Origin of the sequence: Pseudarthrobacter polychromogenes, from assembly GCF_014644495.1 — a bacterium.
GTDB lineage: Bacteria > Actinomycetota > Actinomycetes > Actinomycetales > Micrococcaceae > Arthrobacter > Arthrobacter polychromogenes.
Window position 1 is genome coordinate 167,301 of sequence record NZ_BMKU01000001.1, and the last position, 56,922, is coordinate 224,222.

49 protein-coding genes, 4 tRNA genes, 2 pseudogenes and 1 riboswitch (2 of these 56 running past the window's edge) are annotated in these 56,922 nt (G+C 66.0%); of the genes and pseudogenes, 36 read left to right on the top strand and 19 right to left on the bottom strand.

What is annotated here, in order from left to right; all coding sequences use genetic code 11:
- The 8 genes from IEX43_RS00905 to IEX43_RS00940 all read left to right on the top strand — a co-directional run.
- Positions 1-25: the 3' portion of a hypothetical protein gene (locus IEX43_RS00905; RefSeq protein ID WP_188808675.1), read on the top strand. The gene continues 350 nt to the left of window position 1, outside the view; only the last 25 of its 375 coding nucleotides appear in the window; its start codon lies off the left edge, out of view; the stop codon is at positions 23-25.
- A gap of 71 nt (positions 26-96) precedes the next feature.
- The gene (locus IEX43_RS00910) at positions 97-465 is read left to right on the top strand and encodes an ImmA/IrrE family metallo-endopeptidase (RefSeq protein WP_188808676.1); all 369 of its coding nucleotides are present in this window, start codon (positions 97-99) and stop codon (positions 463-465) included.
- Positions 449-694 (top strand): DUF3263 domain-containing protein, encoded by a 246-nt coding sequence (locus IEX43_RS00915; RefSeq protein ID WP_188808677.1) that lies wholly within the window; start codon positions 449-451, stop codon positions 692-694. The genes IEX43_RS00910 and IEX43_RS00915 overlap by 17 nt, the downstream gene beginning before the upstream one ends.
- Positions 694-1,842, top strand: a complete 1,149-nt coding sequence (locus tag IEX43_RS00920) for a tyrosine-type recombinase/integrase (protein ID WP_188808678.1) — start codon at positions 694-696, stop codon at positions 1,840-1,842. Before IEX43_RS00915 ends, IEX43_RS00920 begins: the two co-directional genes overlap by 1 nt.
- A gap of 90 nt (positions 1,843-1,932) precedes the next feature.
- Positions 1,933-2,478: a TspO/MBR family protein gene (locus IEX43_RS00925; protein ID WP_188808679.1), complete on the top strand. Its 546-nt coding sequence runs from the start codon at positions 1,933-1,935 to the stop codon at positions 2,476-2,478.
- 255 nt (positions 2,479-2,733) lie between these two features.
- On the top strand, positions 2,734-4,212 hold the full coding sequence (locus IEX43_RS00930; protein ID WP_188729271.1) for a glyceraldehyde-3-phosphate dehydrogenase: 1,479 nt from the start codon (positions 2,734-2,736) through the stop codon (positions 4,210-4,212).
- Positions 4,213-4,287: 75 nt separating this feature from the next.
- A complete protein-coding gene (locus IEX43_RS00935; RefSeq protein WP_104186106.1) occupies positions 4,288-4,497 on the top strand; it encodes a hypothetical protein in 210 nt (69 codons plus the stop codon).
- A gap of 114 nt (positions 4,498-4,611) precedes the next feature.
- A complete protein-coding gene (locus tag IEX43_RS00940; protein WP_188808680.1) occupies positions 4,612-5,409 on the top strand; it encodes an HNH endonuclease family protein in 798 nt (265 codons plus the stop codon).
- Between the two features lie 112 nt (positions 5,410-5,521).
- On the opposite strand, the gene IEX43_RS00945 is transcribed toward IEX43_RS00940, so the two are convergent.
- Positions 5,522-6,220: a helix-turn-helix transcriptional regulator gene (locus tag IEX43_RS00945; RefSeq protein ID WP_188808681.1), complete on the bottom strand. Its 699-nt coding sequence runs from the start codon at positions 6,218-6,220 to the stop codon at positions 5,522-5,524.
- A gap of 73 nt (positions 6,221-6,293) precedes the next feature.
- Here IEX43_RS00945 and IEX43_RS00950 point away from each other — a divergent pair, with 73 nt between their 5' ends.
- Complete coding sequence (locus IEX43_RS00950; RefSeq protein WP_188808682.1) at positions 6,294-7,034, top strand: alpha/beta fold hydrolase; 741 nt, start codon at positions 6,294-6,296, stop codon at positions 7,032-7,034.
- Positions 7,035-7,139: 105 nt separating this feature from the next.
- Here IEX43_RS00950 and def read toward each other — a convergent pair whose 3' ends face one another.
- The 3 genes from def to orn all read right to left on the bottom strand — a co-directional run bounded on the left by def (position 7,140) and on the right by orn (position 8,669).
- Positions 7,140-7,712, bottom strand: a complete 573-nt coding sequence (gene def, locus IEX43_RS00955; protein ID WP_188729278.1) for a peptide deformylase — start codon at positions 7,710-7,712, stop codon at positions 7,140-7,142.
- Between the two features lie 129 nt (positions 7,713-7,841).
- Positions 7,842-7,914, bottom strand: a tRNA-His gene (locus tag IEX43_RS00960).
- Between the two features lie 128 nt (positions 7,915-8,042).
- The gene (gene orn / locus IEX43_RS00965) at positions 8,043-8,669 is read right to left on the bottom strand and encodes an oligoribonuclease (protein WP_188729280.1); all 627 of its coding nucleotides are present in this window, start codon (positions 8,667-8,669) and stop codon (positions 8,043-8,045) included.
- A 150-nt stretch (positions 8,670-8,819) separates the two neighbouring features.
- On the opposite strand from orn, the gene mptB reads away from it, so the two are divergent.
- Positions 8,820-10,376, top strand: a complete 1,557-nt coding sequence (gene mptB / locus IEX43_RS00970) for a polyprenol phosphomannose-dependent alpha 1,6 mannosyltransferase MptB (RefSeq protein WP_188808683.1) — start codon at positions 8,820-8,822, stop codon at positions 10,374-10,376.
- Here mptB and IEX43_RS00975 read toward each other — a convergent pair.
- Positions 10,369-11,073 (bottom strand): annotated as a pseudogene (locus IEX43_RS00975) (DNA alkylation repair protein). The gene mptB and the pseudogene IEX43_RS00975 overlap by 8 nt on opposite strands.
- A gap of 123 nt (positions 11,074-11,196) precedes the next feature.
- On the opposite strand from IEX43_RS00975, the gene IEX43_RS00980 reads away from it, so the two are divergent.
- Positions 11,197-12,099: an aldose 1-epimerase family protein gene (locus tag IEX43_RS00980; RefSeq protein WP_188808684.1), complete on the top strand. Its 903-nt coding sequence runs from the start codon at positions 11,197-11,199 to the stop codon at positions 12,097-12,099.
- Here IEX43_RS00980 and IEX43_RS00985 read toward each other — a convergent pair.
- Both IEX43_RS00985 and IEX43_RS00990 read right to left on the bottom strand, forming a co-directional pair.
- Positions 12,096-12,869, bottom strand: a complete 774-nt coding sequence (locus tag IEX43_RS00985) for an alpha/beta hydrolase (RefSeq protein ID WP_188808685.1) — start codon at positions 12,867-12,869, stop codon at positions 12,096-12,098. The two genes, IEX43_RS00980 and IEX43_RS00985, sit on opposite strands and share 4 nt — an antisense overlap.
- Before the next feature lie 2 nt (positions 12,870-12,871).
- Positions 12,872-13,960 (bottom strand): LacI family DNA-binding transcriptional regulator, encoded by a 1,089-nt coding sequence (locus IEX43_RS00990; protein WP_188808686.1) that lies wholly within the window; start codon positions 13,958-13,960, stop codon positions 12,872-12,874.
- Positions 13,961-14,129: 169 nt separating this feature from the next.
- On the opposite strand from IEX43_RS00990, the gene IEX43_RS00995 reads away from it, so the two are divergent.
- From IEX43_RS00995 to IEX43_RS01005, 3 genes are read left to right on the top strand one after another with little or no spacing between them, the layout of a single operon-like run.
- Positions 14,130-15,299 carry a Gfo/Idh/MocA family protein gene (locus IEX43_RS00995; protein WP_188808687.1) on the top strand — a complete coding sequence of 390 codons (1,170 nt, stop codon included), beginning with the start codon at positions 14,130-14,132 and terminating at the stop codon, positions 15,297-15,299.
- On the top strand, positions 15,299-16,513 hold the full coding sequence (locus IEX43_RS01000) for a dihydrodipicolinate synthase family protein (protein ID WP_188808688.1): 1,215 nt from the start codon (positions 15,299-15,301) through the stop codon (positions 16,511-16,513). Before IEX43_RS00995 ends, IEX43_RS01000 begins: the two co-directional genes overlap by 1 nt.
- Positions 16,510-17,358: a sugar phosphate isomerase/epimerase family protein gene (locus IEX43_RS01005; RefSeq protein ID WP_188808689.1), complete on the top strand. Its 849-nt coding sequence runs from the start codon at positions 16,510-16,512 to the stop codon at positions 17,356-17,358. The genes IEX43_RS01000 and IEX43_RS01005 overlap by 4 nt, the downstream gene beginning before the upstream one ends.
- A gap of 119 nt (positions 17,359-17,477) precedes the next feature.
- On the opposite strand, the gene xylB is transcribed toward IEX43_RS01005, so the two are convergent.
- Together xylB and xylA are read right to left on the bottom strand one after the other, a co-directional pair.
- On the bottom strand, positions 17,478-18,896 hold the full coding sequence (gene xylB, locus IEX43_RS01010) for a xylulokinase (protein WP_188808690.1): 1,419 nt from the start codon (positions 18,894-18,896) through the stop codon (positions 17,478-17,480).
- Between the two features lie 4 nt (positions 18,897-18,900).
- Positions 18,901-20,088, bottom strand: coding sequence for a xylose isomerase (xylA, locus tag IEX43_RS01015; RefSeq protein ID WP_188808691.1), 1,188 nt, complete (start codon positions 20,086-20,088; stop codon positions 18,901-18,903).
- 132 nt (positions 20,089-20,220) lie between these two features.
- Between xylA and IEX43_RS01020 the strand changes: the two genes are divergently transcribed.
- Positions 20,221-21,447 carry an ROK family protein gene (locus tag IEX43_RS01020; protein ID WP_188808692.1) on the top strand — a complete coding sequence of 409 codons (1,227 nt, stop codon included), beginning with the start codon at positions 20,221-20,223 and terminating at the stop codon, positions 21,445-21,447.
- A 122-nt stretch (positions 21,448-21,569) separates the two neighbouring features.
- On the opposite strand, the gene IEX43_RS01025 is transcribed toward IEX43_RS01020, so the two are convergent.
- A tRNA-Arg gene (locus IEX43_RS01025) sits at positions 21,570-21,645 on the bottom strand.
- A gap of 216 nt (positions 21,646-21,861) precedes the next feature.
- On the opposite strand from IEX43_RS01025, the gene IEX43_RS01030 reads away from it, so the two are divergent.
- From IEX43_RS01030 to ettA, 3 genes are all read left to right on the top strand, one after another.
- On the top strand, positions 21,862-22,425 hold the full coding sequence (locus IEX43_RS01030) for a single-stranded DNA-binding protein (RefSeq protein ID WP_188808693.1): 564 nt from the start codon (positions 21,862-21,864) through the stop codon (positions 22,423-22,425).
- Between the two features lie 132 nt (positions 22,426-22,557).
- Positions 22,558-23,214: a DUF6993 domain-containing protein gene (locus tag IEX43_RS01035; protein ID WP_229666248.1), complete on the top strand. Its 657-nt coding sequence runs from the start codon at positions 22,558-22,560 to the stop codon at positions 23,212-23,214.
- A gap of 52 nt (positions 23,215-23,266) precedes the next feature.
- Complete coding sequence (ettA, locus tag IEX43_RS01040) at positions 23,267-24,949, top strand: energy-dependent translational throttle protein EttA (RefSeq protein WP_188808694.1); 1,683 nt, start codon at positions 23,267-23,269, stop codon at positions 24,947-24,949.
- A 125-nt stretch (positions 24,950-25,074) separates the two neighbouring features.
- On the opposite strand, the gene IEX43_RS01045 is transcribed toward ettA, so the two are convergent.
- Positions 25,075-26,055, bottom strand: a complete 981-nt coding sequence (locus IEX43_RS01045) for an acyl-CoA thioesterase (protein WP_188808695.1) — start codon at positions 26,053-26,055, stop codon at positions 25,075-25,077.
- A 63-nt stretch (positions 26,056-26,118) separates the two neighbouring features.
- On the opposite strand from IEX43_RS01045, the gene IEX43_RS01050 reads away from it, so the two are divergent.
- On the top strand, positions 26,119-26,778 hold the full coding sequence (locus IEX43_RS01050; RefSeq protein WP_188808696.1) for a hypothetical protein: 660 nt from the start codon (positions 26,119-26,121) through the stop codon (positions 26,776-26,778).
- Between the two features lie 22 nt (positions 26,779-26,800).
- Here the strand turns inward: IEX43_RS01050 and IEX43_RS01055 are convergent, their stop codons facing one another.
- Together IEX43_RS01055 and IEX43_RS01060 are read right to left on the bottom strand one after the other, a co-directional pair.
- Complete coding sequence (locus IEX43_RS01055; protein ID WP_281359071.1) at positions 26,801-27,250, bottom strand: globin; 450 nt, start codon at positions 27,248-27,250, stop codon at positions 26,801-26,803.
- A 2-nt stretch (positions 27,251-27,252) separates the two neighbouring features.
- Positions 27,253-27,939 carry a mechanosensitive ion channel family protein gene (locus IEX43_RS01060; protein WP_188808697.1) on the bottom strand — a complete coding sequence of 229 codons (687 nt, stop codon included), beginning with the start codon at positions 27,937-27,939 and terminating at the stop codon, positions 27,253-27,255.
- A gap of 118 nt (positions 27,940-28,057) precedes the next feature.
- On the opposite strand from IEX43_RS01060, the pseudogene IEX43_RS01065 reads away from it, so the two are divergent.
- A pseudogene (locus tag IEX43_RS01065) lies at positions 28,058-28,298 on the top strand (epimerase); the annotation flags it as partial.
- 67 nt (positions 28,299-28,365) lie between these two features.
- Here the strand turns inward: IEX43_RS01065 and IEX43_RS01070 are convergent.
- The gene (locus IEX43_RS01070) at positions 28,366-28,839 is read right to left on the bottom strand and encodes an OsmC family protein (RefSeq protein ID WP_188808698.1); all 474 of its coding nucleotides are present in this window, start codon (positions 28,837-28,839) and stop codon (positions 28,366-28,368) included.
- Positions 28,840-28,848: 9 nt separating this feature from the next.
- Entirely contained in the window at positions 28,849-31,416 is a 2,568-nt protein-coding gene (pepN, locus tag IEX43_RS01075) for an aminopeptidase N (protein ID WP_188808699.1), read from the bottom strand.
- 167 nt (positions 31,417-31,583) lie between these two features.
- On the opposite strand from pepN, the gene IEX43_RS01080 reads away from it, so the two are divergent.
- The 3 genes from IEX43_RS01080 (at position 31,584) to IEX43_RS01090 (ending at position 34,113) form a co-directional block, all read left to right on the top strand.
- Positions 31,584-32,603, top strand: coding sequence for a hypothetical protein (locus IEX43_RS01080; protein WP_188808700.1), 1,020 nt, complete (start codon positions 31,584-31,586; stop codon positions 32,601-32,603).
- An 80-nt stretch (positions 32,604-32,683) separates the two neighbouring features.
- Complete coding sequence (locus IEX43_RS01085) at positions 32,684-33,178, top strand: ribose-5-phosphate isomerase (RefSeq protein WP_188808701.1); 495 nt, start codon at positions 32,684-32,686, stop codon at positions 33,176-33,178.
- Complete coding sequence (locus tag IEX43_RS01090; RefSeq protein WP_188808702.1) at positions 33,178-34,113, top strand: Fpg/Nei family DNA glycosylase; 936 nt, start codon at positions 33,178-33,180, stop codon at positions 34,111-34,113. The genes IEX43_RS01085 and IEX43_RS01090 overlap by 1 nt, the downstream gene beginning before the upstream one ends.
- Positions 34,114-34,284: 171 nt before the next feature.
- Here the strand turns inward: IEX43_RS01090 and IEX43_RS01095 are convergent.
- A tRNA-Gly gene (locus IEX43_RS01095) sits at positions 34,285-34,358 on the bottom strand.
- Between the two features lie 142 nt (positions 34,359-34,500).
- Between IEX43_RS01095 and IEX43_RS01100 the strand changes: the two genes are divergently transcribed.
- From IEX43_RS01100 to IEX43_RS01125, 6 genes are all read left to right on the top strand, one after another.
- Positions 34,501-34,575, top strand: a tRNA-Pro gene (locus tag IEX43_RS01100).
- A gap of 81 nt (positions 34,576-34,656) precedes the next feature.
- Positions 34,657-36,036, top strand: a complete 1,380-nt coding sequence (tig, locus tag IEX43_RS01105) for a trigger factor (RefSeq protein ID WP_188808703.1) — start codon at positions 34,657-34,659, stop codon at positions 36,034-36,036.
- Between the two features lie 234 nt (positions 36,037-36,270).
- A complete protein-coding gene (locus tag IEX43_RS01110; RefSeq protein WP_188730089.1) occupies positions 36,271-36,894 on the top strand; it encodes an ATP-dependent Clp protease proteolytic subunit in 624 nt (207 codons plus the stop codon).
- Between the two features lie 38 nt (positions 36,895-36,932).
- Complete coding sequence (locus tag IEX43_RS01115) at positions 36,933-37,592, top strand: ATP-dependent Clp protease proteolytic subunit (protein ID WP_188729318.1); 660 nt, start codon at positions 36,933-36,935, stop codon at positions 37,590-37,592.
- Positions 37,593-37,767: 175 nt separating this feature from the next.
- The gene (gene clpX, locus IEX43_RS01120) at positions 37,768-39,048 is read left to right on the top strand and encodes an ATP-dependent Clp protease ATP-binding subunit ClpX (RefSeq protein WP_188729320.1); all 1,281 of its coding nucleotides are present in this window, start codon (positions 37,768-37,770) and stop codon (positions 39,046-39,048) included.
- Between the two features lie 134 nt (positions 39,049-39,182).
- Entirely contained in the window at positions 39,183-39,797 is a 615-nt protein-coding gene (locus IEX43_RS01125) for a mycothiol-dependent nitroreductase Rv2466c family protein (RefSeq protein WP_188808704.1), read from the top strand.
- A gap of 364 nt (positions 39,798-40,161) precedes the next feature.
- On the opposite strand, the gene valS is transcribed toward IEX43_RS01125, so the two are convergent.
- A complete protein-coding gene (gene valS / locus IEX43_RS01130; RefSeq protein WP_188808705.1) occupies positions 40,162-42,783 on the bottom strand; it encodes a valine--tRNA ligase in 2,622 nt (873 codons plus the stop codon).
- A 115-nt stretch (positions 42,784-42,898) separates the two neighbouring features.
- Here valS and IEX43_RS01135 point away from each other — a divergent pair, with 115 nt between their 5' ends.
- On the top strand, positions 42,899-43,657 hold the full coding sequence (locus tag IEX43_RS01135) for an SDR family oxidoreductase (protein ID WP_188808706.1): 759 nt from the start codon (positions 42,899-42,901) through the stop codon (positions 43,655-43,657).
- A 3-nt stretch (positions 43,658-43,660) separates the two neighbouring features.
- Here IEX43_RS01135 and IEX43_RS01140 read toward each other — a convergent pair whose 3' ends face one another.
- Positions 43,661-44,740 (bottom strand): endonuclease/exonuclease/phosphatase family protein, encoded by a 1,080-nt coding sequence (locus IEX43_RS01140; RefSeq protein ID WP_188808707.1) that lies wholly within the window; start codon positions 44,738-44,740, stop codon positions 43,661-43,663.
- Positions 44,741-45,072: 332 nt separating this feature from the next.
- On the opposite strand from IEX43_RS01140, the gene ileS reads away from it, so the two are divergent.
- From ileS to ndk, 4 genes are read left to right on the top strand one after another with little or no spacing between them, the layout of a single operon-like run.
- Positions 45,073-48,402: an isoleucine--tRNA ligase gene (ileS, locus tag IEX43_RS01145; RefSeq protein ID WP_188808708.1), complete on the top strand. Its 3,330-nt coding sequence runs from the start codon at positions 45,073-45,075 to the stop codon at positions 48,400-48,402.
- Positions 48,403-48,405: 3 nt separating this feature from the next.
- Positions 48,406-49,764 (top strand): bifunctional folylpolyglutamate synthase/dihydrofolate synthase, encoded by a 1,359-nt coding sequence (locus IEX43_RS01150; protein ID WP_188808709.1) that lies wholly within the window; start codon positions 48,406-48,408, stop codon positions 49,762-49,764.
- Between the two features lie 4 nt (positions 49,765-49,768).
- A complete protein-coding gene (locus IEX43_RS01155) occupies positions 49,769-50,233 on the top strand; it encodes a DUF4233 domain-containing protein (RefSeq protein ID WP_188808710.1) in 465 nt (154 codons plus the stop codon).
- A 40-nt stretch (positions 50,234-50,273) separates the two neighbouring features.
- Positions 50,274-50,693 carry a nucleoside-diphosphate kinase gene (gene ndk / locus IEX43_RS01160; protein WP_188729332.1) on the top strand — a complete coding sequence of 140 codons (420 nt, stop codon included), beginning with the start codon at positions 50,274-50,276 and terminating at the stop codon, positions 50,691-50,693.
- A 63-nt stretch (positions 50,694-50,756) separates the two neighbouring features.
- On the opposite strand, the gene IEX43_RS01165 is transcribed toward ndk, so the two are convergent.
- The gene (locus tag IEX43_RS01165; protein WP_188808711.1) at positions 50,757-51,428 is read right to left on the bottom strand and encodes a vitamin K epoxide reductase family protein; all 672 of its coding nucleotides are present in this window, start codon (positions 51,426-51,428) and stop codon (positions 50,757-50,759) included.
- 439 nt (positions 51,429-51,867) lie between these two features.
- Here IEX43_RS01165 and IEX43_RS01170 point away from each other — a divergent pair, with 439 nt between their 5' ends.
- Together IEX43_RS01170 and thiD are read left to right on the top strand one after the other, a co-directional pair.
- Positions 51,868-55,356: a ribonuclease E/G gene (locus IEX43_RS01170; RefSeq protein WP_188808712.1), complete on the top strand. Its 3,489-nt coding sequence runs from the start codon at positions 51,868-51,870 to the stop codon at positions 55,354-55,356.
- Positions 55,357-55,575: 219 nt separating this feature from the next.
- Positions 55,576-55,673: riboswitch (TPP riboswitch) on the top strand.
- Positions 55,674-55,680: 7 nt separating this feature from the next.
- Positions 55,681-56,922 carry the 5' portion of a bifunctional hydroxymethylpyrimidine kinase/phosphomethylpyrimidine kinase gene (gene thiD / locus IEX43_RS01175; RefSeq protein WP_188809040.1) on the top strand. 318 nt of this gene lie beyond the right edge of the window, so 1,242 of the gene's 1,560 nt are visible here — the first part of the coding sequence; the start codon lies at positions 55,681-55,683; its stop codon lies off the right edge, out of view.

Below are 56,922 nucleotides of genomic sequence, written 5' to 3' on the forward strand. Positions count from 1 at the left end.
AAACGCCGCCGGGAAGTCCCACTAAAGACTCGTTGTCGGTGCCGGTCTGTAAGTTCTCGCCCTATGGGGTACGAGCAGAAGGCCGAAGAAATGGGTGTGAGGATTCTCTACAAGAACCCGCCCAACGGCTGGTGGGGTTGCTGGGACCCCGACAAGCGCCGCATCCTCATTCACCCCGCACTGGGCTATATCCAGCGCCGCTCGACCGCCTGGCATGAACTCGGCCACGCCCACTACGAGCACGTAGGGTGTAACCCGAAACAGGAACTGCAGGCCCGCGAGTGGGCTGCCCGTCACCTCATCAAACCGCAGGCGTTCATCGACGCTGCCCGGATCACTGACGACCTCCTCAGCATCGCCCACCGTCTCCACGTCATGCCCGACGACGTCAAAGCGTGGGAGAAATCCCTGACCCTGGAGGAGCTCATCCACATACGGAAGGAAATCAATGGGCACCCTGACTGACCGGGAGAAGGGCATCCTGCAACTTGCCGTCGCCCCGTACAAGTACCCGGCCGCCCGGGAACGCCAGGCAGCGGAGGAGTTCCAGCTGACGCCCGTGCGTTTCTGGCAGGAGGTCAACCGCCTCACCGACCACCCAGGCGCATACTCCTGGGACCCGCGCACCGTGAACCTGTTGTTCCGCCGGCGCATCCACCGCGACCGGCCGCGCCTCGCCTCGAGGATCCTCTGATGGCCAGGGTAGAAGACCTCTGGGTCCGCAAGGACAAGACCCGCACCCCCGTGTACGGGAAGGGCAAAAGGTACCGGGCCGAGTGGACCCCGCCCGGGCAGAACAAGCAGCGCAAAAGCTTCGCTACCAAGGCCGCGGCCATGGACTTCCTCGCCGAACAGGTCGACGGGATGAACAAGGGCACCTACGTGGCCCGGCGGAAGCGCGTCCTGCTGGCCGACTATGCCGAGATGTGGCAGAAGCACCAGCTGCACCAGCGCGCATCCTCGCGGGAGCAGATCTCGGCGAAGTTCAAGAACTACATCCTGCCGTCCTTCGCGAACCGGGCGCTGGACGCGGTGCAGCGCGCCGACGTGCAGGAAGCTGTGGGGGAGTGGTCCGAGACGCTGGCCCCGTCCACGGTGAAGGTGACCTACGGTTACCTTGCCTCCATGTACAAGGCCGCGGTGCTGGATGGGCTGATCGCCAAGACCCCCTGCGTCGGGGTGAAGCTCCCCACGGTGGAGGACGTGCCTGTCGTTCCGCTGCGCATGGAGAAGGTGCAGGACCTGGCCGACCGGATCTGGAAGCCGTACCAGCCCATGGTGGTGTTCTGCGCCGCGACCGGGCTGCGGTCCTCCGAGCTCCGCGGCCTGACCTGGGACCGGGTGGACTTCGACGCGGCCATGATCAGCATCGACCGGCAACTCATCGGCAGCAACTCCGCCGACCCCGTGTGGGGCCCGTTGAAGACCAAAGCCAGCCGGCGCCGGATCCACATCGGCAACCATTCCATGCAGCTGCTGAAGACCCTGCACGCCGGGCCGCAGGGTGTGGGCGGACTGGTCTTCCACTCGTCCGGCCGCGCCATCGTGAGGCACACAGCGAACGAGGCATGGCGGAACGTCCGAACCAAAGTGTCCGGGCTGGGGGATGGGTGGCATGAACTCAGGCACTACCACGCGAGTCAGCTCATTGCCGGGGGCATGTCCCCGGTGGCGGTTGCCCACCGCCTGGGGCACAAGGACGCAACCGAGACGCTCCGTACTTATGCCCATCTTTGGCCGGACGATGACACCAAGGCGGCGGCCATCACGGACGGTGGTGTTACGTTGGATGTCATGGCGTTTGCCCATGGATTGCCCATGGACGACGAGGATGGCCGCTGATGGCGGGGATTCAGTCAGAACCCGGCGTATCGGTCAACCCATCCATCCACACTGGTTTGACCTTGGACGATGTGTTGGGGATCCTGAACCGTGCCCGCAAATCATGACCCGCAAGTCAGCCCCGGCGCTGCTCGTCCGCAGCAAGTCCCCGGACGCAGCCAACAGGCTGTTGCCCTGGCCGGCTTCTTTTCGCTCTCCCTGGCCGCATGGGCCGCGGCGTCGGTCCCCATCATCCTGCATTCCAGCGGCTGGTTCGCGGGGTCGGTCAAAGCCCCCTGGATGCCGCCCGGCTGGATGTTCAGGAGCATGTGGATGCTGCTGTACGCCGCGGTTGCGGTGGCCGCCTGGCTGGTCTGGCGCAAGGGAGCCCTCACCGGAGGCACGCTGGCGGGCTACCTCACCCAGTTGGTGCTCAACGCCGCATGGCCGCTGGCCTTTTTCGGACTCTTTCCCGTGTTTGGCGGTGCGTCCCTCTGGGCGGCTTTCCTGGTGATCGCCGCCCTTGGCACCTCGGTTGCCTTCCTCATCCTGCGCTTCGGTCCGGTCAGCCCCGCAGCAGGCCTGTTGATGCTGCCCTACCTGTCCTGGGTGGTTTTCTCCTCCAGCCTCAATCTCTATTCGGCCCTCCACAACTGATGTCCTGGCGCAACGGCTTTACCTGTGAGTGATTTCACTCGATCAGGGCCGAATTACGGACGCCAGCCAATTTAGAATGGATGCGGACGCAGGAGTTCTCCCGCCGGAGTTGCGTTCGCAGCCGGCGGTTTTTCTTTGCGTGTGATCCAGGCGCCCGGGGGCCGACCCCCGCGGGCGCAGGCGCCCCTGCACGACATGTGGTGGCCGACAACCGTGTACGAGGACGTACACGGCTGAACCGAGGAAGGTATTTCTGTGAGCCAGACGTCAGATTCTTGTCTTGATACGTGGATGGGCCGCGAGGCCCTCGCCGAGGCCATGATCCCGGTGATCGGCCGGCTGTACCGCGAAAACAACGTGGTCACCAGCATCCACGGCCGGAGTTTGATCAACAAGTCCACCATGAACATCCTCAAGGCGCACCGCTTTGCGCGCCGCATGAGCAAGGACGAACTGCTGCTGGAGGAGACCGCTCCGCTCCTGAACACCCTGGCCAACCTGGAGCTCGGCGCGGCAGCGATCGACATTGCACGGCTGAACCAGAAGTTCAAGGAAGAGGGCAACGGCGCCACCCTTGAAGAATTCCTCCGCGCGGAACTGGCCGACGTCGTCGGCAAGCGCGGCGGCGATGACCGCACCAGCACCGATGTGGTGCTTTACGGCTTCGGCCGGATCGGCCGGCTCCTGGCCCGCCTCCTGATCGAAAAGGCCGGCGGCGGCCACGGCCTCCGGCTTCGCGCCATCGTTGTGCGCAAGGGCTCGGACAACGATCTCTCCAAGCGGGCCAGCCTGCTGCGCCGCGACTCCGTGCACGGTTCCTTTGAAGGCACCATCCGGATTGACGAGGAAGCCAACACCATCACGGCCAACGGTGTCCAGGTGCAGGTCATTTACTCGGACAACCCGGCCACCATCGACTACACCGCCTACGGCATCAGCAACGCCCTGGTGGTGGACAACACCGGACGCTGGCGTGACGCGGAAGGCCTCTCCCAGCACCTGCAGAGCAAGGGCGTTGCGCGGGTGCTCCTGACTGCCCCCGGCAAGGGCGACCTGAAGAACATCGTGCACGGCATCAACCAGGGCACCATCGAGGATACGGACAAGATTGTGTCCGCAGCGTCCTGCACCACCAACGCCATCACGCCGGTGCTCAAGGCCATCAACGACAAATTCGGCGTGGTCCACGGGCACGTGGAGACCGTCCACTCCTTCACCAATGACCAGAACCTGATCGACAACTTCCACAAGGGCGACCGCCGCGGCCGGTCGGCGGCACTGAACATGGTGATCACGGAGACCGGCGCCGCCAAGGCCGTGGCCAAGGCCCTCCCCGAACTGCTTGGCAAGCTGACCGGCAGCTCCATCCGCGTCCCCACCCCGGACGTGTCCCTGGCCATCCTGAACCTGAGCCTGGAGAACGGGACCACCAAGGACGAGGTCAACAACTACCTGCGGGAGATGTCCCTGCACTCGGACCTGCGCAAGCAGATCGACTACATCGACTCACCCGAAGTGGTGTCCACCGACTTCGTCGGTTCCCGCCGCGCGGGCATCGTTGACGGCCTGGCCACGATCTCCAACGAGAAGAACCTGGTGCTCTACGTCTGGTACGACAACGAGTTCGGTTACAGCTGCCAGGTGGTCCGCGTCATGGAGGAGATGGCTGGCGTGAACCCGCCGTCGTTCCCGGCCAAGGAAACTGCAGCCGCCCTCGCGGCCATCGCCGTTTAGGTTTCCGGCCAGGGTCTCCTGATTTCCCGGCTGATGATGCTGGAATCAGCCGGGAAACGGGACCACACTGGTGGAATGGAAAATGATTCGACGCTCCAGCACGAAACAACCCTTGAGCACGCCCTCGACATCGCCAAAGCCAACCACAAGGAGGCTGTCCGGCTGCTTGAGGGCGCCCGCGCCGCCCACAAAACGGGCGACGTCGGAGAGGACCGGGTGCGCCAGCTCGAAGGGCTGCTGGCTATCGCCGAGGAAGACCTCCGAAGAGTGATGCGGGAGCAGTAACCCCGCCGGTGTAACCTTCCACTCTCCCTCCACACTGTGGATATCAGCGGGGGTGCCGGACGGGGTGTCCTAGGCTCGTCTGGTGCATGAGAGTACGGCAAGGCCAGGAACCCCATGACCGTGAGCTGGTCCTCCTATCGGCGGGCGAGACGGCGTTCACGCCAGGCGTGGGGAATCCTGGCGGCAGCTGCAATAGCGGCCATGGTGGCCCTGTCCTGGTTCTTCACCGCCGGACAGTTTGCCGCAGCGGAGCCTGCGGTTTCCGGCCCCACTGAAGCTCCTGTCTTTGAGCCCGCGTGGATGAAACCTGTTAAGGCTGTGCACCCGGTGCCCGCAGGTTCTGCCCTTGCCGCACTGGACGGGCTGGCCGTCAAGGGACGCGCCGCCGCGTCGGACTACAGCCGGGATGCCTTTGGCCAGGCCTGGCAGGACGTGGACCGGAACGGCTGCGATACCCGCAATGACATCCTGCGCCGCGACCTCACCGACGTAGTGCTGACGGACGGCTCCGGATGCCGGGTGGCAGCCGGTACGTTCCATGAGCCCTACACCGGGCAGTTCGTGGACTTCCGCCGCGGCTCAGACAGCAGCCGGGCGGTCCAGATAGACCATGTGGTTGCCCTCGGTGACGCCTGGCAGAAAGGCGCACAGTCGCTGACGGCGGGGGAGCGCCAGAACCTCGCCAACGATCCACTGAACCTCATTGCCGCAGATGGTCCTGCCAACCAGAAGAAGGGCGCCGGTGACGCCGCCACCTGGCTTCCCAAAAACACGTCGATCCGCTGCCACTATGTGGCCCGCCAGGTTTCAGTGAAGGCCGCCTACGGCCTGTGGGTCACAGAAGCGGAGAAGGACGCCATGAAGCGCGTCCTGGGTTCCTGCCCCGGCCAGCAGACGGTTGTGGCCCGCTGAGCCGGAACCCGGCTGTACCGCGTCCGACCTCCCCCGTTGCTGCCGCCGGGCACAGGCAATCAGGCGGCGCGCGCCGTCGGGCCTTGTTGTCCTGACGAGGTGCTTGAGCTACTCATTCGCCCCGACCGTGCACCGGCCTGGCGTTTGCTGGTGGTTCTCCGACCTCGTGGATGGCGTGGCCGCCGCATGCCGTCTTGGTCACGCTGGCTCGCTCGATGCCCGAGACGGCGAACCATCGCATCGCGTTGCGCAATCGGCACCACCCAACCAGGTACCACTGGCCGTTGGTGGAGGCGAACAGCACCGGCTCAACGTCGCGGGTGGTCGAGGTCCCGTCTCTCGATGTGTAACGAATGCGGATCACCCGCTGCTCGGCCATCGCCTCTTCCAGTGCCGACTTGATTGCGCGCGAAGAGGCGGGAAGCGCGTTGACCCAGACGCGGTGGGCCAGCTCGTCGGCCCGCGCCCGGGTTTTGGGATCGAGGACGTCCAGGATCTTTTGGACGCCTGCTGCTGCCAGATCGGCGTAGGGGGCATCGGGTGCAGCGGCCACGGCTGCCATGAGCGCCACGGCCTGCGCAGGGGACAGGCTGACAGGCGGCAGGGACCCGCCTGCAGCCAATCCGTAGCCACCGCCCGGACCAGGGCGGGACCATATAGGCGCGCCGCTGTTCTCCAACGCATCGAGGTCTCTCTTGATTGTGCGCACGGATACCTCAAACTCTTCCGCCAACCGTTCGGCGGAAACCCCCCTCGTGCCGCTGCGCCGCAACATCTCCGATAGCGCATGGAGCCTTTCGACTCGCTTCACAGTTCAAGCCCCGGCGAATTCATGACATAAATAGTGACATACCCTTGTCCGAAGTGCCTGCGAGGGTATTGACATGACAACTACTGCAAGCAGTCCGATCATTATTCTCATTGCCGGCCACTGGCTGGGCGCTTGGGCATGGGACGAAGTGCTTGAACACCTGACAACCGACCACTCCCGTGCAACCGCGATGACACTGCCCGGTCTCGACGTGGACGATCCCGAGCGTGCGGCGAGGACTCTCGACGATCAAGCCGCAGCGGTCCTGGACGTCATCACCCAACTCGGGGCCTCCGAGGATCAGCCCGCAACCCTCGTCGCTCACAGCGGGGCGAACGCGCCCGTCAGCCTCGTCCTTGACCGACACCCTGAGCTAGTCCAGCGAGTGGTGTGGGTGGACTCCGGCCCTGTGGTGACGGGAAGCGCCTTCGGCCCAGGCATCCCGGAGGGGTTGGAGGAGCTTCCGCTGCCGTCCCTCGACGTCCTCGCGCAGCAGGCGAGCCTCGAGGGCCTGAGCGCAGAGGTCCTCGAGCGTTTTCGGGCCCGGGCCGTCCCTGAGCCCGGCACCGTGCTTCGTCAGCCCGTCGTGCTCACGAACGATGCCCGCCGCAAGGTCCGGACCACACTCGTGTGCTGCTCGATCCCGAGCGCGCAGGTGCTGGAGTTGGCCCGCGCAGGCCATGCCATGTTTGCCGAAGTCGCGAACATCGAGCACCTTGACGTCATTGACCTCCCGACGGGGCATTGGCCTATGTGGAGCCGTCCCCGCGACCTGGCCAAGGCCATTCAGTCAGCGGCTTCCCGAACCAACTGAACTGCGCACTGCCGCCTGATTCCAGGGCTCGTGGCCCACGGTCAACACTATGGGTCGGGCGATACCGGGCAGGCCAGCCGATGCAAACGTGTCCGGTCATTACACCTAGTGGCCGAACGGGTCCGGATCCACGCCGGGCATCCACGTCAGGCCGGGAACACCCCAGCCGTTCTTCTTAGCCAGCTTCATGGCCTTGCGCTTGTAACGGTCCATGAGCCGGTTCACGTATAGCTTGCCGTCCAGGTGGTCATATTCGTGCTGGATCACGCGGGCAAACCAGCCCGTGGCCTCGAACTTGACCGGCTGGCCGAACCCGTCGAAACCTTCAACACGCGCCCATTCGGCGCGCTTGAGCGGGTATTGTCCGCTGGGAAAGGACAGGCACCCTTCTTCTTCCTCGTCAGGATCCGGAACAGCGCCGGAAATCTTTGACAGCGTCAGGACGGGGTTGACCACCACGCCGCTGGGAGGAGCGTCGTCGTCGTTGGCGTACTTGTACACGAAGATTCTTTTGCCAACCCCTACCTGGGGCGCCGCCAGGCCCACGCCGTTGGCGGCGTCATTCGTTTCGAACATGTCCGCTATCAGGGTGCGCAGTTCGTCGTCGAATACTTCCACCTCGGAAGCCCGGCGGTGCAGTACGGGTTCTCCCCAGATGGTGATTGGCAGAACGGTCATCTTCAGGTGGTCCTTCGGCGGTGTTTCGTGCAAAAAGAGAGTGTGCACAGCAGTCAAAAAAATAAGGAGGCCGCACCGGATATCCGGTGCGGCCTCCTTGGAGGACGGCTGCACATACCGTCCCGTGAGGGTGAGCTACGGGGGTTGAACCCGCGACCTCCTGGACCACAACCAGGCGCTCTGCCAACTGAGCTAAGCCCACCATGTACCTGCAGATTTACCGGCGGACCGGCCCTCTGGAAAGGCAACTCATATAGCTTACCTGCTCTTCAGGGGTGCTTTGTCCACTTTTGCCCTTTTCACGGAAAAAACCCCGAAAGGTGGCGCAGATTACGTTTCAGGCTGCCCGTCTCCGGCCGCCGTGATGCGCTTGGCGATCCGCTGCGCTGTGGCGCTGTCCGGTCCCGGGGAGGGCACGAACACAGCCTCGCGGTAGTAGCGGAGCTCGTCAATGGAGTCCTTGATGTCCCCCAGGGCGCGGTGCCCGCCCTTCTTCGCCGGCGACTGGAAGTAGGCTCGGGCGAACCAGCGGCGCGAAAGCTCCTTGATGGTGCTGACGTCAATCACCCTGTAGTGCAGGTGCTCCACTACTGCGGGCATGTCGCGGGACAGGAACACCCGGTCGGTCCCCACGGAGTTGCCGCCCAGCGGTGCCTTGCGGGGGTCCGGGACCCATTTGGAGATGTATTCCATGACGGCGGCCTCGGCCTCGGCCATTGTCTTGCCGTGGGGGAGTTCCTTAAGGAGCCCGGACTTCGTGTGCATGTCCCGGACAAAGTCGTTCATCTGGGCCAGCGCGGCGTCATCGGGTTTGATGACCACATCGACGCCGTCGCCAAGGATGTTCAGTTCCGAATCGGTAACCAGGGCCGCCACCTCGATCAGGGCATCGTTCTTGATGTCCAGACCGGTCATTTCACAGTCGATCCAGACGATTCGTTCGTTAGATATAGGCACCGGACCAGCCTACCGTTTCACCTCCCGGCCACCGGCCGGTGCTAGGATTTCGGAGACGCGGCGGGTCGTGCCGCTCCCGTGGTGACGCGCCCCGGCCGGTTCCATCCCGCCAGGCGGAACCGCAAACGAGAAAGATTGGACGTTCCTGAGATGACGGCGCCTGTGCCTGCGACGAGGGAGACGGCGGCCGCCGCTACTGCCGCAGCGGGCGGTGCGGAAGTGGATAATCCCCGTTCGCCGCTCCTTGCCGGATTCGTGGGCTCCATGTTCATGCTGATCGGATCCCTGGGCGTGGGCTGGCTGGCTCCGGTTTCGGAACTCCGCCGGATGCCGTTGTTCATCTGGATGCGTGCTGAAGCTGCCGGCGTGGCCCTTTCCATCATCCTGCTGGCCGTCGGCGGCATGCTCCTGGTGCGCGCCTGGCTCAGGCTCGGGCAGAGGGTGCGTGTGTGGGGCGTCGAGGCACGCAAAGCCACCCTGATGGCTGTCGTGGCATGGGGGTTGCCCATGATGTTTAGCGTGCCCCTCTTCAGCCGGGACGTCTACGCCTACATCGGGCAGGGCCGGCTGATGGTGGAGGGCTTCAACCCGTACGAGAACGGCATCTCGGCACTGTCCAACTACTTCCAGCTGGGCGCGGACAAGATGTGGACCGAAGCCCCCGTTCCTTACGGCCAGCTCTTTTTGTGGATCGAGCAGTTCGTCGTCTGGTCCACCAACGTCCAGCCCGAGGCCAGCGTGATGCTGTTCCGCCTGGTGGCGCTTGCAGGAGTTGTGCTGTGCGTTATCTACGTTCCCAAGCTCGCTGAGCTCCACGGCGTCAACCCGCACCGTGCCCTGTGGCTGACTGCCGCCAACCCGCTGTTCCTGACGAACTTCATCGCCAGCGTCCACAACGACGCCCTGATGATCGGACTGGCACTGGCCGGACTCTATTACTCCGCCACCCACAGGGTTGTCCGCGGCGTTGTCCTGGTGACCCTCTCCATCGCCATAAAGCCCATCACCATCGTGTTCCTGCCGTTCATTGGGCTTCTGTGGGCGGGCAAGGACGCGGGCTGGGTCCGGAAGTTCACGTTCTGGGGCCTGACGGCAGCGCTAAGCCTGGGCATCCTGGCCGCGATGAGCCTGGTCAACGGTTTCGGCTTCGGCTGGATCAATGGACTCTCAGCCCCGGGGAGCATCTCCATCTGGTACGCGCCTGTGGGGCTGATCGGCATGGTGGTCGCCTCGCTGGCCAACTCGTTCGGACTCGACGGTGCCACCCTGGCAGGTTTTGTGTCCGACGCCGGGAAGCTGCTTGCCGTGGGTGTCATCGCCTGGCAGATCTTCCGCGGGGACCATGACCGGCTGATCCGCCGCCTCACCCTTGCCTTTGCCGCCGTGGTCCTGCTGGCTCCCATGATCCAGTCCTGGTACGTCGTCTGGCTGATACCGCTCTTCGCCGTTACCGGCATCAGGAACGACTGGCAGGTCAAAGCGCTCTACTTTGTTGTCTCCTTCTTCATGATCTATGCCATTTCGGACCAGCTGGAAGTCTTCCCCTACCTGCAGACCGAGGACCTGGGATTTGCGCTCGCCCTGGCACGCGTGGCCGCGGCCGTGACCGGCCTGCTCTTCGGCCTGTACCTGATTTTCTGGGATCCGCGCACCCGCCGGCTGTTCCGCAAGACCCACGGGAACGTCGTCGAACGCCCCGTTATATAGCCGGCGCCAGGTGGCGGACCGCCTCCCTTCGGCTCAGGGGACTCATGGCTGCGGCGTGTCCAGCCACAAAGGCGGCCACCCACCCAGGGTCCGTTTTGCCGTACTCGCGCAGTGCCCAGCCTATGGCCTTCCGGATGAAGAACTCCTGGTCCGCCAGGTTCGCTTCCACAACGCGCGCCAGCAGCACGGGATCAGTTGCGGCCTTCGCCTTGAGCTACGACAGGATGGCGGCCCGCCGGATCCAGAAGTCCGGATCGGTGCTCCAGCGGAGCAGCACGCCCGTCATCTCCGCCCGGTTGGCCTGGAGAAGCCCGCACAGCCGTCCAGCCGTGCCGTCCACAAAATCCCACCAGGCGCCACTGCGGATGAATTCCTCGTAGACCGGCAGCATGCCCATGTCCCCGGCAGCCAGTCGGTTGGCAGTCAGGTCGATTGCTGCATACCGTTCCTCCCGCGCAGTTGCGCCGCGCCACAGCTCCAGGGCAGTGGCACGGAGCTGGCCCGGCGACTCGAAGGGGGCCCCGGCGGCCGCAGTTGACGCGATTCGGCGCACCTCGGGCACGCGCACTCCGAGGCAGGGCATCGTGGACTTCATGTAGGCCCTCGCACCGGCTCCCCTCACGGGATCGGACCGTTCCTGCAGCGCCATGCGGATGGCAGAGAGCACCCGGACATTCACCGCGTCCCTATGGTTCATGGTGCAACTGTAGCCAGCACGGGGGAGCGGCAGAGCAAGTGCGGCGTTGCTGCTGGAGGAGATCTGCGCAGGTGCGCTAGGCTGGTTAGCGCTAACAAGAACGTCCCTGCCCTGAGGATTTCCATGCCATCCACGGAACACAGTATTGCCAGCGGCCCCTACACTGCGCTCGTCACAACCCGCGGGGGCGCGCTGCGGGAGTTGCGGCACCGGGGACGGGATCTCGTGGTGGGTTTTGGTCCGGAGGGGCGGATCCCCGACTACCGCGGAGTCATCTGCGTGCCGTGGCCCAACCGGCTGGCGGACGGCAGGTACACCTACGCCGGCAAGGACTTCGAAGCTGTGATCAACGAGCCCGAGCGCGGCTCCGCACTGCACGGGCTCGCCACCGGGCAGGACTGGGAGCTGCGGCAGGCAGCCGCGGACTCGGTGGTGCTGGCCTGCAGGATCGGCGCCGGCCGGCACTACCCGTCCGACCTGGAGGTCTCCGTGACCTATTCGCTGGGTCCTGGCGGGCTGCGCAGCACGGTGAGCACGGTGAATGTTGGACAGGCCACCGCCCCCTACGGAGTGTGCCCCCATCCGTACCTGGTGGCAGGGCAAGGGAAACTGGATGACTGGACCCTGGAACTGCCGGCACACGAATTCCTGGAGGTGACGCCGGACAGGCTCCGCCCAACAGGCATGAAGAGCGTGGAACGGCACGAATTCGACTTCCGCAGCCCCCGCCGGCTTGGTTCCCTGAAGATCGACCACGCCTTCACCGGGATCTCCCGGGACAAACAGGGGGTGGCCCGCGTCCGGGTACAGGACCCGGCGGGAACGGGCGTGGAACTGGAATGGGGTGCCGAGTGGCCATGGGTGCAAATCCACACCGCCGACAAACCCGTGGGTCCGGACCGCCTGGGACTGGCCGTCGAGCCCATGACCTGCCCGCCGGACGCCTTCAACTCAGGCACTGACCTGCTCCACCTCACGCCCGGGGAGTCGCACGCGGCGTCCTGGACCATCCGGGCACTCGGCTAGTCCCGGCCGCCTGCCGCGGAAGGCGGGGAGGCCCAGCCCGCTCGTTCCAGCCAGGCGGCGCACAGCCGCGTCCACTGGTCCGGCCCCGGTTCCTCCGCCGCGAGGCCAAGGCCATGGCGCCCGCGGGGAAAAACGTGCAGTTCAGCAGGAACGCCGGCCCGCATGAGTGCCCCCGCGTAGTCCAGGCTGTGGCTGGCCGGGACGGCCGCGTCATCCGCAGTGTGCCAGACGAACGCCGGAGGGGTTGCTGCCGTCACGTTCCGTTCTGCGGAGAGTTCATCAAGAAGGTCCGACGACGGCGCGCTGCCAAGGAGGTTGTCCACCGACCCCTGGTGCACGGACTGCGTATAGGACACTACGGGGTAGCACAGCACGGCCAGGTCCGGGACAGCTTCCGGCACGTCCAGGCGGGCGCTTCCGGTTGACGTGGATGTGGACAGCGTGGCGGCAAGGTGCCCGCCGGCGGAAAAGCCGAGGACGCCCACCCGGTCCGGATCCACTGCGAGGCCGTGGGATCCGTTGCGGATATGCAGCATGGCCTCCTTGGCGTCCTCCAGGGGTGCCGGGTGCCGGTCAGGTGCCACGCGGTACCTCAGCACGAACGCGTGGATACCCAGGGCGGCGAGCCACTCGCCCACAGGCTCGGCTTCGTGGTCGGCCTGGCGGGCATAGCCGCCGCCGGGCAGGATCAGGATGGCCGGACTGGTCCCTCCCGCACCCCGGCTACCGGCCGGGTGATGGGCTGGGATGCTCGTCAGTGCGGACTTCATTCCTAGGCCACCGCCTCGGTGCTGCGCCGAAGCGTAACTTCACCTGTGACGGTCGGCTGTTCTTCGTCCTCGTCTGCATCGTTGCCGCCGGAAAGGCGGGCCGTAGCCCGGGTTGCAAGCCGGCCGATTTCCTCCAGCGGCAGCCGCACGGTGGAGAGTGCCGGGCGGAAGTCCCGCAGAGTTTCGATGTCGTCGAAGCCGGCGATGGTGGCGTCCCTGGGTATCCGAAGCCCTTCAGCGCGCAGTGCCGCCGAGGCGCCGATGGCCATGACGTCATTAACGGCGAAGATGCACAGCTTGGGGGCCGCGGCTTCCCCGCCCCCGGACGCGCCGGCCTTGATCCTGGCCGCCAGCTGGAGGCCGGCTTCATAGCCGCCCGCGCGGTTGAAGGCCGTGCGCAGGATCTCGGCGGGTGCGCGGCCTGCCCGGGCCAGGCCTTCCTGGAAGCCACGGATCCGGTCGTCGGACGTGAGGAGGCCTTCCGGGCCGCCGATAATGACGAAATCTCCGTCCCGGCCGGCAGCGAGTTCACCTGCCAGGGCCCCCGCGAGCTCCTGGTTGGGCACAGCCACTACGTGATAGCCCTCGGCGGCGGTGGCACCGACCACAGCGTGGCCCACGACGGCTACCCTGCCGCCGTTGCGGCAGTACCGGTCAAGCTCCGCCGCGAGTTCAGTGTTGTCGTCCTGGTCCTCTGTCCGGCACGAGCGGGATCCCGCAATGACGATCGAGTCGGCACGCCGGGCAGCGAAGGCTGCAACGGCTTCGCGCTCCTCGCCGGGGGCCCCGCCGGTGGTGGCCAGGAGCACCATCTTGCGCTGCTCCCGGGCGGCAGCCTGGACGCCCCTGGCTATGGCTGCGAAATAGGGGTCGGCGATGTCGTGGACGATCAGGCCGATGAGGCCCGAGCTGGATTTCGCGAGCCCCTGGGCCTGGGCATTGGGAATGTACCCCAGGGATTCGGCCGCCTGGCGCACCCGGTCCGCGATGTCCTTGCCCGGCTTGCGTGCCGAGCCGTTCAACACCCGGGACGCGGTGGCGGGGGAGACCCCGGCCAGCCGGGCCACCTCGGTAAGGGTACTTGCAGCCACAGGATCTCCTGGATAACGGGGGCCAATAAGGGGTCACAACATTATGGCAGTTTGAAGTTCTTCCGGAAAGCGCTTGCCAACTGTTACCCCCTCGTGCATCATTGTCGTAGTGGGAATGCGCTTTCCCAGACCAGCTTGAGTACAACTGCTCACTCACCGTGGAGGACACATGGGCTTCGAAACAAAAACCATCCGCATCGCCATGAACGGCATCACCGGACGGATGGGCTACCGCCAGCACCTGCTGCGGTCCATCCTTCCCATCCGCGATGCAGGCGGATTCACCCTGGAAGACGGCACCCGCGTCCAGGTTGAACCCATCCTCGTGGGCCGGAACGAAGCCAAGATCCGCGAACTCGCCGAAAAGCATAAGGTCGCTGAATGGACCACGGACCTGGAATCGGTCATCAACGATCCCACCGTGGATGTCATCTTCGACGCCTCCATGACCAGCCTCCGCGCAGCCACCCTGAAGAAGGCAATGCTCGCCGGAAAGCACATCTTCACCGAGAAGCCCACGGCGGAAACCCTTGAAGAGGCCATCGAACTTGCCCGCATCGGCAAGGAAGCCGGTGTCACGGCCGGCGTCGTGCACGACAAGCTGTACCTGCCCGGCCTGGTCAAGCTGCGCCGCCTGGTGGACGAAGGCTTCTTCGGCCGCATCCTTTCCATCCGCGGGGAGTTCGGCTACTGGGTCTTCGAAGGCGACATCCAGGCCGCGCAGCGCCCCTCCTGGAACTACCGCAAGGAAGACGGCGGTGGAATGACCACTGACATGTTCTGCCACTGGAATTACGTCCTTGAGGGCATCATCGGCAAGGTCAAGAGCGTCAACGCCAAGACCGCCACCCACATCCCGGCGCGCTGGGACGAGGCAGGCAAGGAATACAAGGCCACGGCGGATGACGCCTCCTACGGCATCTTCGAGCTCGAGACCCCGGGCGGCGACGAAGTCATCGGCCAGATCAACTCGTCCTGGGCAGTGCGCGTCTACCGCGATGAACTGGTGGAGTTCCAGGTTGACGGTACCCACGGCTCCGCCGTCGCAGGCCTGAACAAGTGCGTCGCCCAGCAGCGCGCCCACACCCCCAAGCCGGTCTGGAACCCGGACCTGCCCGTCACCGAGTCCTTCCGCGACCAGTGGCAGGAAGTCCCGGCCAATGCCGAGCTGGACAACGGCTTCAAGCTGCAGTGGGAAGAATTCCTCCGCGACGTCGTCGCCGGCCGCGAGCACCGCTTCGGGCTGCTTTCCGCCGCCCGCGGCGTCCAGCTTGCCGAGCTCGGCCTGAAGTCCAACGATGAACGCCGCACCCTCGACATCCCGGAGATCACCCTCTAATGACCTCGCTCATCCTTCCCTCCCACGACGGCGGCACCCGCGAATACCGGCTGCAGGGCGGCACCTCCTGGGCCCGCCCCACCGCCCCGCTGACTGCCCGGCGTGCCTACGCTGCCGCGCACGTCATCCCGGAAGTCCTCGCTGACAACACCCCCGGCGCCCCAGCCCGGCTCGACTGGGACGCAACCATGGCCTACCGCCATGAGCTGTGGTCCTACGGGCTCGGCGTGGCAGATGCCATGGACACCGCCCAGCGGGGCATGGGCCTTGACTGGGCAGCCACCCAGCAGCTCATCAAGCGGACAGGCGTCGAGGCAGCCTCGGTGGTCTCAGCCGGAAACGCGGCGACAGCCGGGAAGTCGGTCCGGGACCTGGTCTCCTGCGGCGCCGGCACGGACCAGCTGGACATCGACTCCCTGCCGGCCGGCGAAGCCGGCATCAAGGCCGTGCTTGAGGCCTACCGCGAACAGATCGCCGTGATCACCGAAGCCGGCCCCAAGGTCATCCTGATGGCCTCGCGTGCCCTGGCCAAGGTTGCCAACGGCCCTGACGACTACCTGAAGGTCTACTCCACCCTGCTGCAGGAAGTGGACCAGCCGGTGATCCTCCACTGGCTTGGCACCATGTTTGATCCCGCCCTGGCCGGCTACTGGGGTTCGGACGATGTCGCAACCGCCACCGGGACATTCCTGGGCCTCATCAAGGACCATGCGGACAAGGTGGACGGCGTCAAGGTCTCCCTGCTGGATGCCGGCCATGAGGTTGCCCTCCGCGCGGCCCTCCCCGACGGCGTCCGCCTCTACACCGGCGACGACTTCAACTACCCCGAACTGATCGACGGCGACGGCACCCACCACTCGGACGCCCTCCTGGGCATCTTCGCAGCCATCTACCCGGCCGCCTCGGTTGCACTGCAGAACTACGACGCCGGCAACGCCGCCAAGGCACGCGAAATCCTGGACTCCACGCGGGAACTGGGCAAGCACATCTTCAGTGCCCCCACGTTCTACTACAAGACCGGTATCGCGTTTATGTCCTGGCTCAACGGCAGGCAGCCCGGCTTCCAGATGGTGGGCGGCCTGCACTCCGGCCGGTCCGTGTGCCACCTTGCCCGGACCTTCGAACTGGCGGACCGGGCCGGCCTGCTGAGGGACCCCGCACTGGCTGCGTTCCGGATATCCGACTACCTGCGGATCAACGGGGTGGGCGTGTGACCAGCACTTCAGATTTCGCGCGCCTCTCCATCAACAGCGCCACCACCAAGAAGTGGACCCTCGCCCAGGTGGTAGACGGCTGCGTCAACGCCGGGATCCCCGCCATCGGTCCCTGGCGCGACCGCGTGGAGGAAGCCGGCCTGGACAAGGCGGCCCGCCTGATCAAGGACGCCGGCCTTCGCGTTTCCTCCCTGTGCCGGGGCGGATTCCTCACCGCGCCGGACGCGGAGGGGCAGGCCGCGGCACTCGCGGACAACCGGGCGGCCATCCTGGAAGCCGTCGCGCTGGACACCCGGGAGCTGTTCCTGGTGGTCGGCGGGCTGGCTCCGGGGGAGAAGGACGTGGTGGCTGCACGCCGTCGGGTCGCGGACCGCCTGGCAGACCTGGTCCCCTTCGCAGAGGAGAACGGGGTCCGCCTGGTCCTGGAGCCGCTGCACCCGATGTACGCCGCGGACCGTGCCCTGATCTCCACCCTGGGACAGGCGCTGGACCTTGCGGCACCGTTCGACGCCTCCACGGTGGGCGTCGCCGTCGACACTTTCCATGTCTGGTGGGATCCCGAACTCAAGGCGCAGATTGCACGCGCCGGCCGGGAGGACCGCATCGCTTCCTACCAGGTGTGCGACTTCAACATGCCCATCGCTGCCGATCCGCTGCTGTCCCGCGGATACATGGGCGACGGCGTGGTGGACTTCGCCACCATAGGCACCTGGGTGCGCGACGCCGGGTACACCGGTGACATCGAAGTGGAAATCTTTAGTCAGGAGATCTGGGACACGGACGGCAACACAGTCCTGTCCACAGTGAAGGACCGCTACGCGGAGCTTGTCCTCCCGTACGCCTGACACGCTCTGGATCTCCTGTCCAGACCGCGGGCTCCTGCTAACGTCACGGCAGGAGCCTGCGCCCCACCAAAAAGACCCGGACCGCGTGCGCGGTCCGGGTCTTTTCCATGCGCCGGGTGCTAGGCGTGCATCGAGGCGAACCGGCGGTAGCGGGCCAGCACACCGCCGTCGTCCTTGCCTGCGGGGAGGTCGACGGCGTCAAGCGCCCACTGCGGGAAGTGTCCGGTGAGTGCCCCGGCGGCCTGGCGGGCGGCGCCGTCGGCCACATATTCGCCGAGGCGCGGTACGCTGATGCCGACTCCCAGCAGCTGTGCCGCCGCCTGCTGAACGGCCGTGGACTGGGCGCCGCCGCCCACCAGTATGACCCGCCGGGCCTCCACCCCCTGGTCCTGGAGGGCTGCCAACCCGTCCGCCAGGGAACACACAACGCCTTCGACGGCGGCACGCGCCAGGTTGGCAGGCGTGTAGTTCGCGCGGGTAATGCCGTGCAGCGAGCCGGTGGCATCCGGCAGGTTGGGGGTGCGCTCGCCGTCGAAATAAGGCACAAGGGTCAGGCCGCCGGCGCCGCTTTCGGCTGACAGCGCCAGCTCGTTGAACTCCCCAATGCTCACGTCCAGTAGTGCAGCCGTGGCATCAAAAACACGGCTGGCGTTCAGCGTGCACACCAAGGGGAGGTAGTGCCCTGCGGCGTCGGCGAAGCCAGCCACCAGCCCGGACGGATCAGCAGCAGGAGTGCCGGACACGGCAAAGACCGTGCCGGAAGTGCCCAGCGACATCACTACATCGCCCACGCCGGCGCCCACACCCAGTGCCGCTGCCGCGTTATCCCCGGCACCCGCGGCCACGAGGACGCCTGAGGAAGCCTTGCCCGCCACGTCCAGGGGACCCAGGACGTCGGGAAGGTGCGGAACATGCCCCAGCGACGACTTCAGGACCTCCGGAAGGTACGCGCCCGCCGCGGTCGAGTAATAACCCGTCCCGGATGCGTCCGAACGGTCCGTTGCCAGGGCGTCAAGGTTTCCGGGGCCGCTGCCGGGGCCGTGGCCCAGAAGCCGCCAGGTCAGCCAGTCGTGCGGCAGGCACACGGCCGCTGTCTTCGCCGCATTGTCCGGCTCGTTTGCAGCCAGCCAGTGCAGCTTGGTCAGCGTCAGCGACGCTACCGGGACGGTGCCCGTGGCGCTGGCCCAGTAGCGGGCGCCGGCGGCAGCGTCGCCGTCGCCCGCGGTGGCAATCAGTTCCTTCGCCGCACCGGCGCTCCGCGTGTCGTTCCACAGCAGCGCAGGCCTGACCACTTCACCTTCGCTGTCCAGGCAGACCATGCCGTGCTGCTGGCCCCCAACGGACACTGCAGCCACGTCCTCCAGCCCACCGGCCGCTGCCACTGCCTCCTGAAGGGCAGCCCACCAATGGTCGGGGTGGACTTCGGAGCCCTCAGGGTGGCTGGCCCGGCCCTGGCGGACCAGTGCTCCGGTGTCCGCATCACGGATCACCACTTTGCAGGACTGGGTGGAGCTGTCGATGCCTGCTACGAGTGCCATATCTTTAGCGTGCGTTGAGGAGGTGTTCGATGGCGAGCTGGTTGAGGCGGACGAATGCGAAGGAGCGTTCGGCGGCTTTGTCGGCGTTGAAGTCTTCGAAGGCGGTGGCGTCGGCGAGCAGGTCGGCGGTGGTTTCGCCGGCGGCGAGGGTGGGCTCGCCGAGCTCGAAGACGCCGGAGGCGGTGAGGGCTTCCTGGACCTGCGGGTCGGCGCGGAAGGCGAGGGCGCGTTCCTTGAGCAGGAGGTACATGGACATGTTGGACTTCGCGGATTCCCAGACGCCGTCGTAGCCGTCGGTGCGGGAGGGCTTGTAGTCGAAATGGCGGGGGCCGTCGTAGCGGGGTCCGCCGCCGGGGAAGCCGTTCTCGAGCAGGTCAACGGTGAAGAAGGCGCTGGTGAGGTCGCCGTGGCCGAACACGAGGTCCTGGTCGTACTTGATGCCGCGCTGGCCGTTGAGGTCGATATGGAAGAGCTTGCCGGCCCACAGTGCCTGGGCGATGCCGTGCGTGAAGTTCAGTCCGGCCATCTGCTCGTGCCCGGTTTCGGGGTTCAGGCCCACGATGTCGCCGTGTTCGAGCTGTGCGATGAACGCCAGGCCATGCCCGACGGTGGGGAGGAAGATATCGCCGCGGGGTTCGTTGGGCTTGGGTTCGAGGGCGATGCGCAGTTTGTAGCCCTTGTCCTTGATGTAGGCGGCGGCGGTGTCCACGCCTTCCTTCATCCGGTCCAGGGCTGCCGAAAGATCCTTGGACCCGTCGTATTCGCTGCCCTCACGCCCGCCCCACATCACGAAGGTTTCGGCGCCGAACTCGGCAGCGGAGTCGATGTTGCGCAGCACCTTGGACAGGGCAAAGCGGCGGATGGAGCGGTCGTTGGAGGTGAAGCCGCCGTCCTTGAACACCGGGTGGCTGAAAAGGTTGGTGGTCACCATCGGGACCTTCAGGCCGGTCTCGGCCAGGGCTGCCTTGAAGTTCTTCAGGATCAGTTCCCGCTCCGAAACCGTGGCATCGAAGGGCACCAGGTCATTGTCGTGGAAGGTGATGCCGTAGGCGCCGAGTTCCGCCAGCCGGTGCACGGCCTCCACGGGATCCAGGTCCGCGCGGGTGGCAACACCGAACGGATCGGCACCGGTCCAGCCAACGGTCCAGAGGCCAAAGGTGAACTTGTCAGCGGGAGTCGGGGAGAGAGTCATGATGCATCCTTGCAGTCAGTTTGCCGCCGGTTGGGCAAGTTAGTTTATCGCTTGAACTATATAAGCGTGACTACGCTAGGGTCAATAGGGGCCGAAGGAAACGGTCCCGGATCGAACCCAAGGAGAGCGGCCATGGCGAGCACCGCACCTGCTACTGCACCGTCCGATGCCGGGGCGCCGGGCAACATGGCGGACGTGCGGCGGAACAACCTCGCCCTGGTCCTTGGCAGGGTGGTGCAGTCACCCGCCGGATTCCACCTGACCCGGGCCCAGCTGGCTGCGGCCACAGGGCTGACAAAAGCATCCGTTTCGAGCATCGTCCTGGATCTCCTGGACGCCGGCATCCTCCGCGAAGTCGGCCTGAGCAGGCAGGGGGAGCGGGGCCGGCCGGGGGTGGGGCTGGAGCTGAATCCGTCACGGGGCGTCATGGGTATGGAGATCAACGTTGATTACATTGCCGCGGGCGTGACGAGCCTCTCCGGGGAGCTCGTGGTGAAAGAGGTCCGGGAAAGGGACAACCGGGACAGTGCAAGCGGCGCCGTGATGTCGGCCCTCGCCGAGCTGGCCTCGGGGGTGCGGCTGGCGGCGTCTGCCCTGGGTGTCGACGTCCTGGGGGGAGGACTTGCCGTTCCCGGCCTTGTTGAGCCCGGCAGTTCGACTGTCACCGTGGCCCCCAACCTGGGCTGGGTGGACACGAAGCTGGATGTGGCCCGGTTGCTTCCCAGCGTGCCACTGGGGGTTTCCCTCTTCAACGAGGCCAATGCCGCCGCCCTCGCAGAGCTGGCCCACAGCCCGCACGGGCGGGATTTCCTGTACATCTCGGGCGAAGTGGGCGTTGGCGGCGGGCTGGTCCTGAATTCGGAGCTTTTCACTGGCCCTGAAGGCAATGCCGGGGAGGTGGGGCACATCGTGGTGGACCCCGAAGGCGCACCCTGTTCCTGCGGCGGGACGGGCTGCCTGGAGACTGTCGCGGGCCAGGACGCGATTTTTTCTGCTGCCGGAATCACCGTCAAGGGCCGGACCAGGACCGAAAGCATGGCGGACCTGCTGGGCGCCCTGGCCGCCGGCAGTCCCGCCGCGCTGACGGCCGTGCAGCAGGCGGGGAGGGCGCTGGGGGTTGCCGTGGCATCGGCGTCCCGGGTGGCCAATGTCCGCGCCGTGGTGCTCGGAGGGCACTTCGCCGTCCTTGACCAGTGGCTGCACGGCCCGCTCCTGGAAAGCCTGGCGAAGTACGCGCCCGGTGCGCTTTCCCCCGAACACGTCATGACATCCACGGTGGGGGATGCCGGGGCACTGCTGGGGGCGGCGGGCAGCGTGGTCCGGGCGCTGGTGGAGGCACCGCATCGGCTGCAGGCCTGAAGCGCACCCCGCTGACCTTACGCTTGGCGCTGCTTTGCCGCCGATGCTCCGGGGAGCAGAAGTGATGGGGCAGTGGTGACAAAGAGAAACACCCCGGTTCCGTGAACCGGGGTGTTTCTGGTTGGTGCCCCAGGAGGGAATCGAACCCCCGACCGGCGGATTAGAAGGCCGCTGCTCTATCCCCTGAGCTACTGAGGCATTGCCTTCCGGAGCTGATCTCCGGCGCCTCAAAAAGTTTACATTGCCCGGAGCGCCGGCACCGTCACCAGCGCCCCGCCCACCCACTTTTCCTCCACGGGCAGGTACTGGGCCCGGTTGTCCACATAGGCACGCCACGCCCTCGATCCCGAGGAGGGCGACGGCGATGCTGGTTCTGCCGGGTAAAGGCACCACCATTGAAGACAGGACGTAGAGATGAGCGACACCATAACGATCCGGGGCTTCGTTGCCACCGAGATCAAGAGCTCCACAACACCAGGGGGAGTGGCCACCGCTTCTTTCCGGATTGGGTCCACCTCGCGGCGGCGTGACAGGGAAACAGGCACCTGGTCGGATGGGCACACAAACTGGTTCCTGGTCCAGGGCTATCGCCACCTGGCGGGAAGCATCGGCTGCAGCATCAGGAAGGGGCAGCCCGTCATAGTCGTCGGCAAGCTGAAGATCCGCAGTTGGGAAAGGGACGGGCGGGTGTACTACTCGCACACCATTGATGCCGACGCTGTGGGCCACGACCTCACGTGGGGCACGGCCAACTTCATCCGTTCCTCTGCAAAGCCGATCCTTTCGCTCGTGGACCAGGAGCCTCCCCTCGCCGAGGGCGAACACCGTGCCGCAGACGGACCGTTCGAAGAACCTGAAGACAGCGACGAAGACCCGGACGGCGGCGCGGATCCGGCTGTTGCCTTCATCGAGGACACAAATGGCGAAATGGTCCCCTTGGACCTGGAAACGGGGGAACTCGCCGGATCCGGAGTGTAGGAAAGCTGTTGCTGTCGTTTCCATGGCTGCCTTTGCGGGCAGGCCACGGCACCCCCGGCCGTGTCCTGCCCGTCGAGGTCTTTCCCGTCTGGGTTGCGGCGGAGATTCACCAGCCCGTGGCAGAATGACTGCATGCGGCTTACCCTCGACTCCCGGCAGATTGTCATGGCGGGAAACCCGCAGGTTGCCCGCGCCGGCTCAAGGAAACCTGCCCGGTTGTCACCGCAGCGCCCCATACGCCGCCTGCTGGCTGCTCTGTCCGTCGCCGCTCTGGCGGGATCCCTCGCAGGCTGCGTCGGCGGGACGCCGTCTGTCAACGAACCCGGTTCAGCAGCGCCTGGAGTTACGGAGCCAGGAGTAGCAGAGCCAGGAATGGCACCGTCACAGGCTGCCGGCTCAGCGGCCGCAGATCAGACAGGCGCCGGCACTCCCGGGACGCAGGACGCCGGACCCCTGGCGGATACCTCCGGGGCCGCCTCGAACGCCTCCGCTGAAGCCGCTGCCACGGAAACTGTCCGGCAGACCGTCACTGACGCGCTCGGCAGACTTGCGGCGGGAACACCCAAACCCGCCACTGCCCAGGTGAGCGATGCACTGACGGGAGCGGGCATTGCGCCGGGGGCCCTTGAAGTGTCGCAGAGCCGGACACCTACAGGCCTGGAAGCAGATGCCATCGAGGCGGCAGTGCTCCAAGGGCGCGACTGCGTGATCGGCCAGGTCCGCGACGGTGCCGTGGCAGTGACCGTCCTGCCTGTCCTGGCCAGCGGCAAGTGCTTTGTAGGCACCTGAGCCTGTCGCGCGGAATGTGAGATATGCCTGCCAACCCACTAGATTTGGAACCATGGCGGAATTTATCTACACAATGACCAAGGCCCGCAAAGCCGTTGGCGAAAAACTTATTCTTGACGACGTAAGCATGTCCTTCTTCCCTGGCGCCAAGATCGGCGTCGTGGGCCCGAACGGTGCCGGTAAGTCCACCATCCTCAAGATCATGGCTGGACTGGACACCCCCTCCAACGGTGAGGCCCGGCTGAGCCCCGGCTACACCGTGGGCATCCTGCTGCAGGAGCCCCCGCTCAACGAAGAAAAAACCGTCCTGGGCAACGTCCAGGAAGGCGTGGGCGAGATCTACGGTAAGATCCAGCGCTTCAACGAAATCTCCGAGGAAATGGCCAGCCCCGACGCTGACTATGACACCCTCCTCGAGGAAATGGGACAGCTGCAGGAAGCCATCGACGCCGCGGAGGCCTGGGACCTGGACTCCCAGCTGGAGCAGGCCATGGATGCCCTCCGCTGCCCGCCGGCGGATGCCGACGTCACCAACCTCTCCGGTGGTGAGCGCCGCCGTGTTGCCCTCTGCAAACTGCTGCTGCAGAAGCCTGACCTGCTGCTGCTGGACGAGCCCACCAACCACCTCGACGCAGAGAGCGTGCTGTGGCTGGAGCAGCACCTGTCCTCTTACGCGGGTGCCGTCCTGGCCGTCACCCACGACCGGTACTTCCTGGACCACGTGGCGGAATGGATCGCCGAAGTGGACCGAGGCCACCTGTACCCCTACGAGGGCAACTACTCCACCTACCTGGAGAAGAAGCGTGCCCGCCTGGAAATCCAGGGCAAGAAGGACGCCAAGCAGGCCAAGCGCCTCAGCGAGGAACTGGAATGGGTCCGCTCCAACGCCAAGGGCCGCCAGACCAAGTCCAAGGCCCGCCTTGCCCGCTATGAGGAGATGGCCGCAGAAGCGGACCGCACCCGCAAGCTGGACTTCGAAGAGATCCAGATCCCGCCGGGACCCCGCCTGGGCGGCCTGGTGCTGGAAGCCAAGAACCTCCAGAAGGGTTTCGAGGACCGCACCCTGATCGACGGACTGTCCTTCAGCCTTCCCCGCAACGGCATCGTGGGCGTCATCGGCCCCAACGGCGTCGGCAAGACCACGCTCTTCAAGACCATCGTGGGGCTTGAGCCGCTCGACGGCGGAGACCTCAAGATCGGCGACTCGGTCAAGATCTCCTACGCGGACCAGAGCCGCGGGGGCATCGACCCCAACAAGTCCCTGTGGGAGGTCGTCTCCGACGGACTCGACTTCATCCAGGTGGGCCAGGTCGAAATGCCGTCCCGCGCCTATGTTGCCGCTTTCGGCTTCAAGGGCCCGGACCAGCAGAAGAAGGCAGGCGTGCTCTCCGGTGGTGAGCGCAACCGCCTGAACCTGGCGCTGACCCTCAAGCAGGGCGGCAACCTGCTGCTCCTCGATGAGCCCACCAACGACCTCGACGTCGAAACCCTCAGCAGCCTGGAGAATGCCCTGCTCGAGTTCCCCGGCTGTGCCGTGGTGGTTTCGCACGACCGCTGGTTCCTGGACCGGGTGGCCACGCACATCCTGGCCTACGAAGGCGACGAGGAGAACCCCTCCAAGTGGTACTGGTTCGAAGGCAACTTCGAATCCTACGAGGAGAACAAGGTGGAGCGCCTCGGCCCGGATGCCGCCAAGCCGCACCGCGTCACGCACCGCCGCCTCACCCGCGACTGACCCGCGGCGGTATAACAAGGGGCACTGCTCCATCAACAGCGCAGGCAGAGACAGTACGGAACAGGCCGGCACCCACGTTGGGTGCCGGCCTGTTCCGTGTTCTACGCCGGGCGCGGGATTTCCGGTCAGTCCCGGCCGGCTTTGCGGATCTGGTGCTCCATCACCTTGGACTGGAAGGCGCCCACCACCTTGTTCTTCAGGTCCGTGGGCACCCGGACCATACCCTCCTGCGCAACGGATGCCACGTGCTGCCCCGCCTGGTTGAAGATCTTCCCCGTCGCCAGCCCGCGGGCGCCCTGCGCGCTGGGTGATTCCTGGACATACAGGAGCCACTCGTCCACGCGGGCGGGGCGGTGCCACCACATTGCGTGGTCGAGGCTGGCCACGTTCATTCCGGGGGTGATCCAGCTCAGGCCGTGGCGGCGCAGGATGGACTCAAGGAGGGTGTAGTCGCTGGCGTACGCCAGGGCCGCCCGGTGCAGGTTGGGGTTGTCCGGCATCGGCCCGAAAGTCTTCATCCAGACCGCATTGCGGGCTTCCCGCTGGCCCTTCGCGGAGACGTACAGCGGCGGATCCACGTGCCTGATGTCGAAAGGACGCTCATAGGCCCAGTGCCGCGCCACCGGGTGGTCGAATTTTCCCAGCAGGTCAGCGGTACTGGGCAGCGACTCCGGGTCCGGAATGCCGCTGGGCATCGTGGACTGGTGCTCAATCCCCTCATCCTCCCCCTGGAAGGAGGCGATCATCGACAGGATGGGCGTGCCTTCCTGGTAGGCATGGACCCGGCGTGCCGAAAAGGACCGGCCGTCGCGGAGTCGCTGGACGCCGAAGGTGATGGGCTTGTTGGCGTCGCCCGGCCGAAGGAAGTAGCCGTGCATCGAGTGAACAAAACGGTCAGGGGCCACAGTCCTGATGGATGCAACGAGCGACTGGGCCAGGACCTGGCCGCCGAACACCCGGTGGTGGGGCTGCTGCTGTGAAGGTCCCAGGAAGATGTCCTCGTCCGTCCGCGCCCCCTCCAGCTCACCGAGGTCAAGGAGGGAGATGAGCGATGAGGTGGGATCTTCGCTGGGGAGCGCCAGCAGTCCGGCGTCGGCTTCAGTCATGGTTCGACTCTAGACGGCGCCCCGGCACTGCTCAACAAAGCCCCAGCCGGTAGTGTTCTTGGTGTGTCTGATCTCCTCACCTCGTCCTTCCGTTTTGCCGACTCCCAGGATCTTGCCGATCTGAAGACCTTCGCCACGCGGGCAAAAGCCATTGACGACGGCGCCATCCGGCTTCAGGCGGCAGGTTCCGTCCTTGCCGCGTATGTGTGCGTGCTTCGGCCGAGGCTCCTGGGCGAATCGACTCCCACGATCCTCGGGCTACGCACCATGGCCCTGGCAGAACCCTCGGCGACGGATGTGACCGTGGCATTGTCCGCGGTCCTGGACCGCTTGGCCCGCGCCGGCCAGGACGACGTCGAACTTCCCGTTCCGCCGTCCACCGTCACCGAGTCCTGGACAGGTGTGAGCGCCCCGCGGAGCGGGTGGGAGCTGATCGGCTCCCGCTCCGATGCCGAATTAAGGGAAGCCGCCGAGGCAGGCATTGCGGAGGTGGCCGGAATCGTGCCGGACAGGCCCGGTGCCCTGATCGTCAACAACGCCCGCGCCGCGGTGTGGGGCCGGGAACTCGATGCCTCGGGGCTGCCCGCCGGCGCCGCCTTCGCCGCCCTGGCCCTGGGGTTCCTTGCCGATGGCGACCAGAAGCTCTACCGGGCCGGCCGCTGGTTCCGCCTCACGGGCACCCGCGGCCACGTCCTGGCGCGGACCGGAAGCGGACTCCTCTGACCGGCGGTTACGGCGCCATCGGTCAGGGCGCTGAAGGGCTGTTCACCATGGACAGTGCAGCGCGCTCCATGTAGTCCCACAGGGTGCCCTCGTACAGCGGCGGAAGTTCCAGGGCGTCCACAGCCTTGCGCATGTGGAACAGCCAGCGGTCCTTGGCCTCAGGTGTCACCTTGAACGGCATGTGCCGCATGCGGAGCCGGGGGTGGCCCCGTTCCTCGCCGTAGGTGGTGGGCCCGCCCCAGTACTGCTCAAGGAACATCAGGAAGCGGCGCTTCGCCGGTGCAAGGTCCTCCTCGGGGTACATCGGCCGCAGCAGGGGATCCGTCGCCACGCCGTCGTAGAAGACATCGATCAGCTTCACGAAGGTGTCGTGCCCGCCCACGGCATCATAGAAGTTGTCGGTGTAGCCGGGCTTGCTGAACGGATCGTTCTGCATCAGCTGCGGCCTCTGCGGTTCGATGGGAATCGTCATCGCTATTCTCCGGCTTTCTGCTCGGTCTTGGTGTTCTCGGCGCCGTGGTCTGAGCCCTGGTCCGTGGTGCCGTCCGGCGACTCGTGCAGGGGCACGTAGGTGCCCTGCGAGCGGTTGCCGACCCGCAGGATCTCGCCGTTGCGCAGGTACCAGATTGCGCCGTCGTCGGACCGGACGCGGGTTATGCGCAGGCCCATTGATTCCACCACGCCCACCACCTCGCTGGTTTCGATCACGTCGCCGATGCCGAACTGGTCTTCAATGGTAATGAAAATACCTGCCAGGAAGTCGCGGATCAGCTGCTGGGCGCCGAAGCCGATGGCCACACCCAGGATGCCGACGCTGGTCAGCAGGGGTGCGATGTTGATGTCCAGGTTCTGCAGGACGTACATGCCGGTGATGACCACCACCAGTACCCCCACGATGCTGTTGAGCAGTGAACCGATGGTTTCCGCACGCTGTACGCGCCGTTCATGGTCCAGGGCCCTGAAGGCAGGGGCGGCCCACTTGAAGGTGGGTTTTTTGAAGAAGTTGCTGCCTGCCGCCACGCGCCGGGTGATGCGGGAGATGACGAAGGTGGCCACCAGCCAGATGGCAACGCCGACGCCGAGGCTGATCACGATGCCGGTGACGCTGATGCCGTCCGGCTCGCTGGCGGCGGAAGGAAGGATGGACAACGTGCTGACCATAAGGGGGTAGTACTCCTGCTGTTGTTTGGCTGTGCCGGGAAGGGAGTGCCGTGCTGCCGGTTACGCCCGGCGCGGACGGCTCTGTTCTCCTTCAACACTATCGCCGCAGCCTCTCAACATGCGCATTCTCGTCCTCGGCGGAACGGCCTTCCTCTCCGCAGAAATCGTCCGCAGCGCCGTGGCGGCCGGGCATGACGTCATTTGCCTGGCGCGCGGTTCCGCCCCAGGATGCATCCTGGCTCAGGGCGGACCGTTCACTGGGCGGGAACGCCTACGCCGACGCGACGGGGGAGTGGGACGCCGTGGTCGACGTCGCCCGCGATCCTGTCCCTGCCACTGAGGCGCTCGAGGCCCTCGCAGAACTGAGTAGCGCTATGTGTCGTTTTGAGCCCTGAAAACGACACTTAGCGCTACCTGGTTGGGCCATCAGGCCGTTAGCGTCACCGGTTCATGCCCCACCGGGAAGTTCACGCTGCGGGCAATGAAGCACACCTGGTTCGCCTCATGGTGCAGCCGGCCGGCCAGCTCCACCTGCGCCGGATCCGCCACCGTAACCGTCGGGCGCAGCGTTACACTCTCAAACTGGCCGCTGCCGTCCCGGTTCAGCTTCAGCATCCCCGACGCCTCGTCGCGGTAGTCCGTGACCACCACGCCGTGCTTTACGGCCACGTGCAGGTAGGAGAGCATATGGCACTGGGACAGGGCCGCCAGGAGCAGCTGCTCCGGGTTGTAGCGCTCCTTGTCCCCGTGGAACGTGGGGTCCGCTGACCCCTTCAGGACCGGCAGCCCGGGAATCAGGATGTCGTGGTCCCGGGAATAGCCCCGGTAGGAGGACGTCCCCTCACCCGAATTGCCCGTCCACTGGACGGTCAGCCCATACCGGTGCTCACTGAGTCCCATCCCGGCGTCCTACGCCTCGCCCGGGAGGACATCAGCCGCGCGGGCGCGCAGTGCCCGGGCAACGCCGTCGCGGTTTTCCAGCATCATCCGGCGCAGCGCGGCGCTCGCCGGCGGAAGCGCCGCAAGGAAGCCGTCCGTGCGGTCAACGGTCGCCTGGGTGGTCAGCAGCGCCGGGTAGAGTCCGACGACGATCTGCTGGGCCAGTGCGTGGGTGCGGGTTTCGACGATGCCCGGCACCGCCTCGAAGTACTTCTCGGCGTAAGGCTCCAGCAGGGTGCGGTCCAGGACCCGCATGAAGCCGGTGACCGCCGAACCCTGGAGCGCGTTGGAGAGTTCGCCTTTGACCACGATGGAGTCCCAGGCCGCTGCCTTGGCTTCGGGGGTGGGGATGGCAGCTTTGGCAAGGGCCGCTGCATTCTGGCCGCTGGAGGTGTTGTCGCGCTGGAGTTCGGCATCAATGCCGTCCTGGCCGAGGCGTCCGCCGGCCACCAGGGAGGCCACCAGTTCCCAGCGCAGGTCCTGGTCCACGGCCAGCCCCTCCAAGGTGGCCGAACCGTCCAGGAGCCCCGCCACCGTGTCCAGCTGGGGCCCGCTGCGGGCCAGCAGTGCAAAGGACTTGACGAACTGCAGCTGCGCGTCGGATCCGCCGGCCACCCCGGACGCCAGGTCCCACAGCCGGTCCGCGGCTGCCACCGCGGTGGCCTCGCGGTGCTTCTCCGCAACGTAGAAATTCAGGGTGGTGGCCAGTTGGCGGAGCTGGACCAGGATCACCGAGGAATCAGACTCCGCCGCCACATTGGCGAGGACCAGGTCAACGTACCGCCGTGCCGGTGTCTCGCCGTCGCGGGCGGCGTCCCAGGCCGAGTTCCAGACCAGCGTCCGCGGCAGGCTCTGGCTGAAGTCCTTCAGGTGGGCCGTGGCTGTTGCCAGGGACTTTTCGTCCAGCCGGACCTTGGCGTAGGCCAGATCGTCATCGTTGACCAGGACCAGGTCCGGCCGGGCAAGCCCCACCAGCCCGGGCACCTCGGTGCGTCCGCCGTCGACATCCAGCTCCTCGCGGTGCACCCGCTCAAGCTTGCCGGACCCGTTGAGGTTGTAGAAACCCACCGCCAGGCGGTGCGGCCGGATCGTGGGCCACTCCTCAACCGCAGACTGCACAATCGCGAAGGACGTGAGCACGCCGTCGCCGTCCACTTCAAGTTCCGGCTTCAGGGTGTTCACCCCGGCGGTTTCCAGCCACTGCCGGCCCCAGGCGTCAAGGTCGCGGCCGCTAGCCTTCTCCAGTTCCACCAGGAGGTCGCTCAGCTCGGTGTTCTGCCAGGAATGCTTGGCAAAGTATTCACGCACCCCGGCCATGAACTGTTCCGGGCCAACCCACGCCACCAGCTGGCGGAGGACGGAGGCGCCCTTGGCGTAGGTGATGCCGTCGAAGTTGACCTCGACGTCCTGCAGGTCGTTGATCTCGGCAAAGATCGGGTGCGTGGTGGGCAGCTGGTCCTGGCGGTAGGCCCAGGACTTCTCCACGGAGGCGAAGGTGGTCCACGCGCTGGTGAAGGACGTCGCCTCCACCGCCGCGAGGTGGGACATGTATTCGGCAAAGGACTCGTTGAGCCACAGGTCGTTCCACCAGCGCATAGTCACCAGGTCCCCGAACCACATGTGGGCGAGCTCGTGCAGCACCGTGATGGCACGGCGTTCGATCTGGGCTTCCGTGACCTTGCTGCGGAAGACGTAGCCTTCCAGGATGGTCACCGCCCCGGCATTTTCCATGGCGCCGGCGTTGAACTCCGGAACAAACAGCTGGTCGTACTTCTCGAACGGGTAGGGGCAGCCGAACTGCGCCTCGAAGAATGCGAAGCCCTGGCGGGTGAGGCCGAAGATGTTCTCGGCGTCCAGGTACTGCATCAGCGACTTCCGGGCGAAGACGCCCAGCGGAATGGTCCGCCCGTCGGAGCTCACTACTTCACTGCGCACGGACTGGTAGGGGCCGGCGATCAGCGCCGTGACGTAGGAGGACAGCCTCGGCGTGGGGGAGAAGGACCAGACGGAACGGGCGCCGCCGTCGTCCCCGGGCGTGGTCTCCAGGGGTGCGGGCGTGGGGGAGTTGGAGATGACGTCCCAGTGCGAGGGCGCGGTGACCGTGAAGGTGAACGCCGCCTTCAGGTCGGGCTGTTCGAACACGGCGAACATCCGGCGCGAATCCGGAACCTCGAACTGGGTGTACAGGTAGACCTCGTTGTCCACCGGGTCCACGAAGCGGTGCAGGCCCTCACCGGTGTTCATGTAGGGCGCATCGGCCACGACAGTGAGCTCGTTCTGCTCCGCGAGCTCCGGCAGCTGGATCCTCACGCCGTCGGCCACCGCGGCCGGATCCAAGCTCCTGCCGTTCAGGGTGACGCTGTGGACGGCGGAGGTGACGGCGTCAATGAAAGTGGAGGACCCGGGCCTGGCGCTGAACTTCACGGTGGTGGTGCTGCCGAAGACGTCTGCGCCGCGGGTCAGGTCCAGGCTGACCTCGTAGGACTCGACGGAAATCAGCTTGGCACGTTCATTGGCTTCAACTCGCGTGAGATTCATACCTGGCACAGGGACCTCCAGAAAGATTGCGTCTGCGCAGCTGGCGGTGCCCAGCGGCGGCACTGCTCATTCTTGCATTCCTTCAGCGCCGGAAACGTAGCGCGGCTCACAGCGGACGGGGAAAGAGTCAGGACGCCAGGTGCCTGCAGCCGGAGTAGCGTTGGATCATGGGCAAGCTTATGGATTCGGTGGACGCCAGGGCGCTGCGCTTCGCCGCAGGGTTTCCGGTGGTCCTTGCCGCCGGTTTTGTGGTGTGCGCCTTCCTGATCCGGCCGGACCTTCCCGAGCCGCTCGCCGTCAGGTGGACGGACGACGGCGGCGCGGCCTTCGCGCCCTTCGGCACCTATGTGGGGGTGGGGGCGGCGGCGATCGTGGCGGCGGGCTGGCTGGTCCTCTCCCAGGCTGTGAGCCTCAACAGGCCTGCCATCATGCGACGGATCATGATGGGTGCCGGACTGTTCCTCAGCCTTTTTGTCACCAGCGTCGTCGCTGCCGGCCTGGTGGGGCAGGCAGGGCTGGCAGATGCCCGGGAATCCCATGTGGACATGACGGTCCTCGCGCTGGGAAGCGGTGCGGCCGTGGCGCTGGGCGTCATCATCGCCTTCGTTTTCAAGGCCGACCAGCAGTGGTCGCTCGACGATGACCGCGCGTTGCAACTCACCCTCGCCAGGGAAGCGGACCCGGACCTGGCGCGGGACAGCATCCGCCTCTGGGTGCACGCCCGCAGTTCGGTCTTCATCATGATCGCCATAGCGTCGCTGTTTCCCTCCGCGCTGATCACGGTCGCCGTGCCCTGGCTTGGGATGCTTTTGGTGCTCCTCGCAGTGGTGGGCGCCGCCTTCCTGTTTGCCCGGATCAAAGCCGACCGGCAGGGCCTGAAGGTCCTCCTGGCCGGCATCGTGCCGGTCATGAACGTGCCGGCGGGAGCCATCTCCGGCGCCACGGCGGCAGAAGTGAAGGCGGCAGACTATGGCGGGTGGGGCTACCGGCACCACGGCGCAACCTCAGCCATGCTCGTCAGCAGCGGCCCTGCCGTCGTCGTCAGCAAAACTGACGGCCAGCGCCTCGCGGTGAGCGGCGGCAGCACCGCGTCCGCTGCCAGGCTGGCTGAAGTCTTGACCCGTGTTGCCGCAAGGGCACGCCGCGGAGGGGGAGGCCAGCCACCAGCCGCCCAGCCGGAGTCCTAGTATCCTTGACCCTGTTGTCCTGACCCTGGCCTGCGCCGTCCCGGCCGGCTGCCGGCGCCCCAACCGAACGGATTCTGCTCGTGACTTCTTCCCCTGCCTTCCCGCGGGTCCATATCGCCACCGACCACGCAGGCATGGAGCTCAGCGCCCACCTGGTGCAGCACCTGTCCGCCAAGGGATACGAGGTGGTGGACCACGGTCCCAAGGCCTACGACGCACAGGATGACTACCCGTCGTTCTGCATCAACGCCGCCCTTGCGGTGGTTGCGGACCAGCAGGCAGGCGTCCACGCCCTGGGCATCGTGCTGGGCGGCTCGGGCAACGGTGAGCAGATTGCCGCCAACAAGGTCAAAGGCGTTCGTGCCGCCCTGGCCTGGAACCACTCCACCGCCGTCCTGGCGCGCGAGCACAACGATGCCAATGTTGTTGCCGTTGGCGGCCGCCAGCACACCGTGGCGGAAGCCACCGGGCTCATTGAGGCCTTCCTGGCGGAGCCATTCAGCAACGACGAACGGCACGTGCGCCGCATCGGCAAGATCGCCGCCTACGAATCAACCGGCGAGGTTATCGAGTAGTGCCTGAAGGGCATTCCGTCCGCAGGCTGGCGCGCCAGTTCGGGGACGTCTTCGGCGGCCGGCGGCTCAGTGTGTCCAGTCCGCAGGGCAGGTTCAGCGCAGGTGCCGCACTGCTGGACGGGCACACGCTCCTCGCGGCCGAAGCGCACGGCAAGCACCTGTTCCTGCACTTCGACAACGCCCTGGTGTTGCACGTGCACCTTGGGCTGTACGGGGCCTGGAGCTTCGGCGGCGACAGCACTTTCGCCGGATCGTCCAGCATCGGAGCGCCGCGCCGCGTGGGGGAGCAGGAGACCTTCGCGGACGGAAACGACGACGACGCCTACGCCGGTCCGCCGGCGCCGGTAGGCGCCGTGCGGGTCAGGCTTGCCGCCTCGAACGGCTGGGCCGACCTCCGGGGTGCCACCACGTGCGAAGCCATCACCCTGGCCGAGACTGACATGGTGCGGGCCCGGCTGGGGCCGGATCCGCTGGTCAACCGCCGGGGCGACGCCGGGCGTTTCGCCGCGAACCTCCACAGCCGCAAGGCACCCGTGGCCGCACTCCTGATGGACCAGAAGATCATTGCCGGCGTGGGCAACGTGTACCGGGCGGAAGTCCTGTTCCGCCGGCGGCTCGACCCCTGGCTGCCGGGCAGCAACCTTGCGGACAGTGAGGCACGGAAGCTGTGGCGCGACGTCGTCTCCGTGATGAACGACGGCGTCGCCGACGGCAGGATCATCACCACGACGCCCCGCTACTGGACGGGAAACGGCAAGTCGCCCAAACCCGCAGCGGAAGCCGCCGCGCTGAAAAGCGGCACCTTTCCCGCCCGGGACAACGCGCATTTTGTGTACAAGCGTGACGGATTGCCCTGCCGGGTGTGCCGCTCCACGGTGCTGGCCGCAGAACTGGTGGGCCGCAAGCTGTACTGGTGCCCGTCCTGCCAGTCCTGAACACGGCGCCGGTGGTCCAGGGGCGAACCGGACTGGGGCACTTCGGCACGGACACGCCGTCTTCCGCCGCAGATTGCGGCACCTGAGCCCTCAAAGCGCCCCACGATGGCTTGCCGGTGCCGTCGTTTTTAGGACATGAAAAAGGCCCCTCAACTGAGGGGCCTTCATTTCTGGAGGGGACGACGGGAATCGAACCCGCGTAATCAGTTTGGAAGACTGAGGCTTTACCATTAAGCTACGTCCCCGGAAGAAGCTGCATCTGCAACATTAGCAGGCCTGCGACTTCGGGCTGGCTGTTCAAGCCGGATACAACTAAACCTAATCCATGGCCTACGTGTCAAATGTGCAAACTCGCCGCGTATGACCGTAGACTTGCCTGTGCACTTACGGGGTGTAGCTCAGCTTGGCTAGAGCGCCTGCTTTGGGAGCAGGAAGTCGCAGGTTCAAATCCTGTCACCCCGACTCTGCGGCCCGGACCTGTTGGCCTGGGCAAAACATTGCGTTTGCAGAAACCCATCCCACAAACCCAGGAGTACTTAGACCGTGAAGAGCGCTGTCGAGAACCTCACCCCCACGCGGGTCAAGCTCAATGTTGAGGTCCCCTTTGAGGAATTGAAGCCCAGCATCGACTCGGCCTACAAGACCGTTGCTTCGCAGATCCAGGTCCCTGGCTTCCGTAAGGGCAAGGTACCGGCAAAGCTCATCGACCAGCGCGTTGGCCGCGGCTACGTCCTGGAGACTGCCATCAACGAAGGCCTCAACGGCTGGTACCAGGCTGCCGTGCAGGAATCCGGCATCCGTCCCCTGAGCCGTCCCGAGGTTGAAATCACCGAGGTTCCGGACCCGTCGGCTACCGACGGCGGCCTGAAGTTCGCTGCCGAGGTTGACGTCCGTCCCGAGATCGAACTCCCGGACTACGCAGGCATCAAGGTTGAGGTTGCAGCCGCCGAATCGTCCGAAGCAGACGTGGACACGGCCCTCGACGAACTGCGCGGCCGCTTCGGCACGCTCAAGTCGGTCGAGCGCCCCGCTGCCGACGGTGACTTCCTCACCATCGACATCACCGCCACCATCGACGGCGAAGAGGTTGACTCCGCCGCCGGCCTGTCCTACCAGGTTGGTGCCGGCACCATGCTCGACGGACTCGACGAAGCCGTCACCGGCCTCAGCGCCGATGAGGACGCCATCTTCAACACCACCCTGGTGGGCGGTGACCACGCCGGCGAAGAGGCCCAGGTCAAGGTTGTTGTGAAGGCCGTCAAGGAGCGCGAACTCCCCGAGGCAAACGACGACTTCGCCCAGCTCGCTTCCGAGTTCGACACCCTGGCCGAACTCCGCGAGGACCTGGCCAAGCAGGCTGCCGACTCCAAGGTTGTTGAGCAGGGCGTCGAGGCCCGCGACAAGGTACTGGACAAGCTCGTTGAGCTCGTTGAGGTTCCCGTTCCGGATTCCGTGGTCGAGGAGCAGCTCGAAGCCCACTTCAAGGAGGGCAACGGACACGGTGAAGGCGAGCACGACACCGAGGAACACCGCGAAGAGGTCCGCGCCAACACGGCCCGTGCCTTCCAGAACGAAATCATCCTCGACGCCATTGCCGAGAAGGAAGAAGTCAACGTCAGCCAGAACGAGCTGATCGACTACATCGTCACCACGGCAAGCCAGTACGGCATGGACCCGAACCAGTTCGCCCAGATCATCGACCAGAGCGGCCAGGTGCCCATGATGGTCTCCGAGGTCCGCCGCCGCAAGGCGCTGGCTGTTGTCCTCGGCCAGGCCGAGGTCACTGACACCGAGGGCAAGGCTGTCGACCTCAGCGACTTCGTGCGCCCCGGCGGCGAAGAGGAAGCTCCGGCAGCCGAGGCTGTTGAAGTTGAAACCGAAGAGAGCGCAGCTGACGAGGACAAGGCAGAGGCCAAGGCCTAGGCTTTAGGACGCGCCGCCTAAGGGCCCCCGGATCACACGATCCGGGGGCCCTTCGCGTTAAAATCCGGCCGCTGCCGGACCTGCCCGGCCGATCGTGCGCCGTCAGCGAACAGCCGCGGCTGCGCGAACAAAACGCCGGTGAAACCGGTTAGTGTCCAAGTAGTGATTTTCAGTGATGTCACCGTCACCAGCGAGAGGTTAGTACACATGTCACAGCACCCAGAGTCCCCCCGGATGGCGACTGTCGATCCTGCAGCCCAGGACAACTACATCTACAACCGGCTCCTCAAGGAGCGGATCATCTGGCTCGGCTCAGAGGTGCGTGACGACAACGCCAATGCCATCTGCTCGCAGCTGCTGCTCCTGTCCGCGGAGAACCCGGAAAAGGACATCTACCTTTACATCAACTCACCGGGCGGCTCCGTGACCGCCGGCATGGCCATCTACGACACCATGCAGTTCATCCCGAACGACGTCGTGACGGTTGCCACCGGCCTCGCTGCATCCATGGGGCAGTTCCTGCTCTCGTCCGGCACCAAGGGCAAGCGCTATGCCACCCCGAACGCCCGCGTCCTGATGCACCAGCCGTCGGGCGGCATTGGCGGCACGGCCTCTGACATCAAGATCCAGGCCGAGCTCATCCTCCACATGAAGAAGGTCATGGCCGAACTGACTGCCGAGCAGACCGGGCAGACCGTTGAGACCATCCTCAAGGACAACGACCGTGACAAGTGGTTCACGGCCACCGAAGCGCTTGAGTACGGCTTCTTCGACAAGATTGCCGCCCACGCCGGTTCGGTGTCAGGTGGCGGCGGAACTGCCAACGGAACCTCCGGCGAGTCAGCGTCCGAGAAGTAACCCGGCATTTAGAACACTTAGATCAGGAGCACCAAAAAATGACCTACAACTTCGGATCGACTGCCGGCAACCTCCCGACCAGCCGCTACGTCCTGCCCCAGTTCGAAGAGCGCACACCGTACGGTTTCAAGCGCCAGGACCCTTACACCAAGCTCTTCGAGGACCGCATCATCTTCCTCGGTGTCCAGGTGGATGATGCCTCCGCCGATGACGTCATGGCCCAGCTGCTGGTCCTCGAGTCCACCGACCCGGACCGCGACATCACGCTGTACATCAACTCCCCGGGCGGTTCCTTCACCGCCATGACGGCCATCTACGACACCATGCAGTACATCCGGCCGGAGATCCAGACGGTATGCCTGGGCCAGGCTGCAAGCGCCGCGGCGGTCCTGCTGGCGGCAGGTACTCCCGGCAAGCGCCTTGCCCTGCCCAATGCCCGGGTCCTGATCCACCAGCCGGCCCTGTCCGGCGGCCAGGGCGGCCAGGCCTCGGACCTCGAAATCCAGGCTGCCGAAGTCATGCGCATGCGCTCATGGCTCGAGGACACGCTGGCACACCACTCCGGACGGACGTCGGAGCAGGTCAACAACGACATCGAGCGCGACAAGATCCTCACGGCCGCGGAAGCCCAGACGTACGGCCTGATCGACCAGGTCCTGGATTCCCGCAAGATCAAACCGCAGGCAATCACCAGGTAGCGGTAAAGTAATGGGCCGGTGGGGCCAATCAATTGGCCCCACCGGCCTTTTCCTTCCACCCTGGGAAGCTAATGTGACCTAGAGTGGATGTTGTCACAACCGGTCCATGCAGGCTGGTGAAGATTCCAGCAACGGTGCGAGGCTGCCTGGCAGCAAGATACTAAGGGGTTCACATATGGCTCGGATTGGCGAGAGCACGGATCTGCTGAAGTGCTCTTTCTGCGGAAAGAGCCAGAAGCAGGTGCGCAAGCTCATTGCCGGGCCCGGTGTCTACATCTGCGATGAATGCATTGAGCTCTGCAACGAGATCATCGAAGAGGAACTCGCGGAAGTTGCCGATCTGGGGAGCTTCGAACTCCCCAAGCCCCGCGAGATCTTTGATTTCCTGCAGGAATACGTCATCGGCCAGGAACCCGCAAAGCGTTCCCTCGCCGTCGCGGTCTACAACCACTACAAGCGCATCCAGGCCGGCCACGCACCCAAGTCCGGAAGCCTTGCTGATGGCGGGCATCATGACGACGTCGAAATCGCCAAGTCGAACATCCTCCTGATCGGGCCTACAGGGTGCGGCAAGACCTACCTGGCCCAGACCCTGGCACGGCGGCTGAACGTCCCGTTCGCCGTCGCCGATGCGACGGCCCTGACCGAGGCCGGCTACGTGGGCGAGGATGTGGAGAACATCCTCCTCAAGCTCATCCAGGCCGCTGACTACGACGTCAAGAAGGCCGAGCAGGGCATTATCTACATCGATGAGATCGACAAGATTTCACGCAAGAGCGAAAACCCCTCCATCACCCGGGACGTCTCGGGCGAGGGCGTCCAGCAGGCGCTGCTGAAGATCCTTGAGGGGACCGTTGCTTCCGTTCCTCCCCAGGGCGGCAGGAAGCACCCGCACCAGGAATTCATCCAGATCGACACCACCAACGTGCTGTTCATCGTTGCCGGCGCCTTCGCGGGCCTCGAGGAGATCATCGGATCCAGGTCCGGGCGGAAGGGCATCGGCTTTGGAGCCCCCCTCAACGAGGCCAGCAAGAAGGTGGACTCCTATGGCGAGGTGATGCCGGAAGACCTGCTGAAATTCGGCCTCATTCCCGAATTCATCGGCCGGCTGCCCGTCATCACCACCGTGTCCAACCTGGACCGCGACGCCTTGATCCAGATCCTGTCCACACCCAAGAACGCCCTGGTGAAGCAGTACCAGAAGATGTTCCAGATAGACGGCGTTGAGCTGGTGTTTGACGACACCGCCCTGGACGCCATCGCCGAGCAGGCGCTGGAGCGCGGGACCGGCGCCCGCGGGCTGCGCGCCATCATGGAGGAAGTACTGCTGCCCGTGATGTTCGATCTCCCAAGCCGCGAAGACGTCGCCAGCGTGGTCATCACGGAGGACGTTGTCCTGAAGGGTGCCGAACCAACCATCGTTCCGCACGTCACCAAACGCCGTAAGTCTGCCTGATTCGACCGTACGGCTACTCCCTGAACAGCCAGTCCCGGGTCGGTCTGTACCGGTCCGGCGCCGACACCCCGCACCACCCCCCCCGAACACACCGTGGCATCCCTGCGCCACGGAGACCAGCGAAGGAATACCCCATGACGAATTCCGTGAAGAATAAGGCCGATTTCTGGTTCGATCCGCTGTGCCCCTTCGCCTGGATCACGTCCCGCTGGATCGGCGAAGTGGAAGGCGTCCGCGACATCGAAACGGAATGGCACGTCATGAGCCTGGCGGTCCTCAACGAGGGCCGCGACCTTGAACCTGCCTACCGCGAATCCATGGACAACGCCTGGGGCCTGGTCCGTGTGATCATTGCAGCGCAGCAGCAGCATGGCGATGCAACAGTCAAGGCGCTCTACGATGCCATGGGCTCGTTGATCCACGAAGCCGGCGAGCAGGACCGTGACGTGGTCATCACCAAGGCGCTTGCCGACTGCGGGCTTCCCGCCACCCTTGCCGCGGCCGCCTCCAAGGATGCCTTCGACGACCAGCTCCGGGCAAGCCACCAGGAGGGCATTTCGCTGGTGGGCCAGGACGTCGGAACTCCGGTCGTGGCCTTTAACGGAACCGCGTTCTTCGGTCCCGTACTTACCAGGATTCCCCGCGGGGAGGAGGCCGGCAAACTGTGGGACGCCACCACAGCCATTGCTGCATACCCGCACTTCTTTGAGCTCAAGCGCAGCCGCACCGAACGGCCCGAGTTCACCTAGGACTGCTCCAACCGGCCCCCACGGCAGGGCTCCAAGAGCCCCGGTAGAACTACAACCAAGTAGTTCTACCGGGGCTCTTGCGCTTGCCGGTGGGCAGGACAACAATGGTTCTTACCCACTTCGAAAGAAGAGGGACGCAGGAACCAAAGATTCAGTGATATGTCATCTGACGCAGCCATCGGCAAAGCCAGATGCAAGCTACCAGTGACGTGGTAGGAAGACCTGAAGATTCAGAGGATCCTGCCAGACCATCAAGACGTCACCGGATGGCCGAAAAGTCGAAGCCCCACCAACGGCAAAACGCTGATGGGGCTTCCCCTTTGCCCTTAAGCAGGTCCGGCCCTGAAACAGGGCCGGACCTGGGCTACGCTTTCGCCGGCTCTTCCGTCGCGGCAAGTGCCACGTCGCTGACACTCAGCTCGCCCTCGCCGACCGCCAGGATGATCTCGCGGGCGTTGGAGGCTGCCTTCAGGTCAGCCAGGCCGGCCTGCAGCTGCGCGGTCAGTGCTTCCGGCGCCGTGATGGTCGCGGTAAGGACCTCGGTGCGCTGCTTGACCTTCGCTTCGGACTTGGCTTTGCGGATGCCGCTGAGGGCCACCCCAACTGTTGCGAGCATGGCGGTGTCGCCGCCCGGGACATCCAGCGGTGCGGGCCACTGGGCGCGGTGGACGGAGCCATTGCGCCACCAGCTCCACACCTCTTCGGTGGCGAAGGGCAGGAAGGGCGCGAAGAGCCGCAGCAGGGTGTCCAGGGTGGTGGCCAGTGCTGCCAGCACGGAAGCCTGTTCGGCCTCACCGGCGGCGCCGTAGGCCCGGTCCTTGATCAGCTCCACGTAGTCATCCGTGAACTGCCAGAAGAAGCTTTCCGTGATCTGCAGCGCCCGTGCGTAGTCGTAGTTGTCAAAGGCCTTGGTGGCCTGGGCCACTACCTCCGACAGCTGAGCCAGGACCGCCCGGTCCAGCGGATTGGCCAGGACGGAAAGGTCGGTGGACAGCACGGAGTCTTCCGTGGCGCCCAGGTTCAGCACGAACTTGGATGCGTTCAGCAGTTTGATGGCCAGGCGCCGGCCGATCTTCATCTGCGCAATCTCGTAGGCCGTATCGGCTCCGAGCTTTGCGGAGGCCGCCCAGTAGCGGACAGCGTCGGAGCCGTACTCCTCCAGCACGTCGGTGGGTACCACCACGTTGCCCTTGGACTTGGACATCTTCTTGCGGTCGGGGTCCAGGATCCAGCCGGAGATGGCCGCGTGCTTCCAGGGGGCGCTGTTCTCCAGGGCGTCCGCGCGGACCACGGAGGAGAAGAGCCAGGTCCGGATGATGTCGTGGCCCTGCGGGCGGACGTCAAAGGGGAAGACTTTGCCAAAGAGGTCCTCGTCGCGCTTCCAGCCGCCAACGATCTTGGGCGTGAGGGAGGACGTGGCCCAGGTGTCCAGGATGTCCGCGTCGCCCGTGAAGCCGCCGGGAACGTCGCGCTGGGATTCGTCGAACCCGGGAGCGGCGTCCGCAGCCGGATCCACGGGCAGCTGCTCGTCGGACGGGACGATGGGGGAGTCGTAGTCCGGGTTGCCGTCGGCATCCAGCGGGTACCAGACCGGGATGGGCACGCCGAAGAAGCGCTGGCGGGACACCAGCCAGTCGCCGTTCAGGCCGGCGATCCAGTTCTCGTAGCGCGAGCGCATGAAGGCGGGGTGGAAGTCGATCTCATGCCCGCGTGCAATCAGGCGTTCGCGGCGCTCCTCGTCCCGGCCGCCGTTGCGGATGTACCACTGGCGGGAGGTGACCACTTCAAGGGGCTTGTCGCCTTTTTCATAGAAGTTCACGGGGTGCATGATCTTCTTGGGCTCGCCCTCGAGCAGTTCGGCGGCGGTCAGGAGCTTCACCACTTCTTCCTTGGCGCTGAAGACGGTCTTGCCCGCAATCGCGGCGAAGGCTTCGCGGCCAATGTCGGTGGTGATCCACTCGGGAGCTTCGCTGACAATCCGTCCGTCGCGGCCCACGATGGCCCGGGTGGGCAGCTGCAGTTCGCGCCACCAGGTGACGTCGGTCAGGTCGCCGAACGTGCACACCATGGCGATGCCGGAGCCCTTGTCCGCCTTCGCCAGCGGATGCGCCCTGACCTCAACCTCCACGCCGAACAGCGGGGACGTCACCTTCTTGCCGAACAGCGGCTGGTACCGTTCGTCGTCGGGATTCGCCACCAGGGCGGCGCAGGCCGCCAGCAGTTCCGGACGGGTGGTCTCGATGTAGATCTTCTCCCCGTCCTCGGTGAAGAACGGGTAGCGGTAGTAGGCGCCGGGCATCTCGCGGTCCTCGAGTTCCGCCTGTGCCACGGCGGTCCGGAACGTGACGTCCCAGAGCGTGGGTGCCTCTGCCATGTAGGCGTCGCCCGCAGCCAGGTTGGCCAGGAAGGCGCGCTGTGAGACTGCCCGTGAGTTGTCGTCGATGGTGCGGTAGGTGAGCTCCCAGTCAACGGACAGGCCAAGGGTCTGGAAAAGGTTTTCGAAGACCTTCTCGTCCTCAACGGCCAGCTCTTCACACAGTTCGATGAAGTTCCGGCGGGAGACGACGTCGAAGTCCCGCTGGTTCTTCGCAGGCTGCGCCGGCGCCCGGTAGTCGGGGTTGTACGGGATGGAAGGGTCGCAGCGGACGCCGTAGAAGTTCTGCACCCGGCGTTCGGTGGGCAGGCCGTTGTCGTCCCAGCCCATGGGGTAGAAGACGTTCTTGCCGGTCATCCGCTGGTAGCGTGCCAGCACGTCGGTCTGCGTGTAGGAGAACATGTGCCCCACGTGGAGCGATCCGGAAGCGGTGGGCGGGGGAGTGTCGATCGAGTAGACCTGGTCCCGGGTGGTTTCCCGGTCGAACTTATAGGTCCCCTCGGCCAGCCACCGCTGCGTGAGGGCAGCTTCGAGGCCTTCGAGGGCCGGCTTGTCCGGAACGTTGATGGGGGCGGTGGTGGGCGTGTCTGTACCCTGCGTGTCTTCAGCCATGTGCCAATTGTTTCATGTCCGGGCCTGTCCGCCCGCCCGCTGCGGCGCCGGGCGCGAGTTCCCCCTGGCGGGAAAGTCGGCGTCGTCCCTCGTGCCGTCCCGCTATGGTGGTGCCATGACTGACGTTTCGCAGAAGAAGGCAGCTTTGGTGACCGGCGCGAGCAGCGGAATCGGGGAGGCCACCGTCCGCGCCCTGGCGGCAGAGGGCTGGACGGTGTTTGCCGTGGCCCGCCGCGCGGACCGCCTGGCCGAACTGGAGAAGGAGACCGGCGCCGTCGCGCTCCCCGCCGACATTTCCGAGGACGACGACGTGTCCCGGCTTGTGTCGCAGGTGACCGAAGCGGGGGGAATCGACACGCTGGTCAACATCGCCGGCGGCGCCAGGGGCGCGGACACCATCGGCTCCGCCAGCACCGGGGACTGGGAGTGGATGTACCGGGTGAACGTGCTGGGCACCATGAAACTCGTCAAGGCGTTCCTGCCCATGCTGCGGGCCAACGGCGAAGGGACAATACTGAACCTCACCTCCACCGCCGGGCTGGCGGCGTACGAGGGCGGTGGCGGCTACAACGCGGCCAAGTTCGCCCAGCGTGCCCTGACGGAGGCACTGCGCCTGGAGGAAGCCGAGCACAACGTCCGCGTGATCGAAGTGGCACCCGGGCTGGTCCAGACCGAGGAGTTCGCCCTGAACCGGCTTGGTGACCGGCATGCAGCGGACAAGGTGTACCAGGGCGTGGAGAAGCCGCTCACGGCCGGCGACGTCGCCGACGTGGTCCGCTATGCGGTCAGCGCTCCGCACCACGTCAACCTGGACCAGATCGTCATCCGGCCGGTGGCGCAGGCCTCCAACTACAAGCTCATCCGCAAGGCCTAGCGCCTAGGGCAGGACCAGGCGCGCCACCACCGCGGCATGGTCCGTTCCCGGAAGCGTGACCACGTCAAAGTCCACCACCTTGATGCCGGGGCTGACCAGGATATGGTCGATGGCCACGAACGCCGGGGCCGGTGAATTTACGGGCCACGTGGGGGCCAGCCCCTTGCCGGTCACCTGCGCGGCGTCGGACAGCCCCGTGGCCAGGAGATCCCTGAACTCACCGTGGTCCGCGCTCGCGTTGAAGTCGCCCAGCAGGATGGCAAGCCGGCTGTCCGGTAGTACCTGCCACAGTCCGCCCAGCTGCCGCAGCTCCTCCCGCCACGACGTGATGTGCCCCCTGCGCGGTGAGTCCACGTGGACCGCCGTCAGGTGCACCGGGCCGGAGGCAGTGGGAATGCCGGCCACGGCGCGGCTTTGATGGAAGGCCGAGCCGGGCACGCGTTCCACCTGCTCGAGGGGGAACCGCGAGAAGAGGGCGCTTCCAACCTTGTCCCAGTCCACATCCGTGGCGCGCGACGGCATCAGGGTCCCCAGCCCTGCCTTATCCAGTGCCTTCAGGCCGGCGGGCGCAAGCTCCGGCAGGGCCAGGACGTCCACATTGCGGTTCCTGACCTCTGCCAGCAGGGCGCCGGGGTCCACACCCGTGTACCCCACGTTCACCGCCATGACTGTCAGCACCGGCCCCGGGGCCAGGTCCGTTGGCGGGGCAGGGGACTGGACGTTTGCCGGCTGCACGTTTCCGGACGGCGGCGTGGCCAGCGTGCCGGGCGGCACGACGCGGTCCAGCACCCAGCCGAGCTGGACGGCCAGCAGCGCCGCCACGAGGGCAGCGGCCACGGCCCTGCGGGGTCCGGTGTTACGGAAGAGGGCGACGACGGCGGCAGCAAGCGCCGCCGTCGTTGTGATCAGCCCCGCTGGAAAGAGCGCCAGAAGCTGGATCCAGGGGGTGCCGACGTCCCACGGAACCATGCGCAGGAACACCAGGGCAGCACCCGGCATGGCCAGGACGACGGCGGCAGCCGACCACCGGGACCACGGCCGGCGAGGCCTGCCGCCGCGCACCCCGGCCCCGTACTCTCGCATAGGTTCCATTATTGGTGGCCCGGGCCCGGAAATAGTAGACTCAAAAAGGCTATGACCCGGCAATCACCGGTGAGCTTCCGGAAGAACACGCGGACCGCCCTGGCAGAACAACAGGGGCCCGCGCCAGTAGAACCGGACGGGTAAGCCCGTCACAGCAGTAATGAGTGGCCGTCGCGGCACACGTTCCCCCGGGAAACGTGCAGCGCCGGTAAGTGAGGTGGTACCGCGGTGAGCGTGGGGTCCGGACGGACACCACAGGATCCGTCCTCGCATCCTGAACGGAACACAAGGCGCAAGCCGGCAGTTCGCCAAGCTCAACCCAGGATGTCGACATGTCGTATTACCCCAAGGCCTCAGCCTCCACCGGCCCTTCGTCCAGCGGCGGGGCCGCCGTTTCCGCCTCCGTGAAGTTTCCGGAGATCGAAGAGCGCATCCTGAAGTACTGGGACCAGGACGGCACCTTCCAGGCCAGTATCGACCAGCGGAGCGCGGACGCCCCGGGCGGGGAGCCCGGCAGCAACGAGTTCGTCTTCTATGACGGCCCGCCCTTCGCCAACGGCCTGCCCCACTACGGGCACCTCCTCACCGGCTACGCCAAGGACCTGGTGGGCCGCTACCAGACCCAGCGCGGGAAACGCGTTGAGCGCCGGTTCGGCTGGGACACCCACGGCCTGCCCGCCGAGCTGGAGGCCATGAAGCAGCTGGGGATGACCGATAAAACCCAGATCGAAGCCATGGGCATCGACAAGTTCAACGACGCCTGCCGTGCCTCCGTCATGAAGTACGCCGACGAGTGGCGGAACTACGTGACCCGCCAGGCGCGGTGGGTGGACTTCGACAACGACTACAAGACCCTCAACGTGGAGTACATGGAGTCCGTCCTCTGGGCGTTCAAGCAGCTTCACGAAAAGGGACTGACCTACAACGGCTACCGCGTGCTGCCGTACTGCTGGAAGGACGAGACGCCGCTGTCCAACCATGAGCTGCGCATGGACGACGACGTCTACAAGAACCGCCAGGACCAGACGGTCACGGTAACCTTCCCCATCACGGCAGGGGAGTCGGACCTGTCCCGGCAGCTCTCCGGCGTCCAGGCCCTCGCCTGGACCACGACGCCCTGGACGCTGCCCACCAACGCCGCGCTCGCCGTCGGCCCTTCCATCACCTACGCCGTGCTGCCGGCCGGCCCCAACGGCATCAAGGCCGCCGCTGCGGACGCGCCCGTCACGGGCAGCTTCCTGCTGGCCGCGGACCTCGTGGGCAACTACGCCAAGGACCTGGGCTACGACGATTTCGAGGCCGCCCAGGCCGCTGTTGTTTCCACCCACACCGGCGCCGAGCTGGAAGGCCTGGCCTACCAGCCGCTGTGGAGCGATTTCGCGGACAACGAAAAGTACGGCATGGAGAACGCCTGGCGCTTCCTGGTTGCCGATTACGTCACCACCACCGACGGTACCGGCATCGTGCACCAGGCTCCGGCCTACGGCGAGGACGACCAGAAAGTCTGTGAGGAAGCCGGCATCCCGGTGGTCCTCTCCGTGGACGAGGGCGCCAAATTCCTGCCCCTCTTCAAGCACGGCGACCTGCACGACATCGTGGGCTTGCAGGTCTTCGAGGCCAACAAGCCCATCACCCAGGTGCTGCGCGCCCAGGGCCGGCTGGTCAAGCAGGCCAGCTACGAGCACAGCTACCCGCACTGCTGGCGCTGCCGCAACCCGCTGATCTACCGCGCCGTCTCTTCCTGGTACGTGGAAGTCACCAAATTCAAGGACCGGATGTCCGAACTGAACCAGGAGATCAACTGGATCCCCGGCAACGTCAAGGACGGCCAGTTCGGCAAGTGGCTGGAAAACGCCCGCGACTGGTCCATCAGCCGCAACCGGTACTGGGGCAGCCCCATCCCGGTGTGGCAGTCCAGCGACCCCGAATACCCCCGAACCGACGTCTACGGCTCGCTCGCCGAGATCGAGGCGGACTTCGGCCGCCTGCCGCTGAACAAGGACGGCCAGGTGGACCTGCACCGCCCGTTCATCGACGAACTCACCCGGCCCAACCCGGACGATCCCCGCACCCCAGAAGAGGGCCAGTCCGTCATGCGCCGCGTGGAGGACGTCCTGGACGTCTGGTTCGACTCCGGCTCCATGCCGTACGGCCAGGTCCACTACCCGTTCCAGAACGAGGCCTGGTTCGACACCCACAACCCGGCTGACTTCATCGTGGAGTACATCGGCCAGACCCGCGGGTGGTTCTACATGCTGCACATCCTCTCCACGGCCCTGTTCGACCGGCCGGCCTTCCGCAACGTCATCAGCCACGGCATCGTGCTGGGCTCCGACGGACAGAAGATGTCCAAGAGCCTGCGCAACTACCCGGACGTCTCCGAGGTACTGGACCGCGACGGCTCGGATGCCATGCGCTGGTTCCTGATGTCCAGCCCCATCCTGCGCGGCGGCAACCTGGTGGTCACCGAGCAGGGCATCCGCGACGGCGTCCGCCAGGTCATCCTGCCGCTGTGGAACGTGTACAGCTTCTTCACGCTGTACACCAACGCCGCGGCCGGCGGCTCGGGCTACGACGCAAAGCTCCGCTACGACGGCTACGCCGACACCCTGGACCAGTACCTGCTGGCCAACACCGGCGAGCTGGTCGGCACCATGACCGAACGGCTGGACGACTACGACATCTCCGGTGCCTGCGACGCCCTGCGCAGCTACCTGGACATGCTCACCAACTGGTACGTCCGCAGGAGCCGCCAGCGGTTCTTCGACGAGGACCAGGATGCCTTTGATGCGCTCTACACCGCACTGGAGACGGTGTCCCGCACAGCGGCATCCCTGCTGCCGCTGGTGTCGGAAGAGATCTGGCGCGGGCTCACCGGCGGACGGTCCGTCCACCTGGCAGACTGGCCGGACGCTGCGCTGTTCCCCGCCAACCCGGACCTGGTCCAGGCCATGGACAAGGTCCAGCAGATCTGCTCCACGGGCTCTTCCCTCCGCAAGGCTGCGAACCTTCGCGTCCGCCTGCCGCTGCAGGAACTGACGGTTGTGGCACCCGGCGCCGATGCGCTGCAAGGTTTTGCCGCCGTCGTCGCAGATGAGCTGAACCTCCGCTCCGTCAGGCTGCTGGATGCGGCCACGGCCTCGCCGGAAGAGTTCGGAATCCAGCAGAAACTCGTGGTCAACGCCCGCGCCGCGGGCCCGCGCCTGGGAAAGAACGTCCAGCAGGCCATCAAGGGCTCCAAGTCAGGCGACTGGTCGGTGTCCGAGGCAGGCGTGGTCACCGCGGGCGGCCTGGAGCTGGAGCCGCAGGAATACACCTTGGAAACCGTCGTGGCAGAGTCCGACGGCGGTGCCGCGTCCTCCAAGGCAGTGGCGGTCCTGCCCGGCGGCGGGTTCGTGGTCCTCAACACCGAGGTCACTCCTGAGCTCGAGGCGGAAGGCCTGGCCCGCGACATGGTCCGTGCCATCCAGCAGGCGCGCAAGGACGCCGGACTCAATGTCAGCGACCGGATCCGGACCACCGTCACGGCGCAGCAGAACGTCGTCGACGCCCTGCTGGCCAACGCCGGCCTGGTGAAGGGCGAGACCCTGTCCGTGGAACTCACGGCGGAACCCGGGGACGCCGCAGAGCCGGCCGTCGCCGTCGAAAAAGTAGGGGCCTGATCCATGACTGATGAATTTTCCGTAGAGAGCGTCTACGCCGAGCTGCTGGGCCGGGCGCCGGAAAACAGGATGGAGCCGCGGCTGGCCCCGCTGTTCCGGGCGATGGATGTGCTGGGCGAGCCGAACAAGGCGTTCCCGATCATCCACGTCACCGGGACCAACGGCAAGACCTCCACCGCCCGCATGATCGAATCCGTCCTGCGGGCCCACGGCCTGAGCACCGGACGGTACACCAGCCCGCACCTGTCCAAGGTGACGGAGCGGATCAGCATCGACGGGCACCCGGTCCCCGATGAGACCTTCGTCCGCATCTGGGACGAAATCCGCCCCTACCTGCAGATCGTCGACTCCGAACTCGAGGCTGCAGGCGAACCGCGGCTCACCTACTTCGAATGCCTCACCATCCTGGGTTTCGCCATTTTCGCGGACCAGCCGGTCAATGTGGCCGTCATTGAGGTTGGGCTCGGGGGCATCACGGATGCCACGAATGTGGGGGACGGGCAGGTTTCCGTGATCACCCCCATCTCGCTGGACCACACGGACCTGCTGGGTGAGACCACGGAGGACATCGCGTACGAAAAGGCCGGCATTATCAAGCCCGGCGGCTACCTCATCAGTGCCGCCCAGCCTCTGGATGCTGCCCAGGTCCTGCTGGACAAGGCCAAGGACGTGGGGGTGCCGTTCCGCTTCGAAGGCGTGGAATTCGGCGTCGAATCCCGGACCGTTGCCGTGGGCGGGCAGGTGGTGAGCATCCAGGGCATCGCCGGCCGCTACCCGGAACTGCTGGTCCCGCTGCACGGCGCCCACCAGGCACAGAACGCCGCGGTGGCCGTGGCGGCTCTGGAAGCCTTCTTCGGGGGAGAAAAGGAACTCGACTTCGAGGTGCTCCAGGAGGGCTTCTCGAATGTCACGTCGCCGGGCCGCCTAGAAGTGGTGCGGACAGCTCCCACCATCGTGGTGGACGCTGCCCACAACCCGGACGGCATCAAGGCCTCCGCAGCCGCCCTGCAGGAAGCCTTCACCTTCACCAGGCTTGTGCCGGTGGTCGGAGTGCTCAAGGAGAAGGACGCCGAGGAGATCCTCCGCCAGCTCAAGGAATCCCTGGGCGGGATGGCGGAGGAGTTCTGCTTCACGCAGTCGAACTCCCCGCGGGCCGTGCCGGCCGCTGAGCTGGCCGAACTGGCGGTTGAGCTTGGCTTCGGCGAGGACAACGTGCACATCGCCGAAAAGCTCGACGATGCCCTTGAATGGGCGGTGGAACGCGCCGAAGCCAATGACGACCTCTCCGGGGGAGTGCTGGTCACCGGCTCCATCACGCTCGTGGCCGAGGCACGGATCCTGCTCGGAAAGACGGAGGCCTGATTCCATGGCCAAGTTGACCAAAGCGCAGCGCGAGTGGCGGCCGGGCATGCCCAAGAAGCGCCGCTCAACCAAGGTGATGTTCGCTTCCACGGTCCTCCTGCTGGAAGCCTTCGTGATGTTCTTCGCCACCCTGGCGGTGTTCGGCCTGCGGCGGGGGGAGTTCCCGCCGGCGGTCATCCTGGGGGTGGGGATTGCGCTGTGCGTGGTGATGATTGTTGCGTGCGCCTTCCTCACCAAGCCTTGGGGCATCGGCTTGGGCTGGATCCTTCAGCTGGTCCTGATCCTCACCGGGATCTTCGAGCCGGCCATGTTCCTGGTGGGCACCCTGTTCGCGGCGGCGTGGTGGTACGGGATCCGCACAGGAATCCGGCTGGACCGGGAAGCCGGGGAACGGGCCCGCGAACAGGCTGCCTGGGAAGCCGCCCATCCGGACGGGGCCGGGCCCGGCCAGCAGCCGCACTCACCGTAGACTTGACCCCGAAACCCCTTACCAACGCATTGGAGCAGTTGTGACTACTGAGCGCACCCTCGTCCTGATCAAGCCCGACGGCGTCGCCCGCAACCTTACCGGCGCCATCCTGGCCCGGATCGAAGCCAAGGGCTACACCCTGGCTGAGCTGAAGAAGGTTGACGCCTCACGCGAACTCCTGGAGCAGCACTATGAGGAGCACGTGGGCAAGCCCTTCTACGAGCCCCTTGTGGAGTTCATGCTCTCCGGACCCGTGGTGGCGGCCATCTTCGAGGGCCACCGTGTCATCGAGGGCTTCCGTTCGCTGGCCGGCACCACCGATCCCACCACGGCAGCTCCCGGCACCATCCGCGGCGACTTCGGCCGCGACTGGGGCCTGAAGGTCCAGCAGAACCTGGTCCACGGCTCCGACTCCGCCGAATCCGCCGGGCGCGAGATCAAGATCTGGTTCCAGGGCTGACAGCCCAGGGACAGCAAAAAGCCCCTGGTTCCTCGGAACCAGGGGCTTTTTCCGTCAGCAGGCCTAGAATCCTGAGGTTCCGGCGAACACCTGGATGAAGGCGAAGAAGATGGTGGCGATGACGGCCACATACAGCAGGGCGGTGATGATCCAGCCGGAGTCACCCAGGATGCGGGCGGCGTTGGCGGGGACAGGGATGACCCCGGCGCTGATGTTCCGGATGGTCACCCAGACAAAGAGCGGGATCATGGCCGCCCAGACAACCATGCAGAACGGGCACAGAATGTGGATGACGTAGAGGGCCTGGGACCACAGCCACACAACGAACGCGAAACCGAGCGTGACCCCGGCCTGCAGGCCCAGCCAGTACCACCGCGCAAATTGGGCGCCGGCCAGCAGTGACATGCCCACGGTGATGGTGATGGCGAACGCCACGATGCCGATAAACATATTGGGGAAGCCAAACAGCGAGCTCTGCCAAGTCTGCATCACCTGGCCGCAGGAGATCCACGGGTTCACGTCGCACACCGTGGTGTGGTTGGGGTCCCTGAGCACCTCCAGTTTTTCCAGCACCAGGGTTCCGGAGGCCAGCCAGCCGATGATCCCGGTAATGACCATCAGCCAGCCGAGCGGCCGGTCACGGGTCATCGGCGGGCGGGCTCCGGCTGTACTGCTGTCCGGATCCACAGTCCGTTCCGGCGCGTGGGTGCCGCTCAAGGGGGAGATGCTGGGCATTGGCAAGGCGTCCTTTTCATCGGGTGGTCCTTGCCCGATTGTAACGCCGGACGCTGGAAAGACGTTCCAGGAAAGGGAACTGGTGATGCTGCTTCCGCTGTGGAATAGCCGGGGTATGAGAGAATGAACGTGGCTGGAACCCGATCCACATTCGGAGTCCAGTCCGGCAGCTTGTTCGCAAGACCGCCCATGATGAGCAGCGCAGGCTTTGGATTCTTCGATCCGAACTCCGCAACTCCATGGGGCGGCACCTGGTTGTGGCGTGTGGAACAACGGGTTCTGGAACATACTGCCGGCCCCCACGGGCTGCCGCACCCCACTGCCGGTGCGAACCTGGGGGTATCCACTTGACTTCTGTCAACGCCTGCGGGTTTTGACAATATGTGCCCCAATGGGTGCCGGATGTGGCGGTACGTCAGGGGCAGGAGTGTTGCCACATATGGATAATGAACAAGTTGTAGCCGTTAACGATGAAGCAGCGTCCGTGGACGCCGACTCCGCGCCGAAGAAGGCCACGAGGACCCGGCGGAAGGCCGCTCCAAAAACCGGCGAGGCCGTGGCCACTGAGGCTGCCTCCGACGCCGTCACCACAGAGGCCGGGGCCGCAGAAGCTGCGGCAGACGAAGCCAAGGCGCCCGCCCGCCGGAGCCGTTCGCGGAAGAAAGTCGAGACCGCCGAGCCGCTTCCCGTCTTTGCTGCGGAGGCCGGCGCCGAAGCCGGGATCACCAACAACGCCAACGACGACGGCGCGCAGCAGGCGCTTGCCGCTGGGCCTGCAGAGGTTGCCGCGGAAGAATCGAAGCCCGTCCGGCGCCGCCGGGTTGCCACCCGCAAGACGTCCGCCCCCGCCGTCGCGGAGGAAACGCCGGCAGGGACGGCTGCCCCGGCCGAGACCGCACCCACCGAGACCGCACCGGCCGACACGGCGTCAGCTGAGCCCGCGGCACCCGGCACCGCTGCGGCGGCCACCAGCACTGCCCCGGCTCCCGCCGATGCGCCCGCCGGCACTGAACCAGAAGCCGAGGCTGCCGCCCAGGCTCCCGCCGCCAAAGCCACCAGCGATTCCGCGCAGCCCACGTCCGCCGTCGAGCCTTCCGGTAAAGGCGACGCAAATTCTTCTGCCGGGTCCGAGGCCGGCGCTGCCGGGGCTTCAGACCCTGCCAGCCCGTTCGGGTCCCTTTTCATGGAACCGGGTTCCCCCACGTCGGTGCTGTTCCAGGCCCCGGACCTGAGTACCGTGGTCCGGCCCGTCCCGGTCCCCGCGGAGGATGCCGAGGCTGACGACGCCGAGGACGATTCGGACGACGCCGGCAACCGCCGGAGGCGCCGCGGGCGCGGCCGCCGCGGCCGCAGCAGGGCGGGCGAGCGTGACGGTGAAGAAGCCGACGGCGCCGCTGCCGCAGATAGCGACGCCGCCGAGGACGCTGATGAGGACTCCGCCGGGCAAGCCGAAGAAGGCGTGACCTCCCGCCGTCGCCGCCGCCGCCGCCGTGGCGACCAGGACCTCGAGCTCACGGGCGGGGAAGACGACGATCCGCCCAACACGGTCACCCGGGTCCGCGCCCCGCGCGCCGTGAGCGAGCCGGCCGTGAACAATCGCGTCACGTCCGTCAAGGGCTCCACCCGCCTGGAAGCCAAGAAGCAGCGCCGCCGCGAATCACGCGATACCGGCCGCCGCCGTACCGTCATTACCGAAGCCGAGTTCCTGGCACGCCGGGAATCCGTGGACCGGCAGATGATCGTCCGCCAGCGCGACGACAGAATCCAGATCGCTGTCCTCGAGGACGGCGTCCTGGCCGAGCACTTCGTGTCCAAGACCCAGCAGGACTCCCTGATCGGCAACGTCTACCTGGGCAAGGTCCAGAACGTCCTGCCGTCCATGGAAGCTGCCTTCGTGGATATCGGCCGCGGCCGCAACGCCGTGCTGTACGCCGGCGAGGTGAACTGGGAGGCCGTCAACCTTGAGGGCAAGCAGCGCCGTATCGAGAACGCGCTGAAGTCCGGCGACACCGTCCTGGTCCAGGTGACCAAGGACCCGGTGGGCCACAAGGGCGCGCGCCTGACCAGCCAGATCTCCCTGCCCGGCCGTTACCTGGTGTACGTTCCCGGCGGCTCCATGACCGGCATCTCCCGGAAGCTGCCCGACGTCGAACGCAACCGCCTGAAGCGGATCCTCAAGGACCGCCTTCCTGAGCACGCCGGCGTGATTGTCCGTACGGCTGCGGAGGGCGCTTCCGAGGAAGAGCTGACGCACGACATCAACCGGCTGCGCGCCCAGTGGGAGGGCATCGAAAGCCAGTCGAAGTCCACTAAGATCCTCGCCCCGGAGCTGCTCTACGGCGAACCGGACCTCACCATCAAGGTGGTCCGGGACGTCTTCAACGAGGACTTCTCCAAGCTGATCGTCTCCGGCGAGGAAGCCTGGGACACCATCGAGGCCTACGTCACCTACGTCGCCCCGGACCTGGTGGGCCGGCTTGAGAAGTGGACCAAGGACCAGGACATCTTCAGTGCTTGGCGGATCGATGAGCAGATCCACAAGGCCCTGGAACGGAAGGTCTTCCTGCCCTCCGGCGGCTCGCTGGTGATTGACCGGACCGAAGCCATGACCGTAGTGGACGTCAACACCGGCAAGTTCACCGGCAGCGGCGGCAACCTGGAAGAGACAGTCACCAAGAACAACCTGGAAGCCGCAGAGGAAGTAGTACGCCAGCTCCGCCTCCGCGACATCGGCGGCATCATCGTCATCGACTTCATCGACATGGTCCTGGAGTCCAACCGGGACCTGGTCCTGCGGCGCATGGTGGAGTGCCTGGGCCGTGACCGCACCAAGCACCAGGTTGCCGAAGTCACCTCCCTGGGCCTGGTGCAGATGACCCGTAAGCGCATGGGTACGGGGCTCCTTGAGGTGTTCGGCGAGCAGTGCGAAGCCTGCGCCGGCCGCGGCGTGGTCACCCACGATGACCCGGTGGAACACCGCCGGGCGAACATTGTTGCTGCCGAGCATCACGTGCAGCGTGCCGAGCACCGCCCGGAAGCACGCGCTGAGGGCAACCGCATCGAGGCGCAGCGCACGGACAGCAGCCAGCCCGGTGTCCGTCCTGACAGGAAGCGCCGCCGCGGCCGCGGCGGCCAGCAGCCGGACGCCGCGCCGGCAGCTGCCGTCCACGTCCACACGGTCCACCCTGATCCGACGGACGCCGAGCGGCACGCGAAAGCGGAGGCCACCAGGCTGGCCCTTGCCAACATCGCGGCAGCTGCGCACGCTGCCCACCTGCATGACGATGAGTTGGCTGCCGCCAGGCAGGCAACGCAGGCCCAGCCTCCAGCGCCTGCAGAAACGGAGAAGCACGACGGCGATGCGTCCAGGCCCGCTGCCGTCCTGACCTTTGGCGGAGAAAAAGTCGTCCTGCCCTTCGTGGAGCACGCAGAGGAGCAGCAGCCAAAGCCCGCCCTCACCCTGGACCGCCTTGCCGCGGCTTTCGCCCATCTGGGCGAGCCCGTCCCGGCAGCTGAAACGCCGGCGGGGCAGCCGGTACAGCGCGGGGCGGAAGAGGCTCCCCAGCAGGCTCTTGCCCCGGAGCAGACCCCCGAGCAGGAGCAGGCCCCGGAACAGCGGGAACCGGCCAACGTCCAGCCGCAGCAGCGACCGGTGGCCGCCGCAGCGGAGAAGGACTACTCCGACCACACCCTGGAGCAGTCACGCCCGCGCAGGGCACGCCGCAACCGCAGTGCCAGCCGCGCACAGGGAGCAGCCAACGAAACCTCGGTCCAGCAGCACGAGAATGTTCCCGCCGCCTCGGCCGGGCATTCCCACGCCGCCAAGGCACCGGGAGCGGACCAGGCGGGTGCTTCCAAGCCGGCCAGCAGCAAGCCGTCGGACGCACCGATTATCCTCGGTGTCGGGGTTCCCGCCTCGGAGCTCTAGGAACCGGACTCCAGGAACGGAATCTCCAGGGACCGGAGCTCCAGGAATCGCGAACCCAGGGAGAGCATTGAGCGGATGCCCGGCCGGCCACAGACAGTGGCCGGCCGGGCATCCGTCATTTAAGGCGCGTTCCGCAGCGCTATTGAACACCCGCGTTCCACCCCGCTCCGGTCGCACTGTGTCACCTTCACGCTGTGGACCGCAAAAAAGCTAGGCTGGGGAACCGACACGGGGTGCCGCGCAGAGAGCCGGCTGAGATCCAGACCCGTTGAACCTGTCCGGCTAGCACCGGCGAAGGGATGTCTCTTGTCTTCCACCTTTGCAATGCCCACTGCCACCATCCAGGGCACACCCGCGCCTGCTCCCGGGCCCGCAGCTGTTTCTGCGTCTGCAGCCCCCGTCCGCGAGTACCGCGACACGCCCCGGGTGCTTTCCATTGCCGGATCCGATCCTTCCGGCGGGGCCGGCGTCCAGGCGGACCTGAAAAGCATCGCCGCCCACGGCGGTTACGGAATGGCCGCCATCACTGCCCTCACCGCGCAGAACACCCGCGGCGTGCGCGGCGTCCACGTTCCCCCCGCCAACTTCCTCACCCAGCAGCTCGATGCCCTGAGCGACGACATCAGTATCGACGCCGTAAAGATCGGAATGCTGGGCGATGCCGGGGTGATCGACGCCGTCCGTGCGTGGCTCGAAAAGGTGCGTCCCGCCGTCGTGGTCCTGGACCCTGTCATGGTGGCCACCAGCGGCGACCGGCTCCTCCAGGAATCCGCCGAAGCCGCGCTTCGCGGCCTGCTGCCGCTGGCGCACCTCATCACGCCCAACCTGGCTGAACTCGCCATGCTCGTGGGCGGCGACGTGCAGGAGACCTGGGAAGGCGCCCTGGAACAGGGCCGGAACCTTTCCGCCGCCACGGGAGCCACGGTTCTGGTCAAGGGCGGGCACCTCGTAGGGGCCGAATGCCCCGATGCCCTCGTTAACACCGCAGGTCTGTTGTCCAGGGACGTGGTGGTGGTTCCCGGACAGCGGGTGGCAACAGTGAACAGCCACGGCACCGGATGCTCCCTGTCGGCGGCCATGGCCACGGTCCAGGCCCGGGTGGGGGACTGGGAGGCAGCCCTGCGCGAGGTCAAGCCCTGGCTTGCCGGCGCGCTGGAGGCCTCGGAGACCCTGGAGGTGGGGGCCGGCAACGGGCCCGTGCACCACTTCCACCACGTGCCCGCGGTGCGCGGGAAGGGGAGCTTCGCGGCGCAGCTCTGGGCGGGCGCCGCAAAGGACCTCGAGGACATCTACGCGCTGGACTTCATCCGCGGCCTGGTTTCCGGCAGCCTGCCGGAAAAGGAGTTTGCCTACTACCTCGCCCAGGACGCCATCTACCTCAACGGCTACTCACGGGTGCTCGCGCGGACAAGTGCACTGGCCCCCACCGAAGAGGAGCAGCTCTTCTGGGCACGTTCCGCCGCACAGTGCCTGGAGGTGGAGTCTGAGCTGCACCGCTCCTGGCTTAGTACACGGACCGTTGAGCCGCAGCTGGGGCCCGTGACCAAGTCCTACGTGGACCACCTG

Excerpts from the sequence above, each read along its gene's own strand:
- IEX43_RS00915 (WP_188808677.1), top strand. The coding sequence starts at position 449 with ATGGGCACCCTGACTGACCGGGAGAAGGGCATCCTGCAACTTGCCGTC.
- IEX43_RS00920 (WP_188808678.1), top strand. The coding sequence starts at position 694 with ATGGCCAGGGTAGAAGACCTCTGGGTCCGCAAGGACAAGACCCGCACC.
- IEX43_RS00935 (WP_104186106.1), top strand. The coding sequence starts at position 4,288 with ATGGAAAATGATTCGACGCTCCAGCACGAAACAACCCTTGAGCACGCC.
- IEX43_RS00940 (WP_188808680.1), top strand. The coding sequence starts at position 4,612 with ATGACCGTGAGCTGGTCCTCCTATCGGCGGGCGAGACGGCGTTCACGC.
- IEX43_RS00950 (WP_188808682.1), top strand. The coding sequence starts at position 6,294 with ATGACAACTACTGCAAGCAGTCCGATCATTATTCTCATTGCCGGCCAC.
- def (WP_188729278.1), bottom strand. The coding sequence starts at position 7,712 with ATGACCGTTCTGCCAATCACCATCTGGGGAGAACCCGTACTGCACCGC.
- mptB (WP_188808683.1), top strand. The coding sequence starts at position 8,820 with ATGACGGCGCCTGTGCCTGCGACGAGGGAGACGGCGGCCGCCGCTACT.
- IEX43_RS00980 (WP_188808684.1), top strand. The coding sequence starts at position 11,197 with ATGCCATCCACGGAACACAGTATTGCCAGCGGCCCCTACACTGCGCTC.
- IEX43_RS00985 (WP_188808685.1), bottom strand. The coding sequence starts at position 12,869 with ATGAAGTCCGCACTGACGAGCATCCCAGCCCATCACCCGGCCGGTAGC.
- IEX43_RS00995 (WP_188808687.1), top strand. The coding sequence starts at position 14,130 with ATGGGCTTCGAAACAAAAACCATCCGCATCGCCATGAACGGCATCACC.
- IEX43_RS01000 (WP_188808688.1), top strand. The coding sequence starts at position 15,299 with ATGACCTCGCTCATCCTTCCCTCCCACGACGGCGGCACCCGCGAATAC.
- xylB (WP_188808690.1), bottom strand. The coding sequence starts at position 18,896 with ATGGCACTCGTAGCAGGCATCGACAGCTCCACCCAGTCCTGCAAAGTG.
- xylA (WP_188808691.1), bottom strand. The coding sequence starts at position 20,088 with ATGACTCTCTCCCCGACTCCCGCTGACAAGTTCACCTTTGGCCTCTGG.
- IEX43_RS01020 (WP_188808692.1), top strand. The coding sequence starts at position 20,221 with ATGGCGAGCACCGCACCTGCTACTGCACCGTCCGATGCCGGGGCGCCG.
- IEX43_RS01030 (WP_188808693.1), top strand. The coding sequence starts at position 21,862 with ATGAGCGACACCATAACGATCCGGGGCTTCGTTGCCACCGAGATCAAG.
- IEX43_RS01035 (WP_229666248.1), top strand. The coding sequence starts at position 22,558 with ATGCGGCTTACCCTCGACTCCCGGCAGATTGTCATGGCGGGAAACCCG.
- ettA (WP_188808694.1), top strand. The coding sequence starts at position 23,267 with ATGGCGGAATTTATCTACACAATGACCAAGGCCCGCAAAGCCGTTGGC.
- IEX43_RS01045 (WP_188808695.1), bottom strand. The coding sequence starts at position 26,055 with ATGACTGAAGCCGACGCCGGACTGCTGGCGCTCCCCAGCGAAGATCCC.
- IEX43_RS01055 (WP_281359071.1), bottom strand. The coding sequence starts at position 27,250 with ATGACGATTCCCATCGAACCGCAGAGGCCGCAGCTGATGCAGAACGAT.
- IEX43_RS01060 (WP_188808697.1), bottom strand. The coding sequence starts at position 27,939 with ATGGTCAGCACGTTGTCCATCCTTCCTTCCGCCGCCAGCGAGCCGGAC.
- IEX43_RS01070 (WP_188808698.1), bottom strand. The coding sequence starts at position 28,839 with ATGGGACTCAGTGAGCACCGGTATGGGCTGACCGTCCAGTGGACGGGC.
- pepN (WP_188808699.1), bottom strand. The coding sequence starts at position 31,416 with ATGAATCTCACGCGAGTTGAAGCCAATGAACGTGCCAAGCTGATTTCC.
- IEX43_RS01080 (WP_188808700.1), top strand. The coding sequence starts at position 31,584 with ATGGGCAAGCTTATGGATTCGGTGGACGCCAGGGCGCTGCGCTTCGCC.
- IEX43_RS01110 (WP_188730089.1), top strand. The coding sequence starts at position 36,271 with ATGGCGACTGTCGATCCTGCAGCCCAGGACAACTACATCTACAACCGG.
- IEX43_RS01115 (WP_188729318.1), top strand. The coding sequence starts at position 36,933 with ATGACCTACAACTTCGGATCGACTGCCGGCAACCTCCCGACCAGCCGC.
- clpX (WP_188729320.1), top strand. The coding sequence starts at position 37,768 with ATGGCTCGGATTGGCGAGAGCACGGATCTGCTGAAGTGCTCTTTCTGC.
- IEX43_RS01125 (WP_188808704.1), top strand. The coding sequence starts at position 39,183 with ATGACGAATTCCGTGAAGAATAAGGCCGATTTCTGGTTCGATCCGCTG.
- valS (WP_188808705.1), bottom strand. The coding sequence starts at position 42,783 with ATGGCTGAAGACACGCAGGGTACAGACACGCCCACCACCGCCCCCATC.
- IEX43_RS01135 (WP_188808706.1), top strand. The coding sequence starts at position 42,899 with ATGACTGACGTTTCGCAGAAGAAGGCAGCTTTGGTGACCGGCGCGAGC.
- IEX43_RS01140 (WP_188808707.1), bottom strand. The coding sequence starts at position 44,740 with ATGCGAGAGTACGGGGCCGGGGTGCGCGGCGGCAGGCCTCGCCGGCCG.
- ileS (WP_188808708.1), top strand. The coding sequence starts at position 45,073 with ATGTCGTATTACCCCAAGGCCTCAGCCTCCACCGGCCCTTCGTCCAGC.
- IEX43_RS01150 (WP_188808709.1), top strand. The coding sequence starts at position 48,406 with ATGACTGATGAATTTTCCGTAGAGAGCGTCTACGCCGAGCTGCTGGGC.
- IEX43_RS01155 (WP_188808710.1), top strand. The coding sequence starts at position 49,769 with ATGGCCAAGTTGACCAAAGCGCAGCGCGAGTGGCGGCCGGGCATGCCC.
- IEX43_RS01165 (WP_188808711.1), bottom strand. The coding sequence starts at position 51,428 with ATGCCCAGCATCTCCCCCTTGAGCGGCACCCACGCGCCGGAACGGACT.
- IEX43_RS01170 (WP_188808712.1), top strand. The coding sequence starts at position 51,868 with ATGGATAATGAACAAGTTGTAGCCGTTAACGATGAAGCAGCGTCCGTG.